This window comes from Candidatus Methanoperedens sp., assembly GCA_012026795.1.
Taxonomy (GTDB): domain Archaea; phylum Halobacteriota; class Methanosarcinia; order Methanosarcinales; family Methanoperedenaceae; genus Methanoperedens.
The window spans coordinates 1-57671 of the sequence record VEPM01000021.1 but is presented as its reverse complement, the minus strand read 5'-3'; the positions used below and the strand labels follow the sequence as shown (position 1 = coordinate 57671).

The window sequence follows — 57671 nt, the reverse complement described above, 5'->3', positions numbered from 1 at the left end:
GAAAGGTGGTGCCATAGTCAATACATCGTCTGTGGCCGGGCTTGTAGGTTTCAGGTATATACCTGCCTATTGTGCATCCAAAGGCGGCATAATTTCGCTTACGCGCGCGGCTGCGCTGGAATATGCAGACAGGGGCATTCGTATTAACGCCGTATGCCCTGGCGTTATCCGCACGCCAATGGTTGAAAGGCTCACAGGCGGCAAACAAGAGTTTGAAGCGCAGTATATCAAAATTGAACCGGTAGGGCGGTTGGGTACACCGGAAGAAGTAGCTGAGGCTGTGGTATGGCTGTGCTCAGATGCGGCTTCGTTTGTCGTAGGTCATCCAATGGTCGTAGATGGAGGACTGGTCTCACAGTAGCTGCAGTCTGGCACTGGAGAGAGGGATTGGTTCAAGTCAATTAAAAAAGATGATGAGCCGGATATCTTGCTTATTGGCTCTGGCCAAAGACACTGTCTGGCCATCGATTCACTACTATTTGCGCTCAACTTTTTTATTCATGTTAATCAACTTTTATCAATTTCCATCAAAATTTCCATTGCCGATTTTTCCTTCCCGGATAAATCAATAAGAATTTCTGAAAATGGATGAAGTTTCAGATATCTCCAATCTCAAGTTTAAGTTTTTGGCAATATTCTGGGTCAGCAGGTCTGTTTTGATTCTTCCTCCAATAAAGGGAAAATCCATGATTTTCATGTTCCAGAATATAAAGCCCAATCCTTCACCTAATCCAAAAAGCATTGGTTCGGACAGTTCTATGCCAATATGTTTTAGCAATGTCCCCGTTGTTGTAGTTTCACAATGCTGCCCTTTAAATGGTTTAAGATTTTCAATTATCATATTTACTCATATTTTACTCTAATTTATTATTTATTAGTATTCTATGGTGTATTTATTTTAAAGAGGTAAATAGATATTATGAAAATTCTCACCCATGTTTGCTGCGCCCCCTGTTTCACATATCCTCATAAAAGAATGCTTGAGGAAGGACACGATGTAACAGCTTTTTTTTATAACCCCAATATTCATCCTTTCCAGGAATATAAAAATCGCCTGGAATCTGTGGAAAAATATGTGGAGTTAAAAGGAACAAAAGTTATCTACGATAATAATTACGAGATTGAAGACTATCTCCGGGGGGCACTTTCTGCAGAAGAACGATGCACATTCTGCTATACTGCCAGACTTGAACAGACCGCAAAAATGGCAAAACATCTGGAATTTGATGCTTTCACTACCACTCTTCTCATTTCACCATACCAGAAACATGATATACTCGCCAGGGTTGGGGAAAAAATAGCTCATGAGTTCGGGATCGCGTTCTATTATGAGGATTTCAGGGAAGGATATCAGGAATCCCGTAATATATCGAGGGATCTTGGACTTTATATGCAAAAATATTGCGGTTGCATTTTCAGTGAGAAAGAACGTTACTTCAAAAAGAAACCGCAGTTTTAATACTTACCAGCCCATTACATCATTTTAATGAAAATCCTTGTGACAGAATATGCAGTAGGCGCCGGCATCGAGGAATTCATGCTTGAAGGAAAAGCAATGCTTGATACCCTTGTAAAAAGCTTTGTTTCATGCGGACATGTTGTATTATATCCTTCGGCAGGCGTAAAACTCCAATCGGGAAAGGCCATCAGGACAACCGGGTTTGAAGGAACGGTGAGGAAATTGTCAAAAGAATGTGATGCAGCTCTGGTTATTGCGCCTGATGAAATCCTCGGTGACCTGACCGAAATAATTGAAAAAAATTCCGTAAACCTTGGATGCCCGTCAGATTCAATACGCCTGTGTGCGGATAAACTGGAATGTACCCGTATTCTTTCTCATGCAGGCATACCTGTCCCGGAAACCATTGGGAGCGGTGAATACGGAGTGGGATATAATGGTGATTTTAACGGTGATTTCGTAATTAAACCCAGGTTTGGCTGCGCTTCCGAAGGAATATATAGAAGCAAAAGAGGAAAAATAAAAGAAGGTTTCATCGCTACTGCATTTGTTGAAGGAGAACACTTAAGCGTCAGTTTGATAACCGGCAAGACCCAGCTGCCCCTTACAGTAAACAGGCAGTTGATTGAAATCAAAGACAACTTTTCCTATAAAGGAAGCGTAGTGCCATATCATTGCGAAAGGAACGGAGAGATAATAGATGTAGCAAAAAAAACTGCAAGAATCCTGGGATGCCGCGGATATTCAGGCATAGATATTGTTCTTGGGGATAAACCGTATGTGGTAGATGTTAATCCAAGACCAACCTCATCCATAATAGGGATATCAAAAGTGATGGAAACACAAATTGCTGACCTGATACTAAAGTCTAAATTCGGGGAACTTCCGGATCATGTGGAAATAAATGGCAGTTTCACTTTTACGAAGGATCAGCTATCTTTTTTTAAAAGAGCCCAGAAATAGTAAGCTCCTAAAATAGTATTGAACCAGTAGGATGAAAGCCTGTAAAGTAATGTTGCAAGTATTGCCGTCTGGGCAGGCACGCCTCCGGCTATGAAAAGGATTGCCATTGTAGTGTCAACAATTCCAAGTCCACCTGGCAGGAAAAGAGGGAGCCAGCTACTGACCATAGAGATGGTATAGGAAATGATCAATACACTGATATGGATATGAGTTTCATCTATGGACAGAAATACCATATATATCGCCATCAGGTCAAAAACCCATCCGAAATATGATAATACCAGGACTTTTGCAAGGCCTTTCTTATCCTGCTTAATATTCCTGAGACCCCCATGGAATGAGTTAATTGATTTGTCCACAGCAACAAGGTATGCGGTATGGTCAAAACCTTTTTTCACCAGTCCGATGAATGGAGCAAAAAAGCGTATGGATGAATGGACAAATGAAGATAATTTATCTTTCCTTATATAAAAATATATTATAAGAAAGAATATTGAAAGAGTAAGCCCGATAGAGAATACCAACCCAACTATCTCCCAGAACCCCAGTTTTATCATGGGATTGGAAAACAGGAGCCAGATACCAAACATACCGATCGTTAAGAATGGGAACATATTCAGCATCCTCACTGAGACTATACCAGCAAAACATTCAGACTTGCTCGTTCCTGTTTCTTTTCCGAGATACATGGCTTTTACAGGTTCTCCGGCTGTCCCGAATGACGGCGTTATATTATTGATAAATGTTCCAGCCATAAAGAATTTGAATAATTTATAAAGGCTGATCTTTGCAGGGATCAGGCATCGCCATGAGATTGTGAAGGTTATCATATTCAATAAATTAAAAAATACTGCAAGGAGAAGTAAAGGTTTATTGGCGTTATTTACCAGGCTAAAAAATTTCTCAAATCCTATCTGTTTTGCAAAAATTGTAAAAATAATTGCACCGATTACAATTACAAACAGAATATTTCTCGATTTGAATCTTTCCATGAAATCCCACCGATACTTGCTCTTACACTTAATAAGAATTGTGGGTAATTCTTTGGGTATATAATTCGAATCAGGAATGATACTTAAGCGCGCCCAGGGCATTCACGATCTGCGGCTCATCCGGCACAAGGACTTCTTTTTTGAGGATATCTTCAAGCGCTGATAACATCCCTGTATTCTTTACTGTCCCGCCGATAAGAACAAGTTTTTGCGCCTCCGGCACCATAAACGAGATCCTGCGCGCAAATGCATAATGCATCCCTGCAATGACTTCTTCCTGTGTGTATCCTGCAACAAGCTGTGAGATCATCTCTGAGAGCGCAAATACCCCGCATGTATTATTTATCGCAGGGATTCGTTTTGCCCTGCTGTGAAATGAACCCATATCCTTTAGTTCGATCCTGAAATAATTTGCAACGAATTCAAGGAAAGCGCCTGTGCCTGCGCTGCATTTGTCGTTTATTACAAAATTATTTTTCTTGACGTCAATGACTTTTGTGTCCTGTCCCCCGATATCAACAATAACATCAGCATCAGGAAAATAATGCCGGACACCATAAATGGCAGCCGTTATTTCAGTGACAGAGGCGCGATGTGAGACCAGGTTCCGAAAGTACCCGGTTGAAATAATATCATTCCCGTCAATTCCGGTTACCAGGTCTTTCCAGTTATGCGTCCCTGTTATCTGGTATTTTATTTCACCATCTTCAATTGAAACTTTTTTGGCAGTCGTACTGCCCACGTCAAGCCCTATCATGATCTCTCAAGCAACTCCCTGAAGGCTTCAAGCCTCAATTTTATCTGCTCCGGAGTATTACCCGGAAGGTCCCCCTGGATTGTCAGCATCGGATAATCAAGCTCTGACCTCATGATCTCATCTTCAAGCATATGGTGACAGGCAAATTGCGTATAATGTATTACTCCGTCAACTTTTCTTTTTTCAAGTTCCTCCTGGAGGAATTTTATCCTGAAATCAAGCGGCCTTGCAAATGTGTAGTTGCAATAATCACGGGCGATACCAGGAATATCAGCTCCTGAGTGCCTGATAAATTCAAAAGGAAGCTCATCAAATACTATAGCAAGGCCCAGATCCCCTGCAACATCATGGAAATCATGGAATATCGGAGGAACACCGATTAACGCAACCCTGTTGTCCAGGTCAATTTTTTGCTCTTTTGTTGATGAAATAACTTCCCTGAATTTATCAAGATCACTCATTAAGTCTGAAAAAGATATCATGACCCTGAAAGCATCACCTGCCGAAATCTTCCCGTCAGCTCTTTTTTTATCAATCTTTTGCCCTGATCTTTTAAGCTCCCTGATCTGTCCGGGTTTTTCGGGTGAGCCAATGTTTCCCAGGAAATCACTGAGTCCGTACAATTGTGATTCCAGATAATCGGGGTCCCCGTCGAAAGGATAAAAGAAAAAATGGGTGGGAATGCCGCTCATAGCAACTTTCTGGCCATCCACAAGCGCATTATGGCAGTCCCCGCCTGCAACCACGATAAGAGAATCGATATTGATCTCTCTTTTTGAAAGCATCTCCTGCCAGATGGCGGTCCAGGCGCATAATTTGTTGCGCGGATATTTTTTTGATCCGGGGATGACATTATTGACATCAAAGGGCTCGCTATTGCACGCAAATATCAATTCCGGCGGAACAAGAGCAGTAATTGCGGTCTTTTTTTGCACGATGCACCAATTATTTACCGTTAATTTATATTTTCTTATGGGTTTCACACTCTTTTTGTCATGTATGGTCCTTCTCGCTCATATCCGAATTTCCTGTAGTAATCCCTTACACCTATACCGCTTGTTACCGCAATTTTCTTATATCCGGAAGCTCTTGCAGTTTCTTCCGCATGGGTCAGAAGCTCCTCTCCATAGCCCTTGTGCTGCCACTGTGATTCACCCGCATCCTCACCTGGCGCTACCATCGAGCCGTAGACATGCAGTTCACGTATAAGTGCTGCGCCTTCAAGTTCAGGCCGGTGGGGCGCTGCCGGGAAACGCAGCCTCAGGAAGCCGATCAATACATCCATTGTTGCATCTTCAAATGAAATGAAGTGTTCCAGACCTTTGCAAGCCCTGTATTTTTCATTTATCAGTTCAATATTCTCAGGTTTTATTCCTGAAAGTTCCTTATGCCCGACTTCACGGCACCTGATGCACCTGCATTTTCCTCCCATTTCAATGAGCCGTTCTTTTGCAAGCTGCCTGATATTGCTTTTTCTTATACCCGCAAGCACCTGGTATGCGGGAATATCGCGCTGGATCCTTTGCAGGCGTACCCATTTGGGCAGCAGGGCTTTTATCTTTGCAAGCAACTCGACAGCTTCAAGCACCTCAAGAGGTGCATAATTCCCCAGTTCCCACATCCCATGAAGCCGTGTTCCTTCTGTGACAAGTGTAGGATATATCTTAAGATAATCCGGCATAAAGCGCTCATCTTCGAATAATCTTTTGAACATCCGAAGATCGGAATCAAATGTTGCACCCGGAAGCCCGGGCATCATATGGAACCCGACCTTCAGTCCGCTGTCCCTGAGTCTCATATTGGCATCAGCGCTTGCTGCAACCGTATGCCCGCGCTGTATGCCTGCAAGGATGAAATCATACGTGTTCTGTACTCCGATTTCCACCTTTGTCGCACCCAGTTCAAGAATAGTATCAATATGCTCTGTTTTTGTCCAGTCGGGTCTTGTCTCAATGGTAATCCCGACATTGCGGACACGGGCGCTCTCGTTTGCAGACTGGACTTCTTCTACCGGAACATAACCCCGGTCTTTTCGCCATTCTGTTCCATAAAAATCATTCATGGCCTCAATACAGCGTTTAACGAACCATTCCTGGTAGCACAAAGTACGCGAGGTATAAGTTCCACCCATTATGATAAGTTCCGCTTTCTCCACAGGATGGCCGATTTGTGAAAGCTGTTTTAAGCGCGAAAAGACCTGCAAATAGGGATCAAAATCATTCTCAAAAGCCCGTTTGGCTGCGGGTTCAGCTCCCATATAGCTCTGCGGTGAGTGAAATTTTGATTCAATGCCCCCGGGACATGGGATGCACAGGCCATGAGGACATGGCGCAGGGGATGTCATCGCTGCAATTACAGCGACACCTGATATCGTTCTTACGGGTTTTAACCGCAGATGTTCAAGGACATATTGTTTCTCCTCATTGTTGTGGGCAGCGGCAAGGATCTGGGAATTACCCAGAAGGGACGAAAGTTTATAGCGGATGCTGGCAGCTTTTTTTGCTGAATTGAGGGTTTTTTCGTCCAGGATATCGTTTCGAAGGAGTTGTTCTATGATTTCCCTGGCTGCTGATTCGGTGGGGGTCATTTATTTCAAATTAATTTAATCTTCTATAAAATACCTATAGTCTCCATCCTATTTTGATTTATTCTCTCTTTCTTCTTTAATTGCTCTAATAAGAATAATAATTATATATTTTGAAATATTGTTGTTTATGGAATATGAGTAAATGGAACCACAGATGAACACAGATGAACACAGATTTATTGCTACGCTTTCTGAAAATCATATTGATATCTCGGTTACAACCAAAATTATTATATAAAAATATATAACTTCTCGCGCGCCCAAAATCACGATGTGTATCTGTGTTTATCTGTGTTCATCTGCGGTTACTTTGCCAGATGCAACAAAAGCATAAAAAAATCTGCGCGCTCGAAAGAACACTGATTTGTATTATTCTGACTGCTATTTGTATTATTTTCTTATATTTTCTTCACCAGTTCAAACAGCGCCGCCTTCGGATCTTTTGCCTTAATGATCCCTGATGCCAGAAGCACGCCTTGTGTCCCCAGTTCAATTGCCGCAGCAACATCATCCCCGGTTGAAATCCCGGCGCCGCAAAGGACTTTGACCCGTGGGTTTATTTTTTTCACAGCGTTCACCGAACCGCTTACAATTTCGGGATTTGCCTTAGAAACAGGAATACCAGAACCGATGAGTTCAGGTGGCTCGACTGCCACAAAATCAGGGGAAAGCGCTGCTGCTGCTGATGTTACTGCAATATTATTCGTGCAGATTATCGTCACTAATCCGGCTTTTTTTGCTGATTGGATTGCCGAATCGATTTCTGACAACAGGATACGGCGCTCCGAGTGGTTGATAAGTGTTCCTTTTGCTCCTGCTGACCGGATGCAATCAGCAGTTATGTGACCTGTGTAACTTCCCGCGCCAGCGCTGTCGATATGCTGGGCGAACACAGGTGTTTTTACCACACCTGCGACCCTGAAAAGATCAGGTGTCTGCGGACAGGCAATTATCTCGATGCCTGACCCGGTACTGACTTCTTCGCAGTATTTCGCCATCAGTACTGCTTTCTCACCCATGCTTTCGGCATAGGTTTTGAAATTCAATACTATAAGTGGTTTTTGACCCATGGGAATAGAATCTAAAAAAATTAAGAAGTATATTTACGAGGTATATACTCCTTCTCCGGGATGCACTACTATTCCGGTTGGTGTGATTTCATATGGATGGATACCTTTGCTATGGTCCGATCCTCTCATTTTGAAAACCTCGACACTTCTAATCCTGACATCATTAACCCGTTTGTTATACATCACTATTGTGCCTTCGGTTACGAACGTTTCAACCCCAAACCTGCTGGTTGAATTTTCATCTATTATTTCACATGTCATAAATGAAGTCAATCCCAGCACTTCAAGAGTTGTGCTCAATTTTAAAAGCTCGACTCTTATTTTTGAAGGTTCCTGCAGGTAAAAACCAATAGATGTTGTTCCATCAACAAGCGCCCTCTTGGCATCGATCGTATCCTGTATGGCAATTATCTGATCCATCATGGATCGAAGGTCAAAAGGTCTTACATCAACGTATTTTTCATGGGATGGAATGCCTATCTTGGTAGAACATGCATCAATTATCGCAAGTTTTCCTTCATCCTCAAGGGCTTCAAAATCCCACCCGAACTTCAGGACATTTTCCCTGACCTGATCGGGTCGCTCCTCTGTCGCTATATATATGCCATTTTCTCCATATTTCGTTATGCCATTATAGAGATACTGGAGCCCAAATATGGTCTTTCCACAACCGGCTGCTCCTGATAATAGATATGACCTGTTTCTTAGTAATCCACCGCCACACAATTCGTCAAAACCTTCTATCCCCGTAGGAACACGCTTTGAGTCAGCTTTTTCTGTCTTAATCTTTTTCTTATCAACCATGAAATTCAACCTTGATATAATATTCTTTTGCTATATAAATACTTATTCGTCTTATAGTTATAATTATGAGGCTCTTATCGATATAATACTATAAGCGGTGAATAAATTCTGGCCAAGAAAGCAAAGATTTATTTTTCAAGACTCTTATAGGTATTATTTCGGGGGATATATTGGCATCATTAAATCTGGATAGTATTTTCAATCCGAAAAGTATTGCATTGGTAGGGGCAAGTGACGAAGTAGGCTCGGTTGGATACATCTTAATGAAAAATTTAACCGAAATGGGATATCGGGGGCAGGTTTATCCTGTTAACATTCATAAATCCGAGATACTTGGAAAAAAAGCATACCCTGGAATTCCCCAGCTTCCCATGGCCGTTGATCTTGCTATAATTGCCACCCCCGCAACAACAGTTCCTGATATAGTGGAACAGTGCGGAATTGCCGGAATCAGGGGACTGATTATAATTTCAGCAGGATTTAAGGAGGTAGGGGAATCAGGAAAAGTACTGGAAGAAAAGATCATTGAAATAAAAAAGAAATACGACATGAGGATAATAGGTCCAAACTGTCTTGGTATAATCCATCCTGATATCGGTCTTAACGCAACTTTTATTTCCAAGAAGCAAAAAACAGGTAGTATTGCCTTCATATCTCAAAGCGGGGCGCTGGGATCAGCAATTCTTGACCTGGCCACCCATGAGAACATTAATTTTAGCAATTTTGTTTCAGTAGGTTCAATGATCGATGTGAATTTCGGCGACCTGATCGATTATTTTGGCACTGATCCCAAAACAAGAAGCATTCTGATGTATATCGAAGGTATCACCGATGCCAGGAAATTCATGAGCGCAGCGCGGCACTTTTCAAGAACAAAACCAATAATTGTTGTGAAATCAGGAAGATCCGTTGAGAGTGCAAAGGCAGCAGCTTCACACACAGGAGCTATAACCGGCGAAGACATGGTATATGATGCTGCATTTAAGCGGGCAGGTATTGTACGTGTAAAAGATATTGCGGACCTGTTCAACTGCGCAGAAGCTCTTGGTAAGCAGCCGCTCCCCAGGGGGCCAAACCTTGCCATAATTACAAACGCGGGCGGTCCCGGTGTAATGGCTTCCGATGCAATCATGTCCCTTGGCGGGAAACTTGCCCGATTAAGTAGCGTGACGATTGAGAAGCTAAATGGAATTCTCCCTTCGCACTGGAGTAAAAGTAACCCGATTGACCTGCTTGGAGATGCAAATGCTTTCAGATATGCAGCTGCGACAGAAGCATGCTTTAGTGATGAAAATGTTGATTGTGTGCTGATAATCTATACCCCACAGGGAAGTTCTGATCCTGCTGAAATAGCAGTAAAGATTTTGGATATTTATAGAACGAAAAAGTTTTCCAAACCATATTTTACTTCTTTTATGGGCTACGAAGACGTGGAAAAAGCAAATCATATTTTGACTGATAATGGCGTACCGACTTATTCCACTCCAGAACAGGCAGTTGCGACGTACATGTATATGTACCAGTATAAGCGCAACCTTGAGCTGCTGTACGAAACCCCTGTAGAGTTGCCTGTAGAAAGCACTCCGCCAAAACAGCCCCTGGCTTCTATTATTAGAACTGCTGTCAGGGAGGGTCGAAAAATCCTGACGGAAACCGAATCAAAACGTTTCCTTGAATATTATAATGTTCCTGTTGTTAAAACAAGATTGGCAAAAACCGCAGATGAAGCCGTAACTTACGCACTCCGGACTGGTTATCCTGTTGTCCTTAAGATCCTGTCGCCTCAAATATCTCATAAAACAGACGTAGGGGGCGTTAGGCTTGACATCAATTCCGAACCCGAACTTCGAGCGGCTTATAACGACATAATGAAAAGTGTAAAAAAGCACAATCCAGATGCGAAAATCCAGGGAATAACTGTACAGAAGATGGTCAGGAAAAATGGGATTGAAATAATTCTTGGCGCAAAAACCGATTCTCTTTTCGGTCCTGTAATTATGTTCGGGAGAGGCGGAATAGATGTGGAAATATACAAAGATGTTGCTATCGGGCTTTTGCCGCTTAATCAGACTCTTACAAGAAGAATGTTGGAAGAAACAAAAGTATATCGGCTTCTCAAAGGCTACAGAAATATTCCACCTGCCAATATCACTCTTTTAGAAGAAATAATTGTCCGTTTTTCCCAGATGCTTGTGGATTTCCCGCAGTTGAAAGAATTTGAGATAAATCCACTGCTGATTAATGAAAATGAGGCTCTTGCCCTTGATGCACGCGGAGTGATCGATAAAGAAATGTTAAAAGCAAAGCCTCACGAGCATCTTGTCATTAGCCCATATCCTGAAAAATACAGGTCCTTATGGAAGCTCCGTGATGGAAGAATGGTAATCTTAAGACCAATAAAACCTGAAGATGAACCATTATGGCTTGAGATGGTCCGTAACTTTTCGCAGGAGTCCTTACATTTCAGGATATTTCAAACTGTAATGGGGCCGGTAGCACACGAGTACAGTGCCAGATATTGTAATATCGACTATGATAGGGAACTTGCCATTGTGGCAGAAATAGAGGAAGAAGAGAAAAGAAAATTGCTCGGAGTTGTCAGGCTTAATATCGACCCGGCTGAAAATTCAGGTGAGATCTCTTTTATCGTTGCTGACCCATGGCAGGGCCAGGGCCTTGGTTCAAAAATGGTGGACTATATGATAGAGATTTGCAGGGATAAGCAACTTGACAAAATCAGCGCAGTGATGCTATCCGATAATTACAGGGCAATAAAACTGTTTCAGGAAATGGGATTTACAATTGAATCGTTGGATGATGGTACAGAAAGAGCAACGCTTGATCTGAAGGAGGAAATATAAAGTCCTCAGGATACTTTGACTAACTGTATGATAATTATGAATTTTCAAAAGCTTTGTTAGGATTTATATACACCAAAATCCTAATAGCATCATAAGCACGATTACGATGAGCGACTATACATTAGGTATTAAGGAACTGGATGATGCGATTGGAGGTATCAGAAAAGGGTCGAATATAATGCTTATAGGACCACCCATGAGTGGGAAGGAAGCCATCCTGAACCACATTATGTACAATGGCGCTGTAAAAAATGAAAATGCAATTATTACAGTCAATACGCGTGAATCCGCCGTCCATATTCTTGAATGGTTCAAGGAGCATGATTTGAATCTTCCCATGTCAAGGATCGGGATAATCGACTGTGTTACAAAAACCCTTGGTGGTGCTTCGATCGAGAATGAGAATATAAAAATCGCAAGCAGTCCCGTTGATCTTACGGGTATAGGGGTCAAGATCAGCCAGTTTTTTGAGGAATTCTTTATGAAAAAGAATACCCAGAAGATCCAGTTATATATAAATTCACTCTCAACAATACTAATGTATTCAAATATTCAGACTGTTTTCAGGTTCCTTCATGTTTTTACCGGTCGTATTAAGGCAGCGGGTGCTCTGGGAATTTATGTAATAGAGAGCGGTATGCATGATGACCAGGCGGTCGCAACTTTAAAACAATTATTTGACGGCATGATAGAGATTAAATCTGTGGAGGATAAAAATTTTATACGAGTGGTCGGAATATCTCAAAAACCAACACCATGGTTTGAATATGAGATCGATGGCTACAATATAAAGATAATAAGGGGAAATTAATATGATAGAGACAGGAATCCCTAAGCTTGACAAATTCCTGGGGGGAGGTATTCCAAGAGGGAAGAGTCTTGTTTATTACAGCCAGCCAGGTGTTGAAGGTGAGATATTTGGATTGCAGACAGTTTATGGTACACTCAAGGCGGGTGGAACATGCGTTTTTGTCGTATCAAGCACCATACCCGATATTGTAAAAGGCCAGTTTAGCGAGTTTGGCTGGGATATTAACTCATTCAAGGATAAATTATTTTTTGTCGATTCCTATAATCCTTTAATCGGTGCCCCATCTAATGAAAAGTACATTGTTTCGAATCCGGATAAGATAGAAGATTTTCACAAGACAATAATGGATATCATAAAAGAATTACCACCAAGTACTATCGTTTTCGGTTCTCTTTCAACAATAATGGACCTGTGCGGGGAGAAAGAAACAATTGAAGCGGTCAGGACATGGAACAAGATGGCGATGTTGTATGATCATACCATCGTTTATAATTTCACGGCATGGCCTTATTCTGATGAAACATTAAATCAGATCAAGGGAGACCTTTTCAATTCGATTATTTCTATCGGCGGAATAGCTGAACGTGTTATTTTCGGGCAGTATTTCGGAATAATGAAATCAGACTGGGTAGAAGCATCCAGGAAATCAATGCTTTTCAGGGTTTTAAGGCCGGGCGGTATAAAGATATTCATACCTAAAATACTTGTCACAGGTCCTTTTGATGCCGGGAAGAGCACATTTGTCCATGCTCTGTCCACGCGGGCGATATCGGTTGACAGGCTCGGCACCACTGTTGCCATGGACCACGGTCATGTGGATTATAAGGGTTTTAGTGCTGATATATTCGGAACACCGGGGCAGGAACGATTTGACCCTATCATTAAATTGCTCAGCGGTGAATCAATGGGTGTTTTTCTTATTGTGGATTCAACAAATCCTTCTGATTTTATTAGGGCAAAACATATGCTTGATATTACAAAGTCCTATGGACTTCCGTATGTTGTGGTCGCAAATAAACAGGATTTGCCAGGGGCATTAACTCCTGAAGAAATAAGGGAACAATTCCATCTACCGGAGGATATACCTATCGTTCGTGCAATAGCAAAAGATAAGATCGGGGTGTATGAAGCATTTGAAGTATTACTGGACAGGGTCACGGGAGGGATCTGATTGTCCGATACAATAGAAATGGTAGATAAGTTATTGACCGATCTTAAAAAAGTAGGCGGTGTGATCGCATGTGCCGCTGCAAGCCGTGATGGATTGCTCATCCGGGCTATTATGCAGAAAGAACAAATCGTAGAATCCATGGCTGCGATGTCCGCCACAATGCTCGGAGCGGCTGAGACTGCAACAACGCATATTGATATGGGTATACCTACAAGAGTAATTGTCGAATCGGATCATGGAAAATTAATAGTTGTCGGAGCGGGACACAAGGCCTTGTTGATCCTTCTTGCCAGTCCGGATATCGGCCTGGGCTTGATTCTTCTGGAACTTGATAAATCCGCGAAAAAGTTAAAAGAGATATTAACATGAACAAACAGGAGAAAAGAGCAGAAGCCACTTCTATTGAAACCACATTACAAGTAGGGAAATCAGGTATTGGTGGTGTGGTTGAAGAATTAAAAATCCAGTTGAAGAACAGGAATATGGTAAAAGTTAAAATTCTTAAATCTGCTTTTGCCGAAACCGGGAAGAAAGAACTTGCTCAGGAACTTGCTGACCTTTCAGGATCGGAACTTATTGAGGTCAGGGGTAATACGGCGGTTTTTTGCCGAAAAAGGTAAATACTATACGATAATTAAATAAGACCCTTGAATCATTCAAGAGACTATCTTGATTACATATAAAGATAATTTTACGGAGGACTAACTTGACAACAATATATGATGTGCCCGCAGAGATGCTCATAAACAATGTGGCGCAGAAACTGAAAACGAACGGGAAAGCCAAACCGCCCGAGTGGGCGGGTTTTGTTAAAACAGGCGCTTACAAAGAGCTTTCACCGGATAATGCTGACTGGTGGTATGTAAGATGCGCTTCAATTTTAAGACGTATCTATATTGACGGACCGGTGGGGGTTTCAAGACTAAGGAGTTTCTATGGCGGGCGCCACCGGAATGGAAATAAACCGATCCATCATGCCAAAGGAAGTGGCTCTATTGCAAGAGAAGCCTTGCAGCAGCTTGAAAAGGCAGGATTTGTAAAAAACCAGAAGACTGGAAGGATAATCTCACCATCAGGCCAGGCATTCATGGACAATTCGGCAAATGAAGTCAAATCCGACCTTGTAAAAACCAACCCGGCTCTTGCCAAATACTAAATTAAGGATTCCGTACTGAATACGGAAATTGATCAATATGGATGAGGATCTAGAAGAAATAAAAAGACGCAGGCTTGAGCAATTACAGCAGCAACAGTATTCAGCCCAGGCACAGGCTGCTCAGCAGGAGCAGGCGCGCGCGGAGTATGAGGCTAAAAAGCAGTCTATCCTGCGCCAGATCCTTACGCCTGAAGCAAGAGAGAGATTGAACACTCTTAAGATGACAAAGCCTGAGCTTGTTGCAAATGTCGAGGCACAGCTTGTGTCACTTGCCCAGAGCGGAAGACTTGCAGGAAAAATCGATGATGCAAAACTTAAGGCGCTCCTGATGCAGCTTCAGCCCAAGAAGCATGAAATGCAGATTCGGAGGATGTAAATAGCTGTAATCCGAGCACCAGGTCAAAATCCCTGAATAATCCAAGAATCTCTTCAGAGGATTTTTTGTCAGGATTCAATTTACTTACCTCCTCTACGAACTTTTCCATAATTTTTAGCGCTTTTCCTGTATTAAGGTTATCATCCATCACATTTTCAAATTTTTTTCTTGTTCTGGTCACGATTTTTTGAATATTATCACTGCCATTTATTGTTTTCAGGCGTTTTATCGCAGCACAGGTCATGTCAATTTTTTCAGTGGCTTCCCTGAGTCCTTCAAGTGTGAAATTCAGCCTTCGCCTGTAGTTAATGGAAAGCAGCAGATATTTTATCGCCATTGGTTCCCATCCTTTCCGGATCAGGTCATGGAGCGTGTAGAAATTACCGCCGGATTTTGACATCTTGTTGCCATCAACCATGAGATGCTTGCAATGAAGCCAGTATCTGGAAGGATTAATACCGAATGCTCCGAAATTTTGCGCTATTACGTTCTCATGATGCGGGAAAATATTATCAATCCCTCCAACATGAATATCAAAGCGTTTGCCAAGATGCTTTGAAGACATGGCAGAACATTCTATATGCCAGCCTGGGCGGCCTTTTCCGAGTTCAGTTTCCCAGAAAACATCTCCGTCTTTTTTCTCATATGACTTCCAGAGAGCGAAATCCGAGATAATTGAAGTATCTTCACCCCATTCGTCCCTTTTAATTTTTTTCTTTCCTGCCCTCAGCTTAAGATGCGAGAGTTTACCATAATCTTTGAACTCTGGGACATCATAATAAACCGATCCGTCCTTACCAGTGTAAGCGTAACCATTTCTCATTATCTTTTTTATAATATCGATTATCTCAGGCACATGTTGTGTGGCTCTTGGAAAAACATCGGCAGGTAATAGTTCCAGGGTTTCCATATCCTCGAAAAAAATCTTTGAATAGTATTCCGTCAGTTCGGAAAGCTTCTTTCCTTCCTTTTTTGCAGTGGTTATTGCTTTATCCTCAATATCAGTAAGATTCATTACTCTTTTTACTGCGTAGCCTTTAAATTTTAGATACCTTACAAGCACATCTTCAAATACAAAAGTCCTGAAATTCCCGATATGTGCATACTGGTAAACCGAGGGGCCGCATGTATATATTCCGACTATGTTTCCTGATGGTTCAAATGTTTCTTTTTTTCTGGTAAGAGAATTAAAAAGTTCCAGCATTATAAGTTTCTATCTATTTTGTAACATATTAAAACATGTGTCATGCCTTTATATGTCAGGATTCGGACAATATCTCAACACCCTGACTTCATATAGAAAGCTTAATATTACATAGATTCTTAGGAGACTGAAAGCCGTCAGGCTATAATAGGAGGATAAAAATGGCAACAGAAGGCCTTACAATATTTGGTAAAACGGTATTCGATACGCTTTTCATCGATTACAGGATCATGGTTATCGCAGCGATCATATCTATCATCCTGTTCATTGTTGGAATATACATACAATTAGAAAAATGGGGGCGAGCAATCCCCGAAGGCGCTACAAAACCATATGGTGCATGGGGCGCTCTCAAGATGATAATCAGCAGGATATTTGAAAAAGGTTTAGGACATGCCCTTGAAGTGTTGATACTTGATGTGGCATTCCAGCGCAGGACATACAGGCGCAGGAAACTTGAATGGTTCATGCATATCCTGATCTTCTGGGGCTGGATCGGATTGTTAATATTGACTATTGTTGCCGCAGCAGCTGAATTCTATGGGCCTTTTGCCCTTGGAGCAGGGCCTGAATTCTTCATCAATATGTGGAAATCCCTGGAGCTTCCCAATGACATTTTCGGTTATATGCTCGTTGCAGGCATTATTATCGCCATAGGAAGAAGATTATTCTCAACCGGGAAAGATGTTCAGGCCCGCAACGCGGATGTCGACTGGATATTGATTATTGGCCTGCTAATTGTCGTAATCACAGGATTTTATGCACAAGCTATCCGTGAGACAGCAGGTCTTGAAAGGGCTGTAATCTCAGTATATGAAGCGAAAGCTCCAGGATTTTTTGATAATATAACTGTGCTATTCCATGAGGTCTTTACCCTGCTATTCTGTGTTGCTTATCTTCCATTTAGCAAGTATTTCCATATGATAACAGCACCCCTGACCATTCTTGTCAACCAGGGAGGCGAGTAAATTGGCTAAAGAGAAACCTTCATTAAACACGGTAAATTTCACTGCAGCACAGTTGATGGAATTTGATGCATGTACCCGGTGCGGCGAGTGTGTAAAGTACTGCCCGACCTTTGATGCAAGGGATAAGAACCAGGACATCGAACCAAGAGATAAGATCCTGCGGTGGCGGGCTTTTATGACCAAGAGTTATGGTCTGAAAGCAAGGCTTTTCGGGCCGGAAAAAATTTCTCCTGAGGAAATAAAGAAGTTCACAGATGACCTGTATAATTGTACTACGTGCGGTATGTGCGGAACAGTATGCCCTGCGGGTATCAACACTATCGAACTATGGGAATCCACAAGAGCGAACCTTGTAAAACACGGAACCGGTCCTTTCGGCAAGCAGAGCCTTTTCCCAAAACTCATTGAAGAAGGGCATAATCCATACATGAAGCAGCAAAAAGACCGCCTTGCATGGATGACACCTGATATCAAGATAGCCGAAAAATCCGATATTGCATATTTCATAGGATGCACAGCAGGATACAACCAGCAGGTTCTGGGTGTCAGCACTGCCAGGATATTGAATAAGCTCAATGTACCGTTCATGGTCCTTGGAGAAGATGAATGGTGCTGCTCTTCGGCCCTTATAAGAACAGGCCAGCAGCATATAAATGATACCCCGAAGAAAGCCGCGATTCATAATGTTGAAGCACTGAAAGCAAGAGGCGCAAAGAGAGTCATATTTGCCTGCGCCGGATGTTTCAGGGCAGCAAAGATCGACTGGCCGCGTGCTTATGGAAAAGCGTTGCCCTTTGAAGCGATCCATATGTCCCAGTTCCTGGCAGAGCAAGTTGAGGCCGGGAAGATAAAGTGGGAAAAGAGCCTTAACAAGACAGTCACTTACCATGACCCATGCCATCTTGGAAGACATGTTGGTGTGTTCGAAGAGCCCAGGAAAGTCATAAAAAGCATGCCTGGAATCAAACTTGTGGAAATGAAACGAAACCGCAAGGAACAGAGATGCTGCGGCGCTGGCGGAGGCGTAAAAGCAGGTATTCCCGACCTTGCACTCGGCGTGGCAAAAGCACGTGTCACTGATGCAAAAGAGACAGGTGCAGAAGCATTGATAAGCACATGCCCGTTCTGCAGGAGAAACCTCCTTGATGGCAGGAATGAACTCAAACTTGACATGAACGTGGACGACCTTGTAGTTCTTACAGCTAATTTGATGGGTCTGAGTACCGATGTCAAACCACCCGCACCGGGCGCTCCAATGGAATCCATAAGCGACCTTTTCAGGACGCAGACGATCCCGCCCAAACCACCGGCAGCTCCGAAGGTGGAAGCACCAAAAGCTGCGGAAGCACCGGTAGCTGCACCAGCTCCGAAAGCTGAAGCACCCAAAGCTCCTGTAAAAGAGGCTCCGAAAGCTGAGGCAGCCCCGAAGGCAGAACCGCCTGCGGCAAAGGAAGCTCCAAAAGCCGCACCAGTCGATAAGAAGTAGGTAGATATTTTACCTACCATTTTCTTTTTTATTTTTGGTAATCAAAATCCTTTAACCATTGGACATATATTTCTGATGGATTACCATGAACACCATGAACCTGACAGACCTCTTAGCGGCACATAAAGAATCCTTCAAACAGAGATTTATCGAAGCACTGGCAGAAAAGAATTCAATGACAGTTGATGAGGTAAAGGTTGATTTCAAGTCTTTTATCGAGCAATTTGCAGGTGAAAGGTACAACCAGGTTTCACAGGTTGTCAAAAGGATAAATGAAATAGAAATCCCTGTTTTCCTGAATATCAGGCGCGACAGGATGCGAGAGGATAAATGCAAGATATGTGAGGGCAATGAGCCAAACATACTTGAAATCAAAGAAAAATACGGGAATAAGATAGAGATATTTGAAGTGATCGAGGATAGGCCTGAAGGTTTGTTATACCAGGTTATCTTCCATGAAGAAGCAGAAGAGAAGAAGCTCCCCCTGACAGCAATAATCAACGGGGGAGAACTTATTAAGTTCTGGGCAGGTAAGACCGTGGAAGCTGCGGTATACGAACGATATATCAACAAATGTTTTGCAAAAGGTTAATATATCGTGAGCATGATTTAACCTATACGATCATGATATTTAGGAGGTGAACAAAAATATGTGCAGTGTCGGTGATGTAATGAAGATGGAATGTGATGATGTGTTATCAGCAAAATATTATAAATGTGCTGATTGTAACAATGAGTTCAAGGGCATCGGGAAAAAAGTGATCTGCCCGTCATGCCAGTCAAGCAAAACGAGCCTTATGTTCCCGGAAGAATGATCCCTTTAAATAAAACGGAATTGCTCCTTGTCCGGGGAAAAGAAGGAACCCTCGGAATAGTTAAAGTAGGAGAAGATAAACAATTCTTCCTGGAAACGGATAAAGAGGAAATAATACTTGCCCTTGAACCGGAGGATTTGATTATAGCGTCAGGTTTTGGGACTGATGACACCATAATAAAAGGCTTAAGATGCATTCTTTTTATGATACGTGAAGTGGGGTCGCCTTTTATTGCCCTTCCTAAAAAGCACCCTGCATCAAGACGCTTAAAGATCGTTGTTTCTGCCGGTGACAGGACGCGGGTAAGCTGCAGCATAATGCCTGGAACACATCCCGAACAGGACGTCTTATGCGGCCCGGGTGATTTTGACGGTGTTGAGATATCAGGGGTTAAAGGCGGGGTTGAGTTTAAGAACCTTAAAGATGGGAATTTTGAGAAAATCCCGTTTGATATTTAATTTTTCAACGCCTTTCGCAACGCTTCGATAGATGGCGGCGCTCCGACAAAAGCGCATTTGTGATCAATGAATACTGTTGGGACGGCCTTAACACCATAAAGCGCAGCTTTAGCAAAACCCTGCGGGGTACCTGTTGAAATCTCAAACGCCTGTACACCCTGTGTCTGCGAGGCAACTTCCTTTGCCATCGCAACAGCGGTGGGGCAGTGGGGACATGTCGGTGATGTAAATACCTCAATCACAATCTGGCGTTTCGGGGTAACAGCATCCTGCTGGCGCTTCATCAGTTCTTCAAGTCTTTTCTTTTTTATCTGTGCAAGTTCATCATCTTCGTTCATACATCCTCTTATCTTTTCTCAGGATTTAAATCTCTATATTTTCTCCTGACCAGTAACATTCCTATTACAATACTTATTAAGCCGACAGATAACCCGAATATTAAAGAAATCATTATAATTGTTCCTCCGATAATTATGCTAAATACCGATGAAAAATTGAAAATATAGATCAAAAGCATGAACGGAAATAAGATGAATTCAGCACCGAGTCCCATAAAGGTCCAGCCGAGTATCTTTTTCTCGTTGGGAAGACGGTTTAATTTTTTAAATATGAGAGGTATTGCAACAATTAATGAAATTATAAAAATCAAGAGCAGAGTAAGTTTTTGAACAGGAATTGAAAAATAGGATATTGGGAAAGCGGTTAGAAGAACAAGAAGAATTGCCAGTCCTGATGTTAATACGATTGCGCACCCTGCTGTGAGTATCGATTTTCGTGTTAGATACATTTCAATCTTTCTTGATGTTAGATTTTGTCCATATTTTTTGTCGTTTTTTTAATAGGTGTAATTAGGTCTAATTCAACACTTGTAGAGAATTTTTTATTGGCCATCTTAGGTATATTGATAATTAACATTATGAAACTAATCCTACTTTCTTGATCAAAGAAAAAATTTTGGAGACCGTTTCAAATCATGTTGGTAGTTAGGCCAAAGTGCAACACATTTTATGGTTGACCTAAAACACGCTATATTTCGCATAAACTTTCATTGCATTTGTTGGTAGTTATCTTCAATATGGGGTTTAGTGACTGAAGGAGATCGGGATTTCATGCTCGGAGAAGTATAGTGAAACTAAAGAAACATTATGTATGAAAGATTAAAATAGCTTTAATACTAACTTGACATTGTCACATTAGCCACTCTATTATATTTTGATTGCCCTCTTAAATATGGGGAGTACATATTAAGATATTTTTCAAACTTATAAGAGAGGACATAATACAGGCAAGGATCGAATTAAAGATCTACCATAACTATTTCATAGAACGTTTTAAGACCAGAACACGCAAAGTTATTGAGCAATCCAAGAAATATCTCTATGGCTGCTTGACCGTACAAAAAAGGGGGACTATGACAGAAATAGCAAAGACTGTTCCGAACTGCAATAATCAATCACTCCAGCACTTTATATCAGATTCGTTATGGGACGAAAATGGTCTCATACACGACATTCAGGACCGTTTGGTTGAACTGATCGGTGACAAAGAAAATGGCTCTCTTCAGTTAGACGAGTCAGGATTTCCAAAACAAGGCGATAGTTCAGCAGGAGTGCAAAGGCAATACTGTGGACGACTGGGAAAAATAGAAAACTGCCAGGTAGGAGTTTTCCTGGGTTATGTAAACAATAACAAGAGGATATTAATGGATAAACGTCTTTACATTCCTCAGGAGTGGGTAGATGATATCGAACGCAGAAAGAAATGCGGCATCCCGGATGATCTGGTTTTTAAAACCAAAGCTGAGCTTGGGCTGGAAATGATACTTGATGCCAAAAGACGAGACATCCCTTTTGGTTGGATTGGGATGGATTCTTTTTACGGGCAACAACCATGGTTTCTTGCTGAACTTGAAAAAGAGAGGATTGTTTATATTGCTGACATACCCTGTGATACAAGAGTATGGTTGAACAGACCTGATGTTGGAGTACCCCAAAATGGAATCCGAGGACGGAATCCAACAATCGAAAAGGTTCTTAATAATGATAGTAACCCGATACGAGTAGATAAGTTAGCAAACGAATTAGACCCTTCACAGTGGCAAAGGGTATATCTTAGGAATTCTGAACGAAAAGAAATGTGGTGCAAGCTTGCATATCTGAGGGTTTTTCCAGTCACGGATAAATTGCCGGGTGAGGAGTGCTGGCTTGTTATTCGAAGTAATGAGGGGGAAACTGAGACAAAATACCAGTTCTCAAATGCTTCGATCGATACAAGCATTGAGAGAATTGGAAAAATGTCTTGCAGCCGTTACTGGATTGAGCGTGCCATTGAGGATGCTAAAGGAGAGGTAGGTTTAGCAGATTATGAAGTCAGAGGTTATATTGGCTGGAATCATCATGTGGCTATGGTTTTTATGGCAATGCTGTTTCTTCTTGAGATGCAGGACAAATGGGAATTGAAAGCACCACTACTTACTATTAGGGATGTGAGGGAGATTTTTGAAGTTATTATGCCTAAAAGAAAGGTGACGGATAAAGAAATCTTAAAATTGATCAAGAAAAAACATAAAGCACGGGACTCAGCAAAATTATCTCACCATAAAAGAGGGAGGTAATCTGACAAAGTCAAGCTAATTAAAGGTTCGATATTAAGAGAATTTTACAACTTAAGAGACAATATTATGAATGAAATATTAGATTCCCCTGAAATCGAAAAACTCTCAACCATTATCGAGGAAGCTATACGCTCAACAGAAGAAGGTATAAAAAGATTTGTTGAGCCAGCCAAAGGAACTCTTAATAGAGCAAAAAGCAAGCAACACCAAATAGTTTTTGGACGAAGAGGTTCGGGCAAATCAAGTCTTTTAAGAAAAGCAGTTAGTGACCTTAAGAAAGACCGACGCCCGATTGCTTACATTGATCTTGAAACATACAAAGGACATAGTTTTCCAGATGTTCTAATAAGTGTATTAATAGAATCATTAACGAAGTTTGAAATTGTGCTCAATGAACTTGCATTATCTGATGATAAAAAATTTTCTTTTGTTGAAAAGATTTGTCAAAAGATTTTTAGAAATAAAAAAAATCGTTCAGGTATGGATAAGAAAAAGGCTAAAGAGATTTCAGTATCCCTTGATGAACAGATTAAAAAACTTAAAGAACTGCTTCATTCAGCCGATGAAATTGAAACCGAAAAAACAGTTAAATTAGATAAAGAAAAATTTAAGGAAAATGAACTTAAAGCAGGTACTGATAACAAAGGATTTGCTTTAGAGGGTAAATCTGCTGGTAGTGAGAAAGAAACAGCAAGTGAAGAAGTAAAAGAAGCTTTTCACAGGAAAAAATTTGATTTTCTTCTTAGAAACATCAAAGAATATCAGAATCTTTTCCATCAAATTTCTGAACTCAGTAGTGGTGATTCTTACATTTTTTTGGATGATCTTTATCATATACGTCGAAATGACCAAGCAAATGTTATAGACTACTTTCACAGGATTGCCAAGGGAAATAACCTATGGCTCAAAGTTGGGACAATACGTCATAGATCTCTGTGGTATATCCATAGTGATCCTCCAGTAGGAGTCAAAATAGGAGATGATGCGGACGAAATTGATCTTGATTTAACATTGGAAAGCTATTCTCAAACAAAGCAATTTCTCGTTAAAATATTAAATGGTTTTTTAATTGAAAGTGGAAAAATCTCAATAGACCAAATCTTAAGTGAAGGAGCAGTTGATCGACTCGTTCTGGCAAGCGGAGGAGTTGCCAGAGATTTCTTAGGTGTCTTCAGAAAATCTATCGACGTGGCACGTGAACGAGGAAGAAATCATAGAGGCGAAAAAATTGGAGCGGAAGATGTGAACGTTGCAGTAGGAAAGTATGAATCAACTAAAAAAGAAGAATTCAAAAGAGATACTCTTGAAGACCAAGTAAAACTCGAAAGTGAATGGCAAAAAATACGTAATTTCTGCATTAATCAAGCAAAGGCTAACTTGTTCTTATTGGATATAGATGAAAAAACAGAAAACATTAAACATATTCATGAACTTGTAGATTTACGATTAATCCATAAAGTCAAATCGCGTGTAACTGTAAGCGCTTGTCCTGGAAAAATATATGAAGCATATATGTTAGATGTTAGTCAATATACAGGGGCTCGTAAAATACGCGGTTTTAAAATGATCGATTTTTGGCTACAGTCATCAATTGAAGAATTACGTAGAAAATCTATGATTTATGACCCAACTGTTAATAATTAAAAATTGTAAGAGAATTTATTAATAAATACCATTATATTTATCGTACAAACCGATGGTAATGCCAAGGCTATGACCATCCATATTGATGCTCTGATCGGTAAAAAACAGATAAAACTTCACATTCATTAACTATTGTTCTCCTCGAATAATTTCATACAGGATTATTATTTTTCATCATGGTCTCCTCGGTTCATGCTTTGAATATTGGGTATAACCCCGGGCAAGAATAACTCATATCCCTCTGGTTTATAGGTATTAAGCATATCTTTAAACCCACATTCCGTACCCTTAACTCTTAGAAATTTTAATTTAAGTCTATTGTCTTTGCATCTCGATTTAAAATTATTATTTTAAATATACTCAATTAAAATATTAATCGTTAAATGCGAAAATATGCCCATTTTCCGCATTTTGTATAAAAAATATACGCGGTTAAATTTTAAAACCAAGCGCAGTAAAATTATTTTTCACTTCCTAAAAAGGGTACGGAATATGGGTTTAAACTAGGGCGAAATCTTATACTTTCCACGCTTTTTAATTCCAATATCGTCAGTTATAGATTCGATAATACCTTTATTCAGTAATGATTTCTTTAAATTCCTGATTTCCCAACAGATCTCAAGAATATCAACATCTTTTAGACAGTAAATAATTTCTTCCTTAATACCAGTAGCTATAGATGTTTTTTTACAATATCCTCCAAACTGAGATCAAATCTTCTTATCCATTTAGATATTTTATCCTGGTCCCGCATTTGTTTATGGACCAAATCAATTATTCGATTAACATCCTCAGAAATTTCTGTTTTATCAAAAGAAAATATAGACCGCACGTATTCCATAAGATAGTAAATTCGAACCAGAGGTTCTGAGTGAAAACTGACGCTGTGAAATACTGGGTTAGTAGTTCTTAATCTTTCTTAATATTATGTTTTATCCATATTTTTTGACATTATTTTAATAGGTGTAATTAGTTTTAATTCAGCACTTATAGAGGATTTTTCATTGGTCATGTTAGGTATATTGATAATTAACATTATGAAACTAACCATACTTTCTTAATAAAAGAAGAAATTTTGGATATCGTTTCAAATAATGTTGGGAGGTCTAAAAACAAGCTATAAGTCCAAGGTTTGTGACTGTATCCATACTCATTTTGTGCATCGTCTTGAACTGAAAACCGGCACATTATAACCATATAAATATCACGGACATCTATTGTTAGACATCCTAAGCATCGTTAACATATTGCTGTTAGCCGTAAGAATATTTACATCAGTTGTACAGAAATCCCTATCATTAGTGACAAGAATGAAATTATTGGCCTTACAGATTTCTCTGAATATGAGATCATTAAAGTCATAAGTTCCGGATTTATATTTAGAATTTATGATTTCCATATCAATTGATTCTAAACCGGAATCAAATCGTTTTGACCATCTTAGTATTTTTTCTATGTTAATTGATATTTCTTCCGCAACATTCAGATATTCAGGAGTTTCTCTAAACTTTTTAAATTCATTTGTTTTAAAATTAAGCACTGTTCTTTGCTGATTAAATTCAAGACGTGCCCAAGAATTGACTACTTCCGAAATTATTAGGCTGTTTGTGTAAATATCAATGTTGTTTTTGATTAATTTATAAAACAGAGAAGAGCATGGTGTTTGGGTCCAATGTGCAGGTGATGGACCATATATGGCCAACCAAATATTAGCATCAAAAAATAACCTATCTCCAACATTCGGAGAATAATCGTTTATGTGCGTAATTTTAGTTACCACTGTCATCACCAAGAGCAGCATCAGCAACTTTTATGAAGTGTTTTGGATCTTCAAAAAAACTTTTTGCTCGATCAACTACTCTCTTTAAAATGACCATGTCATTTTTAGGCATATCAGTAACGGATAGTTTTGATTTGATATAATCTTCCTTAAAATTACCGTAAAGTTGACCAATGGCATTATTCAAAAATGCTGATGTTAAATCCGTAACACCATCGAATGAAAGTATGATTTCCTTTTTATTGGAAAGGGCATCAAAAATAACATCATATACTTTTTTCCCATCTTTATCAGTAACACAGATTCTATCCCCTACTATTTCAACTACATTAATTTTTACTATATTATTCATTATACACCTATACGTCTCATTAATTAAAATATGTTTTCATAATTTTCAGACTCAAGATAATAAAAGGTAGAATCTGCCGTGTTTATTTCTATATTCACTGCAGTCCCCGGAAAATCAGAAACAAATTTTTTTAAATTTGTTTTTCCATTCGAAAATTCCCAATACCCGTTGTAGGTTACAATTTGCATTTTTCCTTTGTTTTTTTCAATGAATTCCTTTATCAATTTTAATCCCAATCCACCTGGAACGCCACCCCTTTTAGTTGTCTTATTTTCTTCCATTGCCCAAACTATAGCCTCTTCAGGCGATAAATCTAAATTCATTATTTTATTTATATTTCCATGAAATCCAATGCCTAAATCAACAATTGAAAAATCAAGACGTTTTTGGGAAGGAAAATGTTGACCACATGCAAATATGTAATCCGTTTCTGAATGAAGGACCGAGTTTCCAAATATTTCGTATAGACTTTCTCTGAATTTTCTGAGGAGCTCTTTACTCATTCTCGGAATTCCATGTTTATTATTCCCAAAATGAGTTTCAACATATTTTTTGAACGCATTATCCTCATTTACATCAAATTGGAAATATTCAATAGTAGATTTATAATTATCTAGTTTAGGAGGGGTAATAAAACCAACTTTGTCAAAAAATTTGTTTTTCTGCAAGATTTCCATAACCGAATCTGTAACATTAAGAGTAATAATATTTTTATTTTTTATAAATGATAAAATCGCCCCAAAAGGAGCACACATGTTTGCATCAAACCAATGGGGCATTTCTACTATTAACTCATCTCCGGAATTTATTGTTTTTATTTGCTTGTGGAGATTTATAATTCGCTGAAATCCACTGTAATTACTTATAAGTTCTCCCTTACCTGCTGATATGCGCATAAATATAAACTCCGTAAAACAAAATGAATGTGGCTGCATTACTCTGACTTAGATAAAATAGTTTTTGGTTTATTGCTTTTTATGAACCTATCGATTTAAATTACACAAATTTAGAAGTATTTTTTTTATCACTAATCTAACAAAAATCCATCTCCCCACCCTGACGGTCAATTATTGTATATGAGTCAAGACGGGGAACGGGGCGCCCACCACCCGGCGCGCCGCCAACGGTTCTGCTTGCCGAATCCCTGCGAGGACGGTGTTGGGCGACAGTCCTGTGCCGGATGCCCGGACATTCGCGGTTTATGTGATATCTCACGCTGTCCCTTTCCCTAAAGAGGATTCGAAAAACTAATACCGCCCTTTCGTTCATGCAAAAAGAAATCTGTCCCCTGCGCCCGCAAATGCTATGCGCCCAGGGTTTGCCCTGCGGGAATACTTGACCGCCTGCAGGCGGAATCGGGTAAGTCATGGATTATAGGGACTCCTGCAATAAGGAAAAAGCGAAATTTCTATTATCCCAAAAACCTATAACTTTACAAAAGAATCTATATCTTTGAATGGATTCATTAAATACACAAAAGATTATCGAGATTCATTATAAAATTATTAAGAGATATGGAGGAGAGCAAGGGATTCTTAAATTATAAAATGGTTAAAAAGAAATACCAGCACTACATCTGAGCAAGTCGTTTAAGCAACTTGTCGTTATAGTTCATACTGGCATCTAAAAGATTAATATCTTCATCAGTAAGTGCTCTACACTTTTTTTCTTTGGAATCCTTATTAATTTTTTTCTCAGTCATATTATCAATATATAATTTCAATATAGATAAAAGACGTTTATGTCTTTTTTGGAGAAATTTTGAGGGGAGTTCTGAGGGAAAGCTGACTTTATAACATGCTGAGTTAGTGGTACTTATTCGTTCTTTATATTAGATTTTATCCATATTTTTTGCAGTATTTTTAATAAATATAAGTCGTTCGAAATTATAACATATGGATTTTTCATCGATCAAGATCCTACATTCTTGATTTTTGTAAAAATCATCAATATCCAAGTTATTATTAATGCCATTTAGAATTACTTCCGCTAAAGGGAGAGGAATAAGAATTGGGCTGACAGAATTTAAAAATGATTGTCCACCAAAACGTAACAAACATTCTTTGTTGATTCTGTAGCGTATGATTCCACGGAAGAATATTGCAACATGCCTTCATGTTCTCAGTGTTTCCGGTAGATCTTTTTCCTGTGACCTGCTTCTATCACCAGGACCAGCAAATGCTCATTTCCTATGTAAAGGATAGCCCGATATTCACCAATGCGGTGAGTATATAAAGGGTTCTTTTGCGCCCCTTTGATCTTTTTTACATGAGGATAAGGGTCATCTTTTATTCTGTTGATTGATCGGATTATGCTCTGTGCGATATCCAGAGGTAATTTTTTGAGATCTTTTCTTGCTTTTGAAGTATATTCGACCCTGTAACTCATTTCAGGTCAAAATCTTTCATGATCTCTTCTTCGGAATGCAGGCGCCCGTGTTTTATATCTTCGAGGGCTTCTTCGATTCCCTTTATCGCCTCATCGCTGAGGGGTTCTTCATCTATTGCCAGGTTTGTCAATCTTTCTATAATGGAATTATACGATTCGCGCGGATGAGATTTCAGAGAGGTAAGTTTATCCTTTACCCGTGGATCTATACATATCGTTGTGGTAGCCGTCATATAGGTACCTATAGTAATTTATATATATTATAATCATCGGTAATTGATCCTCATTGGCGTCTCTATACCTCAGAGCTTGTCTGAATATTTATTTTGGACAGGATTTACAGGATGGACAGGATTAATTTCCATCCTGTAAATCCTGTAATCCTGTCCAGGAACGCATCTGAATACTCACTCATAACCAATTATGTGCATCGAATCGGTGTGTAAACCAACTGCTGGTAAAATTTCCAGACAAGCTCTCAGTGCCTCTGCGGCTCATTTATGCTCCACTCGTTAGATCGGATCTATTGGATGGGCTCTTTCTCCACCCAGGTTATATATATGAGTAAATTCTAAGAATTATTGTGTACAGAAATGTATCATAGCGATAGAAATCGCTTAAATGAGTGAGGAGAAATGTATGGCACAATATGTAGCAGGATCGCCGCATACTTCGGAAGATCAAAAGAGGAAAGACTCTAATAAATTCGCTTTCGAACGGAAATCCGGAGAATATACTGGCTGGGCATATATAGATGCATATATAGATGTAAGCAGCGAAAAAAGCAGGGCGAGATAAAAGCAGTACAGCATCTTATAAACTTCACCCGGATAAATTTAGCTCCGGCTGGTAATCTTATTGTTTTGTTCTTAAGATGGTTTTTTAGCTTATACTTATGAATATGGGAAACCAGGCATAAATATGACACAAGAACGGATTTTACGTATTGAAGAGGTCTGTATGCAGTATAACTGTCAATGCCGTTGAAAGAGGCCCTCAGGAACAATCAGCCTGTATAGGATATTCAAGATTAGTCTTTCTTTATATGCACATCCATCTGGTTAAATGGCATCTCAATCCCTTCATTTTTAAAGCGAATGAAAATCTCCCTGAAAACCCGGTCAATAATGGGATGCCTGTCATCATAATGTCTTACCCATACAATCAATTCGAAGTTCTGGGACGACGAAGCATATTCAGTAAAGCGGACAGAAGCCTCAGGTTCTTTCAGGATAAGTGGTGTTTTACCTGCAATTTCAAGAAGGATTTTCTCCACCTGTTTTGGATCAGTACCATATGCAACGCTGACAGGTATCTTTACCCTTACCGAGGCATCAGGGACTGCATAATTAATTATCTGCTCATTGATTACTTTGGAGTTGGGAATTGTGATAATGGTATTATTAAGTGTTTTTATATTGGTATATCTGGGTTTTATTTCGTAGACATCCCCATAGACCCCGCCCATTTCCACCCTGTCCCCGACTTTATAAAGCTGGTCAAGGGTGATGGTGACGCCCCCGAATACGTTTGAAAGCAGGTTCTGGGCTGCAAGCGCGATGGCCAGACCCAGGATTCCCATACCTGTGATGAACGCTGTTATATTATATCCGATATTCAACAGGGCGGTCATAATACCAAACAGCCAGATAATGTAAGTTACTGACATATCTGCAAGGGCCACGAGCCTGTCATCCATGTCTCCCTGGGTCTTCGCTGCAATATCATAGCCATACTCTTTAATGATCCTCTTTGCCAGAGATGCAGCTATCCATGTTATAAAAATAGTGATAATAAAGCGCCTGTACATGTAACCCTGGTCATATCTATTTATCAGGCCTGCCAGATAGGGGGTCTGGTGGATGGCATAATAAATGCCTGCAACAATAACAAGTATGTAAAGCGGTCTCCCGATTGCATGAAGAATAATATCATCAAGTTTTGTATTTGTCTTTTCGGCTCTTTTTTGAAGGATCTTTATTATAACACTTATTGCAGCAGCTATTACCAGACTGATGCCCAGTGTTATTAATGGTTTAAGTAATGGCGGTATTTCCATATCGATTTCCCGGATGAATAAAGGATTTAAATATGTTCTCCCAGAATAATCACAAATTACTTATATGTTATCATCACTCTGGATGAGGTGATATCATGAAAAAATTATTAATTCTAATATTAGCAGCTGGAGTATTATTGAGCGGCTGCGTGGATAAAACAGCACAAACAGTAAAAAAGGGGGATAATATTTCCGTTAATTATGTTGGAAGCTTCGAGAACGGAACAGTTTTTGATACTTCTATTGAAAGTGTTGCTAAGACTAACGGTTTGTTTACTCCCGGTGCGACTTACGAACCGTTGAATTTCACTGTAGGAAAAAAATCAGTCATAGAAGGATTTGATGAAGGGGTTGTCGGAATGAAAGTGGGAGAGACCAAAAAATTAACAATTCCTCCTGAAAAAGCGTATCCTGTTAATCCCGGACAAATCTATGCAAGTCCAATAATAATTGATGTCCCGGTAAATAATACGGTTAAAAAGGGAGAGGTACTTCCGTTAGATCAATTTGAACAATTTTTTGGTGAAAATCATACTGTGGGCGAATCCCTGCAAATTCCAAATACAAATATCAATATAACTATCAATAATATCTCATCTGAAGTGTCATTTACCTATGACTTTAAACTGGGATCCAATGTATGGGATGCAAGAGCCCCATGGAATCAAACAGTAATAAAAATTGATGAAAAGAATATTACGTTAAGATCAAATGTTAAGAAAAACCAGGTTATACAGGAGCCAGGTTATCCCTTTACCACGACAGTTACTGATATAAATGATACAAATATCACTTTAAGACGTAACCCGATCCCTGATACAACAGTGGAACTTCCCAGTATGTTCGGCCAGATGATCCCCACAAAAATCAGTTTCAATGAGACATCTGTAATTTTTGACCAGAACCCTGAAGTTGCAGGAAAAACCCTTATCTTCAATGTAACATTGGTCTCGATAGATAAATGAGATAATGCAAAAAGAAGAAAAAATAGTGATCGTACTGCTGATAATGGCAGTCCTTTCACTTATTATCGGTTATTTTGGTTTTATTCCGCAGGTTGCCGCATATCCAGAAGATTCCAGGATCGGGGAGAAAGTATATGCAGAAGGAACGATCCTCTCAAAACAGATGACAGCAAAAGGGGATAACCTGATCCTTTCAATTTCAAATCTCAATATCAAAGTATTCATCTCAAAAGACAATGGGGCAAAAGAAGTGTATGATAATTTGAAAATAGGTGACAAAGTACGTATTAATGGTAAAGTCGCAGAATATAAGAATGCACGAGAGATCGTAGTTGAAAGCGCAAGTGATGTAACAAACCTGTAATCTGGCAATCAATTTTTTAATATGTAAAACCATATTAATTGGTATGAGCATCAAAACCGAGGCTCTTACCAAAACATTCGGTAAAATAACCGCTGTTAGCGAATTGAACCTCGAAGTAAAAGAGGGTGAGATATTCGGGCTTCTTGGCCCCAACGGCGCTGGGAAAACAACTCTTATCTCAATGCTGTGCACTATTTTAAAACCCACATCAGGAAGAGCCTGGGTCAATGGTTTTGATATAGTCAAAGAACAGGGAAAGGTGAGAAAATCAATAGGTATCGTCTTTCAGCAGGCAAGCGTTGATGACCTTCTGACCGGACGGGAAAATCTCGCTCTTCATAACCTGCTTTTTGAAGTCCCAAAAGCTGTAAGGTCGCAGCGTATTGATGAAGTCCTGTCTCTTGTGAATCTTGAAAAAAGGGCTGATGACTTTGTAAATACTTATTCAGGCGGAATGCGAAGGCGTCTGGAACTTGCCCGCGGGATAATGCACCATCCTAAAATCCTTTTCCTTGATGAGCCTACACTTGGTCTTGATCCGCAGACAAGAGAGCATATATGGGAGTATATAAAAGACCTTGCGCAGAAAGAATGCATGACAGTTTTACTTACAACTCATTATATGGAAGAAGCAGAGCAGCTTTGCGACAGGGTTGCAATCATCGATTATGGAAAGATTGTCGCGTTAGATTCACCTGTTGCCCTGAAGAAAAAGATAGCAGGGGATGTGATCAGTATCAGACAAAAAACACCTGATATCGAAAGAATCAGGAAACTTGATTATGTTATTAAAGTTGAGGAGAAAGAAGGGGTACTTCTTATTTCCATAAAGGATGCAGGCAAACATCTCCAGGATTTGCTTTTAAACACAGGTCCGATTGATTTTGTGGAGGTAAGAAGAGGAACGCTAAATGATGTATTCTTGCATTACACAGGCAGGGATATCCGTGAAGCAGAGGCTGAAGGCGGATTCTGGGAAAGGGTGATGAAAAGATGAGCGAGATAGAAGGTATATATGCAGTCTGGCTTCGGGAAGCAAAAATCTATATTCGTGAGAAAGAGCGGCTTATTTCATCGGTCATCTCGCCGCTTCTCTGGATATTCGGGTTCGGGGCAGGTCTTGGCTCAACAGTCGAAAAAGTCAGCGGGTATCCGTATCAGATATTTATCTATCCCGGGATAATGGTCATGACAGTATTATTCACATCGCTTTTTTATGGCGTGTACATTATCTGGGACAGGAAACTTGATTTCTTAAAGGAAGTGCTTGTTGCGCCCATATCAAGAGCAAGCGTATTTGCGGGAAAGATGCTGGGCGGGGCAACTGATGCAATGGTGCAGGTGGTATATCTCATAATTATAGGATTTTTTATAAGTATTCCCTTTACCCCTCTTGTGATCGTAGAAGCGTTCCTGATGCTTCTCCTTATCTCAATAGCAATGGTGAGTATAGGTCTTGTAATAGGAGCGAACCTGAAAAGCCCCGAGGGTTTCAGCCTTGTGATTAACTTTGTAATGTGGCCCATGTTCTTCTTCAGCGGCGCTCTTTTCCCTGTGAACAATCTTGCGCCCTGGCTTTCTGCTGTCACTTATATCAACCCGCTGACCTACGGAGTGGATGCCATGCGCGGTATCATCCTGGGGATAAACCATTTTCCAATCCTGCTGGATGCCGGGGTGCTGGTATTGTTTGCGGCTATCATGATGGAGATCGGTATACTGAGTTTCAGGAAAATGTAACACTTTTTGATTAATCGAAATATCATGCTCATTTTCTAACCGGATATTTAATATAATATAATATATTATTAGATGGGTCTGAGGTCGAATAAATATGAATAATGAGGCACAAATTGATGAAGAGAGAAGATGCAGACGGCTATGTCCGGATTGCCCGATGAGAACTAAGAATGATATGACAGATACAATAGATCCGGATCATTGTTAACCTGGCAGGATGAGAGTATGAAATATACTATCGGGGATGCTGTAAGATTCAGACTTGAATCAGGTGAAGTACAGGAAGGAAATATTCAATTTATCGAAAAGGGGAATTCTGAAGAAATATATTATATAAACAGCTCCAACAGATGGGCTTATAAAATATCCGGGAAAAAAATAATCTCATAAATCACAAATCCGGACAGGTTCGATGTGGGTAACGAATTTATATTATAAATACATAAAATGCCAGCATGGGAACTAAAAATGGATTTGGAAATGCACAAATTCTTGCATTGGCTGGTGGAATTGTATCTATAATAAGCGTCTTTTTACCATGGTACAGCGCAAAAGGAAGCATGTTTGGCGCGGCATCAAGCATATCTGTAAATGGTCTTGGCTATGCCAGCGGAACCGGGCTTCTGCTTGGCCTCTGGAGTGAGAAAGCAACATGGGAATTCCAGGGACTGGGAGTTCTTGCCCTGGGGATCGTCAGCATAGCTGTCAGTGTATTCCTCATGGAAAAAATCCGGAGTATGGCGATGTTAATATGCGGTGTCCTGATAATCGGTGGCTGGGTAGTAAATATAAGAAGTATCTGGGAATTCTCCGGCGACTTTATGGGCGCATCCATGCAATCAGGTGCAGGGTACGGCCTGTATATGGTTGCACTTGCAGGCACTATGGTTGCAGCCGGTGGATTGCTTGCATGGAGAGACTTTCAAAATTGACATCACTCTGGGAAAGCAAAATCATTTAAACCTTAACATCATATTATCCAATGATATTGGAATAAGCTGACAGGGGACGTTCGCTTAGTATGTCCGGGAATACAGAAATGGGAGTTGTCTGAATTTTCGGACGCTAAAATCCAAACATAAAATTGGAAGGAGAATGTAACATGGAAATAATCGAAGTCAAATGCGAGAATTGCAGCAAAGAAATATATATAAACCGTGAACAAGTCAGGGAAAAAATGTTCTGTACTCTGGGGTGCATGGATTCCTATAAAAGTCTCTCATCAACAAAAAGACATCACTAAAAAAACTTATTAATTACCTGTGCATACTTGGGGACATGATAGTTTCGATGACCCTGGAGCTTAAGGATATCCCCGGACAACTGGTGCTGGCGCTCTCGCCAATATCGGAATTCCACGGGAATATCATGAGCGTAGTTCACCAGCATGACGAGAAAACACCACGCGGATCAATACCTGTACAGATAACATTTGAGATAGAACACAGCGTATTGAACAAGCTTATTGACCGGCTTGAAAAAAGTGGTGTAAAAGTAGCAAGGGTCGGGGAAGAAAGATTAAGGTCAACGGTTTCTGTTGTTCTTATCGGGCATATCGTTCATTCTGATATGGGAGATACTATTGATAAAATTGATTCAACAGGATTTGCTGAAGTCGTGGATATGTCTCTTTCAATGCCAGCTATTGAAAAAACCTCATCAGCTTATCTTGTGATCAATGCAATCGGTGAAAAAGAGTTGGGCAAGGCACTTGATATAATGAGAGAAGTTGCAGCCAAGAAAGACCTTCTTCTGATAGAGCCTATTCGCCTGAATTCGGTGGGATCATGAGAATAATCAATATTTCTATAATCGGATTTGGCGCAGTAGGCCAGGGTGTCGCACGTTCCATTTTATCAAAGCAGGAATATCTTAAAAAAGAAGGAATTGACCTTCGCGTTGTGGGAATATCAGATTCAAGAGGCTGTGAAATAAATACCAAAGGAATTGATCTTGAGAGCGCGCTTTTAAGAAAAAAACAAAAAGGCTCAGTTGCAGACGGTTCGAAGAATGCACTTGATATCATTCGCGATGTAGAACATGATATTGTTGTTGAAGCCACTCCTACAAATATAAATAATGGGGAACCTGGACTCAGCAATATGCGCCTGGCATTCAAATCTGGAAAACATGTTGTAACATCTAATAAAGGCCCTTTAGCGTTGCATTTTAACGAATTGAAAGAGGCAGCAGAGGATAACGGTCTTTTCTTCAGGTATGAGGCAACTGTGGGCGGAGCAGTCCCGATTTTTAACCTTGTTCATGAAGCACTGGCAGGAAACACTGTCACCGGGATAGAAGGGATCTTAAATGGCACATGCAATTACATCTTGACGAGGATGTCCGAAGAAAGAATGCCGTATGATCTTGTTCTTAAGGAAGCGCAGGAACTGGGGATAGCCGAAACCGACCCTGCGTATGATGTTGAAGGTATTGATTCTGCGATAAAGCTTGTAATAATTGCAAACTCCATTTTCGGGCTTGATTCTACTTACAGGGATGTTGATGTTACGGGCATCACGAAAATAACGCCTGAAGCGCTTGAACTGGCTAACAGGAATAATTATGTCGTCAAACTTATCTGCGAAGCACGGGAAGGAAAACTCACGGTAGCGCCCCGGCTTGTTCCGAAACGCCATCCCCTTGCAGTAGGAGGAACGTTGAACGTGGCATCAATACTAACAGACCTTGCAGGAAGGATCACTATCAGCGGCAAGGGTGCCGGTTCGATTGAAACTGCAAGCTCAATCCTTAGCGATATCCTGTATATTGCCCGAAGTTCATGAAAGCTGTCCGCGTAAGTGCAGGAGAATCAGAATCAGTCCGCCAGAAACTACTTTCAGAATCGGCTCTTGATACAAACAGGAAGTTAGTGAAAAAGAATGGTTTTATTGAGATTCCTGTTATGGAATCATTTAAAACAGATGAATTTTTTTTGTTTGAGCAAGACAGACCTGAATATTATTTTCAGGAAAAAACACTCAGCAGCATCCTTAACATTCCTGACACTGAGAAAAAATTATTGCCGCGGGGATGGCAGGTCATCGGGAAAATAATAATTGTAACTCTTAATGAAAATCTGGAACATCGAAAAAAAGAGGTAGGGGAAGCATTACTCACACTTTATCCAAGATGTAAAACAGTGCTTCTTGACAGGGGTATAATCGGCCGGATGAGAGAGCCTCTGCGTGAGATCATAGCCGGGAGTTGCACTGAAACAATTCATAAAGAAAACGGTTGCTTTTTTAAGCTTGATACCATGCGGGTCATGTTCTCGCAGGGAAATCTTGCTGAAAAAAAACGAATGAGCAGACTTGGAAAGGATGAAACTGTCGTTGATATGTTCGCAGGGGTAGGTTATTTTTCAATACCCATGGCAGTCCACTCAAAACCCAAAAAAATAATTTCCATTGAAATAAACCCGGTTTCATTCGGGTTTCTGAAGGAAAATATCACTCTCAACAGGGCAGGGAATATCATTGTACCCATAGCAGGGGATTGTGCAGAAGTAACTCCCTGTGCAATAGCAGACCGCGTTATTATGGGATACCTGGATGGCCATGAATATCTCCCTCAAGGGATCAGCGCCCTGTTACCGGGAGGTATCCTGCATTATCATGAGGCTGTGCCGGAGGCTATTGAGCAGCGTCCCGCGGAGAGGATATTGGATGCTTCTAAGAGGCATGGAAGGAGTGCGAAGATAATCGGGATGCACAGGATCAAGAAATATGCGCCCGGGGTCTGGCATGTGGTTGTGGATGCGAGGGTGGATTAGTCTTAGTGTCCATAACTGATTTATATATGCAAATCAATCAAGTGGCGGTGGAAATTATGGATTTAAAAGATTATATTGAATTTGCAAACAAGAATCCTGCATGTTATCTTGCGACCGCAGACATTGACCAGCCCAGAGTAAGGGGGTTCCTGATGTGGTATGCCGATGAAAGCGGTTTTTATTTCCATACGGGGACTACGAAAAGTGTATGCAAACAATTACAGAAGAATCCAAAAATTGAAGTTTGCTTTATAGCCCCGTCACAGGACCCTGCGAAAATGAAGATGATGAGATTAGCGGGAAAAGTGAAGTTTCTTGATGATCTCAAACTCAAAGCGAGATTACTTGAGGAGAGACCTTTCTTGAAAGCAATTGGGACAGGAAAGCCTGATGACCCGCTCTTTGCAGTATTTAAAATATATACCGGGGAAGCATATTTCTGGACAATGGAAAACAATATGAGGGAATCAGAAACCGAGAAGATCAAGTTTTAGAAGATGTATTCTTTATTTTCCAGGGCATTATGAACTGCTTCCCTGATAATGTACCCTGCTTTGTGCAGGATAGTATCTTTGAGTTCGGTATCTCTTTCCATCCCGGCAGTGCAGGGATATGCATGGTGCGCCCCTGATATGACCTCATCAAGTTTGCTATCCACCGGAGTGTTCTTAAGTTTCTGTGCCACATAATATGCACATCCGCATGGCTGGCTGGTCAGGATCTGTACGGAAATAATTTTGTTATTCTGGACTGTAATCTTAAATCCTGGAAAGCCAATTCCAAATTGCCCTATAAAATCGTCAATTAAGGGATTATCACCTTTTTTAAGGGAGCAGAATGGTTTTGGCGCAGCAAATACAATTCCGGATTTTTCGCATTTTTCTTTTAACTGGTTCCTTAATCCTGGCGACAGCCAATTCGGTTCTTCAACAGGAGCTATTATCAAGCGTGTTCCGGAATCCTTTGCCATTACCGGGAGTTCGGTGATAATATCCGGGTGAAGGTTAATTGCCAGCAATATGTCGTTTTCCGGAAGAACATGGGGCAGGTATTTTTTTGGCTCTTCAATATATCCGGGCAGATCCAGGGGTTGTATATATATCCCGATAATGTTTTTTGAAAAATCCAGGTTTTTATTGTCCCTGCAAAAAATACACAATTTATCACAGGAAATACAGAAATTCCTGTAATTTAACAGGTTCCCTATTACGCGCTCCCCGAATTTGCCATTATATGCTATAAAAATTCGTTTCATGTTTATAACTATTTTAATTATATGTCTGACACATTATTAGTTATTTTGCCATAATCATATTTGATCGGGCAAACTATTTATTATAATAATATTAATCATCATTATTAGAAAAGACACTCAACAATTTTAAAACAGGTAGAAATCTTGAATCCAATATGGAAATTAGTGATCCTGGTTGCGTTTGTTTCCTTTATAGGATACGTTCTGGAAGAATCTATAGAATTATCAACGTTAAATAATGCCGAATCACCGGGAGAACTTTTAGAGATTATATCTGACCTGTTCGCTGTGTTTGTGGCTATTTCAATTTTTACTATAACGTGGTATGCATATAATAAAAGCCGGGATAATCATTCTCTTTTTCTTGGTTCCGCTTTCTTAATTATTGGACTTTTAATTCTGTTTCATTTACTTTCTTATCCTTTTATGCCGGATTTCATCAATTCCAACTCGTCTCACAAAGCAGGGATTTTCTTTTTTGAATCCAGATTCATCCTGGCTGTTTCACTTATATCAAGTGTATATATTCATAATGATTCACTTCCTAAATTGATTAACAAAAAAGTAATGGTTTTGTCTGTAATAGTAATATTGTCAGTTTTCCTGTCTTCTGTTTTCGTCCACGATAATATGTTCTTTCTGGGATTTACCCTTGATAATTATTCCATTCCAGCTGTAATGTTATTATTCATAACAACAATAATTATTTTAGTTGCAGGCTACCTTTATGCAAAAAGAGCCAGGGAAACAGGGCAGAGAAACCTTCAATATTTAACATATGGTTCTGTTATAATAATTTTCAGTAATATGGTCTACCTTTATAGTGAATTCTCAGGACATTTCCTGATAATTGCCAGTTTTTTTTATTTTTATCTTGGCCTATATAGATCATCCATAGAATTACCATATGAAAAGCTGGCCATAGCAGAGGAAAATCTTCGCATAAGAGCAGAGAATAAGTACCTTAATATATTCGATAATGCAAATGATGCAATCATAACAACGGACCTTGAAGATAAAGTTACTTCATGGAACCGCAGCGCGGAGAATCTTTTTGGATGGAATGCACATGAAGTAATGGAAAAGAAACTTTCCAGCCTGATAGTTCCGTTAAATTTACAGATTTACAGGGAAGATCTCATCCGTAATACTATAAATGGCAAATCGGCTTCCGGGGTAGAAACAATATACATGCGTAAAGATGGTACCAGGATTTTTGTGAATTTGACAACGTCTCAATTGCTGGATTTGAATCAGAATTTAGCTGGTCTGTCATTCATAGTTCGTGATATTACTGAACGCAAAAAAGCAGAAGATTTACTGAATAAATCAAAGGAATTCGCCGAAACCGTGATTAACAGTATGAATGACGCTATTGCTATCATTGATATTAATAATTTCAGGATAACCGATGTAAACTCGGTTTTCCTGGAGATTTATGGGATGAAGAAAGAAGAATTGATGGGAAAAACCTGTTACGAGATCACACATAAACGTTCTTCGCCATGTACTTCTCCAGACGATATCTGCCCTCTAATTAATACTTTGAATTCGGGTAAATATTCAGAAGCAGAGCATGTGCATTATATCAGGGGTGGAAAAAAGCAATATGTTGAGGTTTCTACATCGCCCATAAAGGATAAAACCGGGAAGGTTGTAAATGTTATTTATGTGTCAAGGGACATTACTGAACGAAAGCTGGCAGAAAAACAAATTGAAATCTCCCTAAAGGAAAAAGAAACGCTTCTAAAAGAAATCCATCATCGTGTCAAGAACAATATGCAGATTGTTTCCAGTCTTCTGGATTGTCACGCCCATTATATCAAAGATAAAAATGTGATTGACATATTTACCGAAAGCCAGAACAGAATAACTTCCATGTCTCTTGTTCATGAAAAACTCTATCAATCCAAAGATCTGGCAAAAATTGACTTCAATGATTACATCAATGATCTGGCTGCTAATCTTTTTCAGTCTTATGTAGTCAATTCGGACAAAATAACACTTAACATAAAAATTGAAAATATCCAGTTAGATATTGATTCTGCCATTCCATGTGGACTGATAATCAATGAACTGGTCACTAATTCTTTAAAATACGCATTTCCAGGGGGCAAAAAAGGTGAAGTCAGGATAGCATTACGAAAAATGGATGAAGAAATGTTTGAACTTGTGATCGGCGATAATGGCATCGGCCTGCCAAGAGACCTTGATTTTAGAAAAACCAGCTCATTGGGTTTGCATCTGGTCACAATACTGGCAGAAAACCAGCTACATGGTGAAATCAATGTAAATACAGATACAGGGACGGAATTTCAAATTAAGTTCGGAGGGATAAAATGAATACTGCAAAAAAAATAATTATTGTTGAAGATGAAGTCATTATTGCAGAAGGCTTACAAAGGAAATTAACGACGATGGGATATGATATTATCGGAATAGCATCTTCAGGGGAAGAGGCTGTCAAAAAGGTAAAAGAAAATAATCCTGATCTGGTGTTGATGGACATCGTAATACATGGTAAGATAGACGGAATTGAAACTGCAGCACAAATACATTCTCTTTTTGACATCCCTGTCGTGTACCTTACTGCTTATGCTGATGAAAAAACACTGGAAAGAGCAAAAATAACAGAGCCTTTTGGGTATTTAATTAAACCGTTTAAAGATAGAGAATTACAGATTACAATTGAGATAGCTCTCTACAAACATGGAATGGGACAGAAACTAAAAGAGAGTGAAAAGAGTTTGAGAGAGAAAAACCAGTGGCTGACAGCAGTTATTGAAAGCGTAGGTGATGCGGTCATTGCCACTGATCCGGATGGATCAATAAGACTTATGAACCCGATCGCAGAGGCATTGACAGGCTGGAAGCAGAACGATGCGATAGGAAAACCTCTGACGTGTGTCTTTAATATTATCAGCGAAACCAATATAAAATTAGAAGATCCTGTAAGAAAGGCAGTCAAAGAAGATATTTTCTATGGTCTTGCGGATCATACAATATTGATAACAAAGGAAGGTATGAAAATACCTGTTGATATTATCGGTTCAAGCATCAAAATTGATGGAAATAACATTATTGGTATTGTACTGATTTTCTATGATATTTCTGAGCGCACAAGAAATTATGAGGCGATGAAAATATTGCATAGGAAGGGAGTGTAATTATGAGATTATATGCCAGGCGTTAAATTCACCTTATTCCAGCATTTTCTCAAACATCTTTCTGATAATCATTCTTTTCAATATGAAATAATCCTGGGTAGCCGCCATTACAGCCTGTTTTTCCATCATCTTCCTGTCATGGGTCCATCCGGCCATTACTTTCTTCAAGGTTTCCATTAAAATATCTTTTTTTTGTTCGGGTAAACTTGTGATAATATCTGTTCTTGTTTTTACGATCTTTATCCTGTCTTCCTCAGGGAGTTCTGCAATTGAATCAAGCATATCGCTTATTGCTGTCATTCTCTTATCTTCCGGCATGGCCGAGAATTGCTCCATGCGCGCGCTCAAAATCTTGCGCCGTTCTTCATCCGGTTTCAATGCAAGCATGTGTACGGCTTCCATCATCTGATTGATTTTTTCAGCTTTCATCTTGTACTCCTGGCATGCAGGACACTTTTCAAGATGTTCATCCAGTGATGCTATATCTTTACCCGAACACTCTTCGCATGCTTTTGCCAACTTTTCTAATTCTTCCCTTTGACTCATAAAAAAATTCACCAATAAAAAATAATAGGTATTTTCTCAGATATATAGTTGATTCATATATTAATTTTAGTCCGCCAGCTCACATTTTAAATAATGGTAGATTGCCTTGGCAATGGCATCTTTTATTGAAGATTCCCCGGACTTCACTTTCAAAGCGATCACGTCTTCCTGGGGAAGTACTGACTGGATATGGACATATCTCATATTTATCTCCTGAAATTAAATATATGATTATTATTTATATTTACAATTCACACGAATATATAGGGAAGTGTGAAGTTTGGAACATCGAATCAAAAATTGATTGCGGTTATCTTTTCTGAACATAAAAAAAATGATGGGGTGGTGTCCTGATTCAAATGCCTTTGCAACGAAGCGGATGATGGTAACTCTGCCCTCAGACGAGGTATATGGGATGAAAGATCAAAATATAAATTTCAGTTTTCACTTTACGAGGCAAGTATAATCAAACGGTTCAAATTTTTTTATCCATCTGGTTTTGTCTATTGGCTCATATTGCGGGTCTCTTCCTTTACCTAAGGTCTGGAAGATCTTATCTTCTGTAATTTCAAGAATGTTCATCAATAGTAAAAATGTATTTAATCGCTTATATAGCTGATATAATATTTTAATGCTCAAAATAATTGTTATTATTATGATTACTCAATTATGTATGTTACCTGGACAGTTAATGAAACTTTTGTCTCCCCGGGATTAACTGGTGTAGCAACTTTTCCTTGCGAAATTGATGCCTCCCTGAGAAATGGTTGAATAATCCCGCCATCACTTATGGAAGATGTCTTCACACCGACTATCCTGACATCCAGATTTTTAGCAAGATCATTGGCCTTTGATGATGCATTCGATACAGCTTCTGTCAGCAGCTCCTCCTGAAGTTCCTTTTGTTGTTGTTCGGATACGGAAAAGGATATTCCTCCAATCTGGTTGCCCCCTGCGGCTGCGGATCTGTCAATAATATCGCTCAGTTTATCTAACATCCTGGTCGTAACCTGTACATTATTGGATGCAGAATAAGTTTCAATGGTTTGTATGCCATTAGTTTTGTAAACAGGCTGGATGGAAAGAAAAGACGTTTGAATGTCTTTATCCTCAAGCCCGAGATTCTTGAGTTCATTAATTACTGCATTCATTGAAATGGCATTCTTATCTGAAGCTTCCTTTGCAGTTTGTGCCTGAACAACAACACCAATGCTCAATGAAGCAGTATCAGGGGCTACATTTTTACTCGCAGTGCCTGAAATTGTGAGAGTGTGCTCTTCTTTTTGCCCGGATATGGCCGCAGGTCTGGTGAATAGTAAAACTGCCATTAGTACTATGGCAATAGACAGAATAAAAAGGACTGAATATAATTTATTGCCGGATATTTCCTGTGTCATTTTCCCACTACTCTTAAATATCAATTTGTTTCGTTATAAATCTTGGCATGAATCAAGCATAAATGACCTTTTGCGCGCTTTCAGATGTGATGATTTTTAAATTCGATGAATTCAATAACCATTATTGTGACTAATAATCTTAGAAAACCAATAATAGACGTTAAATCTATAAAATAAATCATTAAATACGTTTAAAACCAAAAAAACATATTAAACTATCGATAAACTTATTAAATTTGCAGTTATACTAACATTTGTGATGGTTATCTTCATAACTTACGACACAACTGGCCTTAACATTGAGACCTCATAGTCTCTCAATAAATTATGCCGAAGTAAACACCGCATGGCATCAAATCCTCAGGCAAAGTCAGGTCATTCAATCAAATCAAAATATCGTATCTATTAAAAAATACGCGATGTATATTGAATCGACAATAAATGAACTAAAAATATATATATTATTCCATACAACATTCTTATTATGACTTACAAAAAATCGATATTTAAAGACCTGTTTGAAAAACGCAGGAGCTTAGCGGTCAAAATAGGGTTGAACGGTATCATCCTTTTGCTTCTATCTCTACTTGCAAAGGAATTGATCCCTGTTTCACAGCCAACTGGTATCTTACATATCCTGAATGTTATTATTGAGCTTTTTGGCAAAGTGGGTGAAGCCTTTATACTTTCAGGTTTTGTTGTTTTTGTCCTGGAAGAGCATCCTCTTACAATGATGGTTAAAGATGTGTCAAAATCCATTATAGATGAAATAATAGACAGGCATTTTACAAGGAATGAACTGGTAGGATTTATTTTAAAAGGAACACGGAATTTAAATAAATATGAACAAGTAGATGATGAAATATATTCTTTGTATGAAAAACATGGTTTGCTCGAATTGTCCGAAGAACCCAGAACGTCCAATCTTTCAATAATATTCAAGAAAGAAGGTGAAGTGGAAGGTGAAAATGATAAGATTGTCCTGAACAGGATGTATGATTATATGGTAAAAAATGAGGCAAAAGAAGGGAGTGCTTCAAAATTGATCAACAGGGACGGTCTTGTTGCATTGTTCGATTTTGCTGTTCAGGGATTAACAACCGGGGAAGAGGAAGAGATCCTGAAAAATATTCACAAATACCAGGATATTTCCTTCAAATTTTCTACTTCATTTGAAATAAGCGGATATATGTGCAATAAGAATCTTACTCCGCTTGAGCCGGTTTACATAAGGAGAAATGATTTTGATCTTGAGAATTGCAGACCGCATAATTCAAACGATGAAACGGAAATCAAGCCCAGACTATTCGTTGTTTATGATATAATAAGCCAGAGCGATGGGAATAAGATCCTGAAATTAAATGCATATTTTAATATTGAGATCCCTCCAAAAGAGTTCATCGAGCTCTTTTTTGAAGTAAAAGGAATTGTGCCTGTTTTTGATCTATGGACTTATGAATTCATTTCATATACAAAGGGAGCAACATTTGAATTGCAGTTGGGGGATGATTTTGAGACAAAGATCGAGGAAGTCCTTATCGGCGTTCCAAATCCTCCGATCAAATCGAATTCCAAATTGAAATATAATGGCTGGATCATGCCCCATTCATCAATATCAGGAACCTGGAGAAGGAAGCTTGAATGTTAGTCCGAGAGCGACCATTACTTCAACTATCATCAAAAATGAACCATAAATCTTATGTTGATGTAGAATAAGCAGAGAAAACCAACGAATACTTTGGGCTTATAGCCTGTCGTGAAAGTATTAAGTAGTTTAGAATTTCAGTGTAAATGGCAATAGGACTTGGCGATATCTACGAGAAGCTCAAAGAACTTGTTACAATTACAGATAAAGTCTGGGAAAACACTGATAGGATTGTAAAGTTAGAAGAAGAGTTCAGGGCATACCGTGAAGAATCCCGTTTAAGCGATGCTGAATTGAAAGGAGATATCAGGGAAATCCTGACGAGGCTTGACAGAACCGTATATCACAAGTTTTTCATCCTTCAAGCAGCGTCAACGACCTTATCCATTCCCCTTTAGGCTCCCTGGTTGTCCCCACAATAAGCCGTTTCATGTTTCCCGCAATCTCCACCATGCCGCGCGCTTCGATTCGCTCGCCCACCAGCGCCTGCCCTGCATAGGTATGTGTATAAGATAGCACATAACTTATCTCAGGATGGTCAATTTTATAGATCGCAGGGCTGTCAAATGCAAAATCAGCATTTGTAACGGTTGCCTCAATGGTTTTATTGCCGATATCCGTTCCGCGTAAACATGGCGCTATATCCTTCCAATCACGGACATAAAGCAGGTCAAAATACGTTCCTCCCACCATTCCCCTGTTACCTTTCCTGGTCTCATGGAGCAGGAATTCATCGAATGAGATATCAGGCCTGCGTTTCTTATAAATATCCTGCCACATATCATCACTGATTTCTGTGATCGGGTTTTTCTTTTGTTTTTCCAGCCGGATAATATCACGTGCAGTGAACCATGAGTTTCCATAAACGATAAAATCAATATCTGATGATCCTATTTCAAGACCGGGAAGAAGAGACCCGGTAACACCCATATTTCCAACAGGCACATATTTTTCAAGCGATTGTACAATTGCCTTTACTTTTCCGTTCTTTTCTATTAGCTGCGGCAGCCTTTTATCAGGCGCAAGTATCTCTTTGACCGAATCCCATGGCACGATATGCACGTCACTCACCCATCCGGGGCGGGCTTTCTTCATGAATATGAATGCATCATCAAAATCCATTTTACGATATTTTTTCCCGCTTCCCCTTGAGCCCTGCGGGTCCGGAACATATCTCAGGATCGAGCGGATTCCACCTTCATGGCAGTAATCTGCAACTGCGAATATCCAGTCGTCTTTTGTTACGATGAAATCACGGAGTCGTGTACGGAGCATCGGTGACTTTAGGAGAAAGGGGTTATATAAAGAATATCATTTTTCTACCAAAATATTCTTATATTATGAAATGTAATGTATTTACAGGGGTAAAGTAACTATAAGCCAATAACATTTTGTTGCCTGGCTGGGCACTAAATTTCCAAAAAGATATAGTTACAATTACTCACATCAATAAGGGAGTGATCTAAAATGCCAAGAAGAGAAGAGGAAAGAGGAGTTGCATCCGGGGAAAAAGAGATTTTTATGAGAGCAAGAGCAGGTAACTTAAATATTTCTTTTTCAACCGAAGAGGAAGCCCAGAAATGGGAAGACCAGATAGTATCAAAGTTGAAAGATGACGGATATAAGGTCGGTGGAAGAGACTAAACTGAATAAAATTAAAAATAGGGAGTGATATAATATGCCGCAGAAAGAAGAGAAGAGAAAAGAAGGGACAAAAGAAACTGGCAAAATGACTAAAGAAGAGGCTGGCCGCAAGGGCGCAGAATCCCGTGGACGGGAAACTTCGAAAGTGGGTACATCATCCCGTTCTGAAGCAGGACGCAAGGGTGGAGAGGCAACTAAGGAAACACACGGCCGTGAGTTCTATCAGGAGATCGGCAGAAAGGGGGGACAAGCTTCTGGACAAGAGAGATCGTCTAAGATGGAAGAAACTTCTGAAATGGGAAGATCATCTGAAAGAGGAGGAGAAGTGGTTGTAAAACGCAGTGGAAAAGATATAGATGTCACCTTCTCAAATGAGCAGGATGCTCAGGACTGGGAGAATAGTATAAGGCCAATGCTTGAAGAAAGCGGTTACCACTTTACAAGAGAGAAACCTGCTGCAGCAGCTGCAGAGGCCGCCGGATAAATAATCTCAAATTCCCGGTGGGTCAACCGGGTTATTCTTTTTAAATATGAATATACTGCAAATTCTTTCTAAAATAGCAACGCTTTAAGAACGTGTCAAATAGCATTGAGAATATTTTTTGTGGATTGTGAACAGGAAAACATTAACAGCCTTGCTTAAGCAGAAGTATCCACTTCAATGAATATTGGTAGAATGCCTATTATTCCGCCCAGGCCAAAAAGAAACAGGGCAATATAATAATTGCCCTTTGATACATTATCTATACTCACTGCGATTAATATCAGGCCAATGAATTTAGATAATGCATCTATTTTATTATATTTTGATCCTGGCAGTTTTATCATCGTCAATGGTAGACAATGCTATAGTATGTGAAATACAGAATCCCGAGAATTGCAATAACTCCAAGGGCAACTGCAATTTTTCTTTTCCTTATATCACTTGACGGGTTCCTGTCTATGAAGGGTACCAGGAACAGAAGGCCATACCATAATACCATAGGTAAAGTCACACCGATCACTTTTGCTTCTATTGGCCCGATATTCCATGTCCAGAATTTGAGGAACCCGAAGACATAAAGGAAATACCATTCAGGATAGATAGGCGTTGGTGTATCGAATGGATCTGCCGGCTTGAGAAGACCTGCCGGGTAAATCGAGGCCATCAATATCAGGCTCCCTGCAACGAGACACATTACAACTACTTCACGAAGCAGGAAATGCGGGAAAAACGGAAGTCCGCGTATCCTGACAGGCTCATGGCTCTCCTCTTCCACCTCATGCTTTTCAATTTCGATCAATGACATATCAGAGCCTCCCTGAAATTCCCTGTATCCTGACCATGGCAAAATGCATTAACAGGAGAATTGCAATGGTTATTGGAAGGATCATTACATGAATGGCAAAGAACCTTGTCATTGTCTCAGCGCCAATGTCTGTTCCTCCTACCAGTATTAAGGAAATATATTCTCCTATGACTGGTATCGATCCCGCGATCCCTGTTCCTATTTTTGTTGCCCAGAACGCAAGCTGGTCCCATGGCAGAAGGTATCCTGAGAACCCGAAAGTTGTGGTGATCAATAGGAGTGTTACACCAACAACCCAGTTCAATTCCCGCGGTTTCTTATATGCTCCCATGAAGTATATCCTCATCATATGAAGCATTACTGCGGCGATCATAGTATTTGCAGCCCAGTGGTGGAGGCTCCTTATCAGGCTTCCCATGGGAACTGCGGTCATGATATGTTCAACGCTTTTATATGCTTCAAGTGGTGTAGGCTTATAGTACATTGCCAGGAATACGCCAGTTCCAACAAGTATCAGGAAACACAGGAAAGCAATCCCTCCGAGGCAGTACAAAGGGTTTGTCACCGCATATTCCGGAGCAGGATGCTTGATAATCGGGGTGAGTAATTCTTTTAACTTAAACCTGTCATCGAACCATTTGTATATCTTATCTTCAAGTCTCATATGATCACCCCTAGGCAGCTCCGGCATAGAATGAAATGGTCCTCACATATGCAGGATCTTTCCATTTAAGCGCATAGACCGCTCCTTCTTTTACGACAATATCAATTGCCGGTAATGGGGATGGGGGCGGTCCTGATATTACAGCGCCTGTGTTCGGATCGAACTTTCCCAGGTGGCATGGGCAGAACAGGATGCCTTCATCCTCTTTCCAGTAAGAGATACATCCAAGATGCGTGCAAACGGATCCGAAAGCTCGAAAACCTGCGGGCATATGCAGGAGTACGGCCGCTTTCCCGTTAAACATGAACTTCCTGGCACTGCCTGTCGGAACTTCATCTGCATTTGCAATTTTTATTTCGGCGGCATCGCCTTTTGCAGAAGTGGCAGGCCAGAGGTATTTCAATATCGATGCCAGGGCGCCTCCTGCAAAGAATAATGCAACAAGTGCCATAATAAGCTCAGTAAGCTTCCTTCTTGTAATTGTAAAAGTTATTTTATCATCCATGTTCTCACTCCAGTGTTGTAACATATTCGTCTTGCAGCAGCTCTTTAACATATAGATAAATGATAGCTGCCAGGTCAAACAGGAGATAAGCAAGTAATTTTCCTATGTCCTCATTGAATTGTCTTGTAGATGCAACCTGGACATCGCTTGTTAAGATTCTCCAAAAAAATATTCCTGTAATTCCGGCTGCGACAAGTGCCAAAAGAATTATCAATACAAAAGCAACCTGCGACCACAGGCCTTCTTTCTCCGGCCCATATTCTATTTTCTCAATATGCATGATTACCTCACAACCTTATTACATAAACTATGGCAAGCACAAGCAGGATAAGAGCCAATCCTCGTATCCCTACATCCCATGTTGTCATATGAACCCCTATCTCGATCTCCTTTGTAGGTTCAGGAGTTGGCGTCACTGTTGGTGTTGGAACATAACCTTCCATAGAATAATTGTGGGTAGCATAATAAACTCCGATCTCGTTGAGCTGCGGCGGGCCATCCCTTGTATGGCAATATGGGCAATTCCTGCTTTCCTTTACTGCATATTCGGGCCGTGCCGATGTTAAAGAGGGCATTAATAGCAGGAGAACTAATGCAACCAACAATATGATTTGATTTATTCGTTTTTTGTTCATTCTGGTTTCACCTCTTTTATCTTCTGCGTATTAGCAGGTATATTGAAATTATTCCCATAACGGATAATATTATTCCAAATCCGGGAGTTGACGGCTTGGTCTGGGGTAACCCTAACTCTGTTTGTGCTTTCTTGGCAAATACAATGCCATTTTCAGTTACATTCTGGAAGTTGGGAAGGTTAAAACTATGCCAGAGTATGGGAAGATTATCCCGGATGGCCAGTGCAGAATCAAGCTCTTTTTGTGCGACTGTGACGTCTTTTCCCTGCTGTTTTGCCTGTTTTATAGCCTCATCTGCAATCCTAATCTCGTTCCTGAGTATTTCAGTATTATCAATTGCTACCACAGCTTTGTCAGGAATGTCAGGGGCAATTTTCATATCAATATTATGACAGCTACTGCATAGATTCTGGAATTCACTGGAATTTAACACTTTGAATTCATGTGGCATGTGGCATGTATCGCACGTTGGTGCCTGTTTCAGTGCCTTTAATCTCTGATAATGTAAGGAATCTTTGAACTGATTTAATTCATTAACATGACATTTACCGCAAGTTTCGGGTACATTCCTGTAAAAGACAGTACTGTTTGTTTCTGATGAGCGTGAAACACCTGCATGTGCTGTTTCCTTTATATCAGAACCGACGTCGCCCCCATGACATTTATCGCATGTGACATTGAACATGGCATGTTTGGAATTTGTCCACTGTTCATAATTGCTTTTCGCAATCTTGTCGATAATAGTTGCATGGCACTCAAGAGAACAGGCAACATCCCTTTGAAGATGTTTTATTCTTACCTCATTAAGTTGTTTTTCTGTCTCATTGAATGCTGTAAGTTTTTCATGGCAATCCAGGCATGAATTATTGTCTGCTGCTGATACTGGCATGGCTAATATGGCTAATATCGCAAATATAAACATGAAACCAGCTAATACAATCGTTTTTTTTATATTCATTCAATCACCTTTTGTTTGTATATTAAATTAATATGATGATTTGTCAATGCCGTTTTAACAGATATGCTGCTACCAGGCCTGATACCATCAGGAAAACTCCAAATCCTGGTGCTTTTGTTGGAACCGCTGTTTCATTATTATCAGGCATCGCTTTTTCTGCATTCTGGGCATCTGTTATTCCTTTATGGACTTCCGTATCAAAGTAAGTCAGGTTAAACCTGTGCCAGACAGACGGAGTATTTTTTAGTATTGTCTTTGCTGATTCAAGGTCTGCTTCGGCTGCTGTAACATCCTTTCCTGAGGCTTTTGCCGCAAGAACAGAGCTTCTTGCCTTTGATATTTCAAGCTGCAATTCCCTTACCGAAGACAGGGCTGTTTCTGCTTTCTTTGGCACTCCAGGATTTATACCCGTGATGTTATTATGGCAATTGCTGCAGAAATCCTCAATTTCAGATGCTGTTAAAACCCGGACGCTATGCGCCTGGTGACAGGTGATGCATGCGGGTGCGGGTCCTTCCTGGTTTGATTCTAATTTCTTGAAATGCTGGGAACTCTTGAATTCTTCAAGTTCAGGCCCGTGGCATTTACCGCACATTTCGGGAGTATTTGCGCGTAATATGCTGGAATTTGAAACACCAACATGTGCTTCCTGTTTCAAAACCTTTGACGGGTCTCCACCATGGCATTTTTCACATGTTACTTCAAAAAGAGCGTGTGTGGATATTGACCACATGGCATAAGTACTGGCAGTTGATTTATTGAGCCTATCCTCATGGCAAATGATCGAACATGAAATACCGCTTTCAAGATGCTTGATGCGAATATCGATAAATTGCCTTTGTGATTCTGAACTAAAAAGCAATTGGCGGTGGCAATCAGCACATGAGTTATTAGGTAAATCCGGTGCTTTTGACGCTGCTGGTTGAATTACCTGCAAAGCTAAGAGCACAAAAACCAATCCTATAATTATCTTTAAAACGTTTTTATCTATCATATGAATACTCCTATCATCACCATTATTATTATTATTCAAATCATTAATAATGATATATTCAGTTCAGTTTAATCTGCAAAATACTTAAACTTATCCTTCAAAAATATTATATTAATTCAAAGATGAAATAATTTCAACCTTTCAGCTCTTTTCTTCTCTCGCTCCTGTACTCATCCACTAGCGATTTTAGCCATTCTTCTTTTGCCTCAACCCTGCGTTGTTGCGCTTTCTTATTCCAGTCTTCTATTGCATTTCTCATATCATCAGGATCGATAACAGCAAGCTCTTCTGCTGGATCAAACTGGATATTCACATCCTGTGCTTTTAAAACAGGCACACCAAGGTTGAAAAGTTCTTCTTCTGCAGCATGCGACATATCATTACAGATGATGATCGCCCGCACACCGAGGTCAGCAAGCATTTTAGCGGTAATTGTTCCTCCACCGCTTGAATCCTTCAACAGGATGATGTCGTCTGTTTTTATTCCCACTGTTTCCCGGGTTTTAAGGATACTGTCTTTCGTAAAAGAAAATATTATCTTCACAGGAAGAACACGGCCGCTTATTTCAAGTCTTCGGACCTTTTTCAGTTTATGGATCCTTTCATTTAATTCGGAAATTTTCCTGTTTTTCTCAGATATCTTGTTTTGCAATCGCTGTATATCCATATCCCTGATTTGTATTGTTTTGTCTTTTTTTATTTTTTTGTATACATCTGAACGCTGCTTTCTTATTAGCTCTTCAAATTCCCGGATCTTTTCGTTCCTGATGAGAAGTTCTTTTTCCAGAGATTCTTGTCTTGTCCTCATTTCATTAATTATATCTTCATATTTCCGGATGGATTCCCTCAAGTGAAATGCATCCTCATCTTTTTTTTCAGGAATTATCTGGACATAAGGCTCTTTAATTTCCGTCCTGGTCAATCCTGAGATAACAGCCTCAACAGATTTTCCCCTCACGACCTGCGCTATCGCTTCGCTGGCATCTACTCCTGGAGGTGTCTTCTTTTTGATCTGTTCGAACTTATTTTTGTTTTTGCGATAAAACGATACGGCAGCTGCAATGGCATCACGTTCATGGTTGTTTGAATAACCATATGGTGCTGCAAACTCAATCTTATCCCCGGCCGAGAGTACTTCAAAAGGAGAGCTTGATACGGCATTAAATGCCCTTCTGATCTTTTCAACAGCATTGGGGGTAGGGAATACATCACTTGCTATAACAAGCGGTCTTCCTTCCTGTGCGATCATTTCAATGACTTCAGGTATCGAAATAGTCCTTGAACTATGGAGCTTTCGCAATTCACCATCAAGTGTGAGAACGGCAATAGCTGTCGTGGTTCCAGGGTCGATTCCAACGATGATATAATCTCTTTTTTTCACTTTTAGCGGCTTAAAAACCACGGAATCACGTTCTATGCCTTTTACACTCACCTGCACATCCCCGTATTTTCCCGAACCGATATGGATCTGGCTTCTTGGTGCATCCACGGTGAATTCAGCTTTTGAATATCCCCCGAACCTCTCTGTTATATTCTGGGAAAATGTGAATCCCCTGGTTCTTGAGAGTTCATTCAGGGAATCTTCGATCTCCCTTGCTCTTTGCCTGACATACCCATGCATTTTGCGCCTGTACCTGTTCTGGCTCCATCCGCCTCTGCCCGGTGAGCGCCCCCTGCTGACCTTGATAACCGTTTTATCCTCAAATGCCGACACTTCATAACCCACCCCTATTTGTGAAAGCTGCGCGCATATGAGGGCCTCAGCGCCAGGGTCAAACCTGTCAAAGGATAGTCCCTGCTGGCGGGCTAGTTTTGTAAGTGGTAAAAGCTGCTCACCCCCTGTTACCTGGGCAAGTTTCGTATCAGGGGGTAATTTCTCAAGGAACGAAATAAGGTCATGCTTATCCGAAACTAATTCATAAATATTATCAACAGCGATCAACGATGGTTTTTCTTTCCAGACCATTCGCATGAATTTATGGAGGCTTACCATTTTGTGATGTTCAATATCCCCATTTCTGAGTATCACTACGGCATAGGCTGGTTTTTCCCTTGCATGTAAAGAACCTTTAGCAATGTCTATACCAAAAATTATATTTTCCGGCATAATTCATGTTATAATAGTATTTATTATCTCGCCAGTGTCTCTTTTGATCCTGTATTTACGGTTAAAATATGATAATACATTATCAACATCCCTGTGAAGAAACTGATGTGCATTAGGATGAGTCGGTTTGATGAATTGGGGCCAATCGATGATCTCACATCCTGCGGGATTAACAAAGATATTAAATTCACTCAGGTCACAATGGATAATCCCGAGTCCGTATGCTCTTTTTATCTGTCTTAATATCTCATCCAGATACCAACCAGGTTCATCCAGCCGGGTATGCGCAAGCTGTTGACCCATTGCTTTGGACATCACGATCCCATGCCTGTTATGATCTATCGGCTCAGGGACACTGACTTTCGGATAAAGAGCAACAAGGGCATCATATTCTTTTTTAGCTGCAAGACGTGCAGCATATAACCAGGAAAGATGCCGCCTTTCCCCGATAGTTTCTCTTTTTGTCCTGACATGCCTGAAGCTCATTTTTCCTTCCCTGTGTAGTTTAATTATAACATGCCGGTCAATAATGCCGCCTGTTGCTTCATATACTACAGATTCTTTTCCCCTCCCGATTATTTCACCCAGTGCATTCACAGATCCTCGCTTCACGAACGCATTCAGTGCAAGCAGGTCGTATGCTTCAAAGTATATCCTGTATCCTTCATAAGCCTGGACATTCCTTTGAATAAGCTTGTTTTGTGCCAGGTTTGAGAGAATATATTCCACTTCCTTCCTGTCAAATGTCGTAAAATTCACGATCTCTTCTATTGGAACCCATTCATGGGATTTCATCTGGTTTTCGATAGCAACAAGAACACGAAATTCCTTGTTCGTGATAGAAAGAAATATCTCCGGAATATTTTCAAGCATTATTTACTATATTATACTGCTGACTATAAAAAAGGTTAATAAAAACAAAAAAAGAAGAATATTATCTTCTTTTTCCGCCGCCTCTTCTATCTCTTGAATCCCGGCCGCGGTCCCTGCCCCCGCTGCCTCCGCCGCGACCTCCGCCGCCTCTGCCCCCGCCGAATCCTCCTCCGCCATAGCCGCCTCCTCCGCTACCGTACATGCTGCCATAACCTCCGCTGCCACCGCGACCACCGCCTCCGCTGTATCCTCCGGTGCGTCTTGGCCTGTCTGGCATTTCCACGTGCTTATCAGACATATTAAGTTCAGTGTTGACTTCAACAACCGGTTCTTCTGATAACAACATCTTCCCGTATTTTCCTATGTTCAATCTCATGGAATTTCTTACTACGGAAATATAACCATTCTGGATCGAGATGCTATCTTCTGCTGCAATTTTGCCGATCTGGTCATCCCATAAGGATAATAGGATGCTTCCTGTCGCATCTGCAACTTTTACTTCACAGACTCGTTTATCACCATATTGTGATTTTATGTCCTTGACCTCTCCTATCTCAATTACTTTAAGAGTGGCGTTAACATTCTTTGAATTCTCGGTCATATCCTTTACATTAAAATTTGTAAGCGTCGTTTCCATTGTAATACCTTGTTTATATTTTAACTTCCTGCATCACTTTTCCCAGATGGCATTCACCTGTACTTTGAGTTAGAAGAAGCAAATATTAAATTGTAAAAGTAGTTGATATACTTTCTGCATAACAATATAACTATTAAAATAAATTAATTAATCAATCAAAAAGTCCGTTAGTGTTTAAGAATTACAATCTTAATATGAGTCCCCTGGTTTTTTATTTCCAGTACCTCATGATGATGCGTCTTGCACCATCCTGATATTGTATCTTTTGCGGTGGGATCGTTTGTTATTACTTCCAGTTTTTCACCAACAGGTATTGTTTCAAGTTTTTTCTTTGTATGAAATAATACAAAGGGGCATACTTTACCCTGAAGATCAAGGCTTTCCATATTGACTATTATGAATGGTTGGTATATTAATATTAAACCTTTATAACTTCTGCCACAACGCCACCATCTTTTGCGTCTTTTCTTAACTCCGGGAATTTCTGGGAATCCCTGGCTGTTAATAATGAGAAGAGGATTTTCTGACCTCGTATTGTGGTGAACATTTCTTTCAATTATCTACCTGATCCTGTCGATCTCATTTACTTTATCAAAATCGCTATCAAATGAAATTATCTTTTTAATTCCATGTTTTCTCATAATCCCGACAGATGAAGCGTCAGCCAGAGATATCGAGCCGTCGTACTTCAAGAATGTGTCCACCGCCTTTTCCATTAATTCTTTATTCAGGAATTCTATTTTACAATTATCGATGAAGTATTCGTAGAGGATTTTTCCTGCCTTCCCGCCTTCAAATGAACCCACTATTGTTATGCTTTCGCTTATGATAAGCTCAGAGATCAGCAGGGATTCCCTGGTTTTTTCAGATACCTTCAGAGCATCTTTGTGCCACCTGTCCTTTTCTCGTGCAATGGCGATAAAATATGAAGAATCCGCAAAGATCATTTAAGTCCCTTCTGGACCTGCTTTTTGGACTCAACGGCATCCCCACCCGCTTTTACCAGCCCGATTATATCCTTCAATGTCCTTTTTTTTCTTGGCAGCACAATTATTCCCTTTTCGGTGTCAATCCATTCGAGAACATCTCCGGGTATTATTTTGTGCGCTTTCCTTATTTTTGCAGGTACTACGGTCTGGTATCCCTTTGATATTACTGTTTCACTGAGCATATTAGTTTCACAGTCATATCATTTTTCAAAGTATTTAACGATTATCTTTGAGATAATTTAATCCTTTGAGACTACATTTTAAGCCGCCTGATTATAGTTCAATCAAATGAATGATGGTTCAATATACTAAATATCTTTTTAATAAAATCTTTGTATAATTAAAATTTCTGAAATTTCATGTTAAACCTGCCAGCGGCGGCGCTTCCGCCGGTCTGGGGTCGCAACCCCAGCGCCGTAAAGCAACGTTGACTGAAAGTGTTTATTGTATGCCCCATCTCACGATTTTTTCAAGCGCCATGCCAGCAATAGTGCGCTGACCGTGAATATTGCCGGAAGGAACGGCGTCTCTTTCGTCGGGGCGCCAGTTCCTGTTATTTCCGGCGCGGGAGTCGTGGGGGCGCCGGAGTACTGCTCGTCAAGGATGTAGGGGTTTGCGATGGTGAATTGGATTTTTTTGTCAGTCATACCTTTATTGAATTGAACCACTATGTTTATAGGTGCGTTTCCGCCTTTCCAAGCTCCATTAGGGACTAATTTCCAAGTATATGTTTTTGACCAACCAGAT

At 40.0% G+C, this 57671-nt stretch carries 63 protein-coding genes and 3 pseudogenes (1 of these 66 running past the window's edge); 32 read left to right on the top strand and 34 right to left on the bottom strand.

All coding sequences use genetic code 11. From position 1 onward, the window contains the following. Positions 1 to 361, top strand: the 3' end of a protein-coding gene (locus FIB07_11525) for an SDR family oxidoreductase (GenBank protein NJD53484.1). It extends 401 nt beyond the left edge of the window; 361 of the gene's 762 nt are visible here — the last part of the coding sequence; its start codon lies off the left edge, out of view; the stop codon is at positions 359 to 361. Positions 362 to 586: 225 nt separating this feature from the next. On the opposite strand, the pseudogene FIB07_11520 reads toward FIB07_11525, so the two are convergent. Next, positions 587 to 841: pseudogene (locus FIB07_11520) on the bottom strand (lantibiotic ABC transporter). Between the two features lie 78 nt (positions 842 to 919). Between FIB07_11520 and FIB07_11515 the strand changes: the two are divergent. Then, positions 920 to 1459, top strand: coding sequence for an epoxyqueuosine reductase QueH (locus FIB07_11515; GenBank protein NJD53483.1), 540 nt, complete (start codon positions 920 to 922; stop codon positions 1457 to 1459). A gap of 27 nt (positions 1460 to 1486) precedes the next feature. Continuing rightward, positions 1487 to 2422, top strand: a complete 936-nt coding sequence (locus FIB07_11510; protein ID NJD53482.1) for an ATP-grasp domain-containing protein — start codon at positions 1487 to 1489, stop codon at positions 2420 to 2422. Here FIB07_11510 and FIB07_11505 read toward each other — a convergent pair. The 6 genes from FIB07_11505 to FIB07_11480 all read right to left on the bottom strand — a co-directional run bounded on the left by FIB07_11505 (position 2389) and on the right by FIB07_11480 (position 8632). Continuing rightward, positions 2389 to 3516, bottom strand: coding sequence for a flippase-like domain-containing protein (locus tag FIB07_11505; GenBank protein ID NJD53481.1), 1128 nt, complete (start codon positions 3514 to 3516; stop codon positions 2389 to 2391). The two genes, FIB07_11510 and FIB07_11505, sit on opposite strands and share 34 nt — an antisense overlap. Next, the gene (locus FIB07_11500) at positions 3485 to 4171 is read right to left on the bottom strand and encodes a hypothetical protein (GenBank protein ID NJD53480.1); all 687 of its coding nucleotides are present in this window, start codon (positions 4169 to 4171) and stop codon (positions 3485 to 3487) included. Before FIB07_11500 ends, FIB07_11505 begins: the two co-directional genes overlap by 32 nt. After that, the gene (locus tag FIB07_11495) at positions 4168 to 5106 is read right to left on the bottom strand and encodes a 2-hydroxyacyl-CoA dehydratase (GenBank protein ID NJD53479.1); all 939 of its coding nucleotides are present in this window, start codon (positions 5104 to 5106) and stop codon (positions 4168 to 4170) included. The genes FIB07_11500 and FIB07_11495 overlap by 4 nt, the downstream gene beginning before the upstream one ends. 44 nt (positions 5107 to 5150) lie before the next feature. Next, positions 5151 to 6758: a tRNA uridine(34) 5-carboxymethylaminomethyl modification radical SAM/GNAT enzyme Elp3 gene (locus FIB07_11490; protein NJD53478.1), complete on the bottom strand. Its 1608-nt coding sequence runs from the start codon at positions 6756 to 6758 to the stop codon at positions 5151 to 5153. Between the two features lie 398 nt (positions 6759 to 7156). Then, positions 7157 to 7828 carry a triose-phosphate isomerase gene (tpiA, locus tag FIB07_11485; GenBank protein ID NJD53477.1) on the bottom strand — a complete coding sequence of 224 codons (672 nt, stop codon included), beginning with the start codon at positions 7826 to 7828 and terminating at the stop codon, positions 7157 to 7159. A 33-nt stretch (positions 7829 to 7861) separates the two neighbouring features. Beyond that, complete coding sequence (locus tag FIB07_11480; GenBank protein ID NJD53476.1) at positions 7862 to 8632, bottom strand: circadian clock protein KaiC; 771 nt, start codon at positions 8630 to 8632, stop codon at positions 7862 to 7864. A 197-nt stretch (positions 8633 to 8829) separates the two neighbouring features. On the opposite strand from FIB07_11480, the pseudogene FIB07_11475 reads away from it, so the two are divergent. The 7 genes and pseudogenes from FIB07_11475 to FIB07_11445 all read left to right on the top strand — a co-directional run bounded on the left by FIB07_11475 (position 8830) and on the right by FIB07_11445 (position 15007). Then, positions 8830 to 11493: pseudogene (locus tag FIB07_11475) on the top strand (bifunctional acetate--CoA ligase family protein/GNAT family N-acetyltransferase). A gap of 106 nt (positions 11494 to 11599) precedes the next feature. Beyond that, complete coding sequence (locus FIB07_11470) at positions 11600 to 12304, top strand: recombinase RecA (protein ID NJD53475.1); 705 nt, start codon at positions 11600 to 11602, stop codon at positions 12302 to 12304. 1 nt (position 12305) lies between these two features. After that, on the top strand, positions 12306 to 13475 hold the full coding sequence (locus FIB07_11465) for a GTP-binding protein (protein NJD53474.1): 1170 nt from the start codon (positions 12306 to 12308) through the stop codon (positions 13473 to 13475). Further along, the gene (locus FIB07_11460; GenBank protein ID NJD53473.1) at positions 13476 to 13844 is read left to right on the top strand and encodes a roadblock/LC7 domain-containing protein; all 369 of its coding nucleotides are present in this window, start codon (positions 13476 to 13478) and stop codon (positions 13842 to 13844) included. Continuing rightward, positions 13841 to 14095 (top strand): YhbY family RNA-binding protein, encoded by a 255-nt coding sequence (locus FIB07_11455; GenBank protein NJD53472.1) that lies wholly within the window; start codon positions 13841 to 13843, stop codon positions 14093 to 14095. The genes FIB07_11460 and FIB07_11455 overlap by 4 nt, the downstream gene beginning before the upstream one ends. Positions 14096 to 14181: 86 nt before the next feature. Next, a complete protein-coding gene (locus FIB07_11450; GenBank protein NJD53471.1) occupies positions 14182 to 14631 on the top strand; it encodes a 30S ribosomal protein S19e in 450 nt (149 codons plus the stop codon). 37 nt (positions 14632 to 14668) lie between these two features. Next, positions 14669 to 15007: a DNA-binding protein gene (locus FIB07_11445; protein ID NJD53470.1), complete on the top strand. Its 339-nt coding sequence runs from the start codon at positions 14669 to 14671 to the stop codon at positions 15005 to 15007. Here the strand turns inward: FIB07_11445 and FIB07_11440 are convergent. Then, a complete protein-coding gene (locus FIB07_11440) occupies positions 14946 to 16211 on the bottom strand; it encodes a cysteine--tRNA ligase (GenBank protein NJD53469.1) in 1266 nt (421 codons plus the stop codon). The genes FIB07_11445 and FIB07_11440 overlap by 62 nt on opposite strands. Positions 16212 to 16372: 161 nt before the next feature. On the opposite strand from FIB07_11440, the gene FIB07_11435 reads away from it, so the two are divergent. The 4 genes from FIB07_11435 (at position 16373) to FIB07_11420 (ending at position 19938) form a co-directional block, all read left to right on the top strand. After that, on the top strand, positions 16373 to 17179 hold the full coding sequence (locus FIB07_11435; GenBank protein ID NJD53468.1) for a disulfide reductase: 807 nt from the start codon (positions 16373 to 16375) through the stop codon (positions 17177 to 17179). A 1-nt stretch (position 17180) separates the two neighbouring features. Beyond that, positions 17181 to 18665, top strand: a complete 1485-nt coding sequence (locus tag FIB07_11430; protein ID NJD53467.1) for a (Fe-S)-binding protein — start codon at positions 17181 to 17183, stop codon at positions 18663 to 18665. 85 nt (positions 18666 to 18750) lie between these two features. Beyond that, positions 18751 to 19257, top strand: a complete 507-nt coding sequence (locus FIB07_11425; GenBank protein NJD53466.1) for a hypothetical protein — start codon at positions 18751 to 18753, stop codon at positions 19255 to 19257. Between the two features lie 180 nt (positions 19258 to 19437). After that, a complete protein-coding gene (locus tag FIB07_11420) occupies positions 19438 to 19938 on the top strand; it encodes a hypothetical protein (protein ID NJD53465.1) in 501 nt (166 codons plus the stop codon). On the opposite strand, the gene FIB07_11415 is transcribed toward FIB07_11420, so the two are convergent. Both FIB07_11415 and FIB07_11410 read right to left on the bottom strand, forming a co-directional pair. Next, positions 19935 to 20276 carry a glutaredoxin gene (locus FIB07_11415; GenBank protein NJD53464.1) on the bottom strand — a complete coding sequence of 114 codons (342 nt, stop codon included), beginning with the start codon at positions 20274 to 20276 and terminating at the stop codon, positions 19935 to 19937. The two genes, FIB07_11420 and FIB07_11415, sit on opposite strands and share 4 nt — an antisense overlap. Before the next feature lie 8 nt (positions 20277 to 20284). Continuing rightward, on the bottom strand, positions 20285 to 20725 hold the full coding sequence (locus tag FIB07_11410) for a hypothetical protein (protein ID NJD53463.1): 441 nt from the start codon (positions 20723 to 20725) through the stop codon (positions 20285 to 20287). A gap of 441 nt (positions 20726 to 21166) precedes the next feature. Between FIB07_11410 and FIB07_11405 the strand changes: the two genes are divergently transcribed. Both FIB07_11405 and FIB07_11400 read left to right on the top strand, forming a co-directional pair. Next, on the top strand, positions 21167 to 22552 hold the full coding sequence (locus FIB07_11405) for an IS701 family transposase (protein ID NJD53462.1): 1386 nt from the start codon (positions 21167 to 21169) through the stop codon (positions 22550 to 22552). A gap of 66 nt (positions 22553 to 22618) precedes the next feature. Next, positions 22619 to 24196, top strand: a complete 1578-nt coding sequence (locus FIB07_11400; GenBank protein NJD53461.1) for a hypothetical protein — start codon at positions 22619 to 22621, stop codon at positions 24194 to 24196. Positions 24197 to 25400: 1204 nt separating this feature from the next. Here FIB07_11400 and FIB07_11395 read toward each other — a convergent pair. The 7 genes from FIB07_11395 to FIB07_11365 all read right to left on the bottom strand — a co-directional run bounded on the left by FIB07_11395 (position 25401) and on the right by FIB07_11365 (position 30775). Next, the gene (locus FIB07_11395) at positions 25401 to 26003 is read right to left on the bottom strand and encodes a PIN domain-containing protein (protein ID NJD53460.1); all 603 of its coding nucleotides are present in this window, start codon (positions 26001 to 26003) and stop codon (positions 25401 to 25403) included. Next, positions 25966 to 26328 (bottom strand): DUF4325 domain-containing protein, encoded by a 363-nt coding sequence (locus FIB07_11390; GenBank protein NJD53459.1) that lies wholly within the window; start codon positions 26326 to 26328, stop codon positions 25966 to 25968. Before FIB07_11390 ends, FIB07_11395 begins: the two co-directional genes overlap by 38 nt. A gap of 23 nt (positions 26329 to 26351) precedes the next feature. Then, on the bottom strand, positions 26352 to 27224 hold the full coding sequence (locus FIB07_11385; protein NJD53458.1) for an ATP-binding protein: 873 nt from the start codon (positions 27222 to 27224) through the stop codon (positions 26352 to 26354). A 136-nt stretch (positions 27225 to 27360) separates the two neighbouring features. Then, on the bottom strand, positions 27361 to 27696 hold the full coding sequence (locus FIB07_11380) for a hypothetical protein (protein NJD53457.1): 336 nt from the start codon (positions 27694 to 27696) through the stop codon (positions 27361 to 27363). 753 nt (positions 27697 to 28449) lie between these two features. Next, positions 28450 to 28716, bottom strand: coding sequence for a type II toxin-antitoxin system RelE/ParE family toxin (locus tag FIB07_11375; GenBank protein NJD53456.1), 267 nt, complete (start codon positions 28714 to 28716; stop codon positions 28450 to 28452). After that, positions 28713 to 28949, bottom strand: coding sequence for a hypothetical protein (locus tag FIB07_11370; GenBank protein ID NJD53455.1), 237 nt, complete (start codon positions 28947 to 28949; stop codon positions 28713 to 28715). Before FIB07_11370 ends, FIB07_11375 begins: the two co-directional genes overlap by 4 nt. A gap of 797 nt (positions 28950 to 29746) precedes the next feature. Continuing rightward, complete coding sequence (locus FIB07_11365; protein ID NJD53454.1) at positions 29747 to 30775, bottom strand: mechanosensitive ion channel; 1029 nt, start codon at positions 30773 to 30775, stop codon at positions 29747 to 29749. Between the two features lie 95 nt (positions 30776 to 30870). Between FIB07_11365 and FIB07_11360 the strand changes: the two genes are divergently transcribed. The 9 genes from FIB07_11360 to FIB07_11320 all read left to right on the top strand — a co-directional run bounded on the left by FIB07_11360 (position 30871) and on the right by FIB07_11320 (position 38113). Continuing rightward, on the top strand, positions 30871 to 31740 hold the full coding sequence (locus FIB07_11360) for an FKBP-type peptidyl-prolyl cis-trans isomerase (protein NJD53453.1): 870 nt from the start codon (positions 30871 to 30873) through the stop codon (positions 31738 to 31740). Positions 31741 to 31744: 4 nt separating this feature from the next. Then, entirely contained in the window at positions 31745 to 32104 is a 360-nt protein-coding gene (locus FIB07_11355; GenBank protein NJD53452.1) for a nucleotide-binding protein, read from the top strand. Between the two features lie 43 nt (positions 32105 to 32147). Further along, entirely contained in the window at positions 32148 to 33101 is a 954-nt protein-coding gene (locus tag FIB07_11350; protein NJD53451.1) for an ABC transporter ATP-binding protein, read from the top strand. Beyond that, the gene (locus FIB07_11345) at positions 33098 to 33844 is read left to right on the top strand and encodes an ABC transporter (protein ID NJD53450.1); all 747 of its coding nucleotides are present in this window, start codon (positions 33098 to 33100) and stop codon (positions 33842 to 33844) included. The genes FIB07_11350 and FIB07_11345 overlap by 4 nt, the downstream gene beginning before the upstream one ends. Positions 33845 to 34299: 455 nt before the next feature. Then, on the top strand, positions 34300 to 34776 hold the full coding sequence (locus FIB07_11340) for a hypothetical protein (GenBank protein NJD53449.1): 477 nt from the start codon (positions 34300 to 34302) through the stop codon (positions 34774 to 34776). Between the two features lie 346 nt (positions 34777 to 35122). After that, positions 35123 to 35635, top strand: a complete 513-nt coding sequence (locus tag FIB07_11335) for an amino acid-binding protein (GenBank protein NJD53448.1) — start codon at positions 35123 to 35125, stop codon at positions 35633 to 35635. Beyond that, positions 35632 to 36630, top strand: coding sequence for a homoserine dehydrogenase (locus tag FIB07_11330; GenBank protein ID NJD53447.1), 999 nt, complete (start codon positions 35632 to 35634; stop codon positions 36628 to 36630). Before FIB07_11335 ends, FIB07_11330 begins: the two co-directional genes overlap by 4 nt. Next, the gene (locus tag FIB07_11325) at positions 36627 to 37619 is read left to right on the top strand and encodes a class I SAM-dependent methyltransferase family protein (GenBank protein NJD53446.1); all 993 of its coding nucleotides are present in this window, start codon (positions 36627 to 36629) and stop codon (positions 37617 to 37619) included. The genes FIB07_11330 and FIB07_11325 overlap by 4 nt, the downstream gene beginning before the upstream one ends. A 56-nt stretch (positions 37620 to 37675) precedes the next feature. Further along, the gene (locus tag FIB07_11320; GenBank protein ID NJD53445.1) at positions 37676 to 38113 is read left to right on the top strand and encodes a pyridoxamine 5'-phosphate oxidase; all 438 of its coding nucleotides are present in this window, start codon (positions 37676 to 37678) and stop codon (positions 38111 to 38113) included. Here the strand turns inward: FIB07_11320 and FIB07_11315 are convergent. Then, positions 38110 to 38874, bottom strand: coding sequence for a thymidylate synthase (locus tag FIB07_11315; GenBank protein ID NJD53444.1), 765 nt, complete (start codon positions 38872 to 38874; stop codon positions 38110 to 38112). The two genes, FIB07_11320 and FIB07_11315, sit on opposite strands and share 4 nt — an antisense overlap. A gap of 144 nt (positions 38875 to 39018) precedes the next feature. Between FIB07_11315 and FIB07_11310 the strand changes: the two genes are divergently transcribed. Together FIB07_11310 and FIB07_11305 are read left to right on the top strand one after the other, a co-directional pair. Further along, positions 39019 to 41217, top strand: a complete 2199-nt coding sequence (locus tag FIB07_11310) for a PAS domain S-box protein (protein NJD53443.1) — start codon at positions 39019 to 39021, stop codon at positions 41215 to 41217. Next, positions 41214 to 42041 carry a response regulator gene (locus FIB07_11305; protein NJD53442.1) on the top strand — a complete coding sequence of 276 codons (828 nt, stop codon included), beginning with the start codon at positions 41214 to 41216 and terminating at the stop codon, positions 42039 to 42041. Before FIB07_11310 ends, FIB07_11305 begins: the two co-directional genes overlap by 4 nt. 33 nt (positions 42042 to 42074) lie before the next feature. Here FIB07_11305 and FIB07_11300 read toward each other — a convergent pair whose 3' ends face one another. After that, complete coding sequence (locus FIB07_11300) at positions 42075 to 42587, bottom strand: hypothetical protein (GenBank protein ID NJD53441.1); 513 nt, start codon at positions 42585 to 42587, stop codon at positions 42075 to 42077. 334 nt (positions 42588 to 42921) lie between these two features. Here FIB07_11300 and FIB07_11295 point away from each other — a divergent pair, with 334 nt between their 5' ends. Further along, positions 42922 to 43053, top strand: a complete 132-nt coding sequence (locus tag FIB07_11295; GenBank protein NJD53440.1) for a hypothetical protein — start codon at positions 42922 to 42924, stop codon at positions 43051 to 43053. 193 nt (positions 43054 to 43246) lie between these two features. Here FIB07_11295 and FIB07_11290 read toward each other — a convergent pair whose 3' ends face one another. Further along, positions 43247 to 43984, bottom strand: a complete 738-nt coding sequence (locus tag FIB07_11290; GenBank protein NJD53439.1) for a DUF541 domain-containing protein — start codon at positions 43982 to 43984, stop codon at positions 43247 to 43249. A gap of 484 nt (positions 43985 to 44468) precedes the next feature. Between FIB07_11290 and FIB07_11285 the strand changes: the two genes are divergently transcribed. Further along, positions 44469 to 45632: a hypothetical protein gene (locus tag FIB07_11285; GenBank protein NJD53438.1), complete on the top strand. Its 1164-nt coding sequence runs from the start codon at positions 44469 to 44471 to the stop codon at positions 45630 to 45632. Between the two features lie 143 nt (positions 45633 to 45775). After that, a complete protein-coding gene (locus tag FIB07_11280) occupies positions 45776 to 46027 on the top strand; it encodes a hypothetical protein (protein ID NJD53437.1) in 252 nt (83 codons plus the stop codon). Here the strand turns inward: FIB07_11280 and FIB07_11275 are convergent. Further along, on the bottom strand, positions 45984 to 46904 hold the full coding sequence (locus FIB07_11275) for a DNA polymerase subunit beta (GenBank protein NJD53436.1): 921 nt from the start codon (positions 46902 to 46904) through the stop codon (positions 45984 to 45986). The two genes, FIB07_11280 and FIB07_11275, sit on opposite strands and share 44 nt — an antisense overlap. Before the next feature lie 403 nt (positions 46905 to 47307). On the opposite strand from FIB07_11275, the gene FIB07_11270 reads away from it, so the two are divergent. After that, entirely contained in the window at positions 47308 to 47757 is a 450-nt protein-coding gene (locus FIB07_11270) for a glucose starvation-inducible protein B (GenBank protein NJD53435.1), read from the top strand. Between the two features lie 155 nt (positions 47758 to 47912). Here the strand turns inward: FIB07_11270 and FIB07_11265 are convergent, their stop codons facing one another. From FIB07_11265 to FIB07_11220, 10 genes are all read right to left on the bottom strand, one after another. Then, a complete protein-coding gene (locus FIB07_11265; GenBank protein ID NJD53434.1) occupies positions 47913 to 48101 on the bottom strand; it encodes a hypothetical protein in 189 nt (62 codons plus the stop codon). Positions 48102 to 48103: 2 nt separating this feature from the next. Then, complete coding sequence (locus FIB07_11260) at positions 48104 to 48562, bottom strand: hypothetical protein (GenBank protein ID NJD53433.1); 459 nt, start codon at positions 48560 to 48562, stop codon at positions 48104 to 48106. A gap of 1 nt (position 48563) precedes the next feature. Further along, the gene (locus FIB07_11255; GenBank protein ID NJD53432.1) at positions 48564 to 49253 is read right to left on the bottom strand and encodes a cytochrome b6; all 690 of its coding nucleotides are present in this window, start codon (positions 49251 to 49253) and stop codon (positions 48564 to 48566) included. Continuing rightward, a complete protein-coding gene (locus FIB07_11250; GenBank protein NJD53431.1) occupies positions 49237 to 49782 on the bottom strand; it encodes a Rieske (2Fe-2S) protein in 546 nt (181 codons plus the stop codon). Before FIB07_11250 ends, FIB07_11255 begins: the two co-directional genes overlap by 17 nt. Then, a complete protein-coding gene (locus FIB07_11245; protein NJD53430.1) occupies positions 49736 to 50011 on the bottom strand; it encodes a hypothetical protein in 276 nt (91 codons plus the stop codon). Before FIB07_11245 ends, FIB07_11250 begins: the two co-directional genes overlap by 47 nt. Positions 50012 to 50018: 7 nt before the next feature. Beyond that, entirely contained in the window at positions 50019 to 50366 is a 348-nt protein-coding gene (locus tag FIB07_11240) for a hypothetical protein (GenBank protein NJD53429.1), read from the bottom strand. Positions 50367 to 50382: 16 nt separating this feature from the next. Further along, positions 50383 to 51324: a hypothetical protein gene (locus FIB07_11235; GenBank protein ID NJD53428.1), complete on the bottom strand. Its 942-nt coding sequence runs from the start codon at positions 51322 to 51324 to the stop codon at positions 50383 to 50385. Positions 51325 to 51367: 43 nt separating this feature from the next. Then, positions 51368 to 52318 carry a hypothetical protein gene (locus FIB07_11230; protein NJD53427.1) on the bottom strand — a complete coding sequence of 317 codons (951 nt, stop codon included), beginning with the start codon at positions 52316 to 52318 and terminating at the stop codon, positions 51368 to 51370. A 133-nt stretch (positions 52319 to 52451) separates the two neighbouring features. Next, positions 52452 to 54425 (bottom strand): DUF460 domain-containing protein, encoded by a 1974-nt coding sequence (locus tag FIB07_11225; protein ID NJD53426.1) that lies wholly within the window; start codon positions 54423 to 54425, stop codon positions 52452 to 52454. A gap of 3 nt (positions 54426 to 54428) precedes the next feature. After that, a complete protein-coding gene (locus FIB07_11220) occupies positions 54429 to 55298 on the bottom strand; it encodes a serine/threonine protein kinase (GenBank protein ID NJD53425.1) in 870 nt (289 codons plus the stop codon). Positions 55299 to 55408: 110 nt separating this feature from the next. Between FIB07_11220 and FIB07_11215 the strand changes: the two are divergent. Further along, positions 55409 to 55507, top strand: a pseudogene (locus tag FIB07_11215) (DUF2497 domain-containing protein). 595 nt (positions 55508 to 56102) lie between these two features. Here the strand turns inward: FIB07_11215 and FIB07_11210 are convergent. The 3 genes from FIB07_11210 to FIB07_11200 form a co-directional block, all read right to left on the bottom strand. Further along, positions 56103 to 56321 (bottom strand): sulfurtransferase TusA family protein, encoded by a 219-nt coding sequence (locus FIB07_11210; GenBank protein ID NJD53424.1) that lies wholly within the window; start codon positions 56319 to 56321, stop codon positions 56103 to 56105. 174 nt (positions 56322 to 56495) lie between these two features. Further along, entirely contained in the window at positions 56496 to 56882 is a 387-nt protein-coding gene (locus tag FIB07_11205) for a type II toxin-antitoxin system VapC family toxin (GenBank protein ID NJD53423.1), read from the bottom strand. Continuing rightward, entirely contained in the window at positions 56879 to 57106 is a 228-nt protein-coding gene (locus FIB07_11200; GenBank protein NJD53422.1) for an AbrB/MazE/SpoVT family DNA-binding domain-containing protein, read from the bottom strand. Before FIB07_11200 ends, FIB07_11205 begins: the two co-directional genes overlap by 4 nt. Positions 57107 to 57671: the final 565 nt, after the last annotated feature.

Coding starts and splice junctions, on each gene's coding strand:
- FIB07_11515 (NJD53483.1), top strand. CDS start 920: ATGAAAATTCTCACCCATGTTTGCTGCGCCCCCTGTTTCACATATCCT.
- FIB07_11510 (NJD53482.1), top strand. CDS start 1,487: ATGAAAATCCTTGTGACAGAATATGCAGTAGGCGCCGGCATCGAGGAA.
- FIB07_11505 (NJD53481.1), bottom strand. CDS start 3,516: ATGCCCTGGGCGCGCTTAAGTATCATTCCTGATTCGAATTATATACCC.
- FIB07_11500 (NJD53480.1), bottom strand. CDS start 4,171: ATGATAGGGCTTGACGTGGGCAGTACGACTGCCAAAAAAGTTTCAATT.
- FIB07_11490 (NJD53478.1), bottom strand. CDS start 6,758: ATGACCCCCACCGAATCAGCAGCCAGGGAAATCATAGAACAACTCCTT.
- tpiA (NJD53477.1), bottom strand. CDS start 7,828: ATGGGTCAAAAACCACTTATAGTATTGAATTTCAAAACCTATGCCGAA.
- FIB07_11480 (NJD53476.1), bottom strand. CDS start 8,632: ATGGTTGATAAGAAAAAGATTAAGACAGAAAAAGCTGACTCAAAGCGT.
- FIB07_11470 (NJD53475.1), top strand. CDS start 11,600: ATGAGCGACTATACATTAGGTATTAAGGAACTGGATGATGCGATTGGA.
- FIB07_11465 (NJD53474.1), top strand. CDS start 12,306: ATGATAGAGACAGGAATCCCTAAGCTTGACAAATTCCTGGGGGGAGGT.
- FIB07_11455 (NJD53472.1), top strand. CDS start 13,841: ATGAACAAACAGGAGAAAAGAGCAGAAGCCACTTCTATTGAAACCACA.
- FIB07_11445 (NJD53470.1), top strand. CDS start 14,669: ATGGATGAGGATCTAGAAGAAATAAAAAGACGCAGGCTTGAGCAATTA.
- FIB07_11440 (NJD53469.1), bottom strand. CDS start 16,211: ATGCTGGAACTTTTTAATTCTCTTACCAGAAAAAAAGAAACATTTGAA.
- FIB07_11435 (NJD53468.1), top strand. CDS start 16,373: ATGGCAACAGAAGGCCTTACAATATTTGGTAAAACGGTATTCGATACG.
- FIB07_11425 (NJD53466.1), top strand. CDS start 18,751: ATGAACACCATGAACCTGACAGACCTCTTAGCGGCACATAAAGAATCC.
- FIB07_11420 (NJD53465.1), top strand. CDS start 19,438: ATGCCAGTCAAGCAAAACGAGCCTTATGTTCCCGGAAGAATGATCCCT.
- FIB07_11415 (NJD53464.1), bottom strand. CDS start 20,276: ATGAACGAAGATGATGAACTTGCACAGATAAAAAAGAAAAGACTTGAA.
- FIB07_11410 (NJD53463.1), bottom strand. CDS start 20,725: ATGTATCTAACACGAAAATCGATACTCACAGCAGGGTGCGCAATCGTA.
- FIB07_11400 (NJD53461.1), top strand. CDS start 22,619: ATGAATGAAATATTAGATTCCCCTGAAATCGAAAAACTCTCAACCATT.
- FIB07_11390 (NJD53459.1), bottom strand. CDS start 26,328: ATGAATAATATAGTAAAAATTAATGTAGTTGAAATAGTAGGGGATAGA.
- FIB07_11385 (NJD53458.1), bottom strand. CDS start 27,224: ATGCGCATATCAGCAGGTAAGGGAGAACTTATAAGTAATTACAGTGGA.
- FIB07_11380 (NJD53457.1), bottom strand. CDS start 27,696: ATGACTTACCCGATTCCGCCTGCAGGCGGTCAAGTATTCCCGCAGGGC.
- FIB07_11375 (NJD53456.1), bottom strand. CDS start 28,716: ATGAGTTACAGGGTCGAATATACTTCAAAAGCAAGAAAAGATCTCAAA.
- FIB07_11370 (NJD53455.1), bottom strand. CDS start 28,949: ATGACGGCTACCACAACGATATGTATAGATCCACGGGTAAAGGATAAA.
- FIB07_11365 (NJD53454.1), bottom strand. CDS start 30,775: ATGGAAATACCGCCATTACTTAAACCATTAATAACACTGGGCATCAGT.
- FIB07_11360 (NJD53453.1), top strand. CDS start 30,871: ATGAAAAAATTATTAATTCTAATATTAGCAGCTGGAGTATTATTGAGC.
- FIB07_11355 (NJD53452.1), top strand. CDS start 31,745: ATGCAAAAAGAAGAAAAAATAGTGATCGTACTGCTGATAATGGCAGTC.
- FIB07_11350 (NJD53451.1), top strand. CDS start 32,148: ATGAGCATCAAAACCGAGGCTCTTACCAAAACATTCGGTAAAATAACC.
- FIB07_11345 (NJD53450.1), top strand. CDS start 33,098: ATGAGCGAGATAGAAGGTATATATGCAGTCTGGCTTCGGGAAGCAAAA.
- FIB07_11340 (NJD53449.1), top strand. CDS start 34,300: ATGGGAACTAAAAATGGATTTGGAAATGCACAAATTCTTGCATTGGCT.
- FIB07_11335 (NJD53448.1), top strand. CDS start 35,123: ATGATAGTTTCGATGACCCTGGAGCTTAAGGATATCCCCGGACAACTG.
- FIB07_11330 (NJD53447.1), top strand. CDS start 35,632: ATGAGAATAATCAATATTTCTATAATCGGATTTGGCGCAGTAGGCCAG.
- FIB07_11325 (NJD53446.1), top strand. CDS start 36,627: ATGAAAGCTGTCCGCGTAAGTGCAGGAGAATCAGAATCAGTCCGCCAG.
- FIB07_11320 (NJD53445.1), top strand. CDS start 37,676: ATGGATTTAAAAGATTATATTGAATTTGCAAACAAGAATCCTGCATGT.
- FIB07_11315 (NJD53444.1), bottom strand. CDS start 38,874: ATGAAACGAATTTTTATAGCATATAATGGCAAATTCGGGGAGCGCGTA.
- FIB07_11305 (NJD53442.1), top strand. CDS start 41,214: ATGAATACTGCAAAAAAAATAATTATTGTTGAAGATGAAGTCATTATT.
- FIB07_11300 (NJD53441.1), bottom strand. CDS start 42,587: ATGAGTCAAAGGGAAGAATTAGAAAAGTTGGCAAAAGCATGCGAAGAG.
- FIB07_11295 (NJD53440.1), top strand. CDS start 42,922: ATGATGGGGTGGTGTCCTGATTCAAATGCCTTTGCAACGAAGCGGATG.
- FIB07_11290 (NJD53439.1), bottom strand. CDS start 43,984: ATGACACAGGAAATATCCGGCAATAAATTATATTCAGTCCTTTTTATT.
- FIB07_11285 (NJD53438.1), top strand. CDS start 44,469: ATGACTTACAAAAAATCGATATTTAAAGACCTGTTTGAAAAACGCAGG.
- FIB07_11280 (NJD53437.1), top strand. CDS start 45,776: ATGGCAATAGGACTTGGCGATATCTACGAGAAGCTCAAAGAACTTGTT.
- FIB07_11275 (NJD53436.1), bottom strand. CDS start 46,904: ATGCTCCGTACACGACTCCGTGATTTCATCGTAACAAAAGACGACTGG.
- FIB07_11270 (NJD53435.1), top strand. CDS start 47,308: ATGCCGCAGAAAGAAGAGAAGAGAAAAGAAGGGACAAAAGAAACTGGC.
- FIB07_11265 (NJD53434.1), bottom strand. CDS start 48,101: ATGATAAAACTGCCAGGATCAAAATATAATAAAATAGATGCATTATCT.
- FIB07_11260 (NJD53433.1), bottom strand. CDS start 48,562: ATGTCATTGATCGAAATTGAAAAGCATGAGGTGGAAGAGGAGAGCCAT.
- FIB07_11255 (NJD53432.1), bottom strand. CDS start 49,253: ATGCCGGAGCTGCCTAGGGGTGATCATATGAGACTTGAAGATAAGATA.
- FIB07_11250 (NJD53431.1), bottom strand. CDS start 49,782: ATGTTAAAGAGCTGCTGCAAGACGAATATGTTACAACACTGGAGTGAG.
- FIB07_11245 (NJD53430.1), bottom strand. CDS start 50,011: ATGCATATTGAGAAAATAGAATATGGGCCGGAGAAAGAAGGCCTGTGG.
- FIB07_11240 (NJD53429.1), bottom strand. CDS start 50,366: ATGAACAAAAAACGAATAAATCAAATCATATTGTTGGTTGCATTAGTT.
- FIB07_11235 (NJD53428.1), bottom strand. CDS start 51,324: ATGAATATAAAAAAAACGATTGTATTAGCTGGTTTCATGTTTATATTT.
- FIB07_11230 (NJD53427.1), bottom strand. CDS start 52,318: ATGATAGATAAAAACGTTTTAAAGATAATTATAGGATTGGTTTTTGTG.
- FIB07_11225 (NJD53426.1), bottom strand. CDS start 54,425: ATGCCGGAAAATATAATTTTTGGTATAGACATTGCTAAAGGTTCTTTA.
- FIB07_11220 (NJD53425.1), bottom strand. CDS start 55,298: ATGCTTGAAAATATTCCGGAGATATTTCTTTCTATCACGAACAAGGAA.
- FIB07_11210 (NJD53424.1), bottom strand. CDS start 56,321: ATGGAAAGCCTTGATCTTCAGGGTAAAGTATGCCCCTTTGTATTATTT.
- FIB07_11205 (NJD53423.1), bottom strand. CDS start 56,882: ATGATCTTTGCGGATTCTTCATATTTTATCGCCATTGCACGAGAAAAG.
- FIB07_11200 (NJD53422.1), bottom strand. CDS start 57,106: ATGCTCAGTGAAACAGTAATATCAAAGGGATACCAGACCGTAGTACCT.